This is a genomic window from Streptomyces sp. NPDC006691 (assembly GCF_042869955.1).
Lineage (GTDB): Bacteria > Actinomycetota > Actinomycetes > Streptomycetales > Streptomycetaceae > Streptomyces.
This window is the reverse complement of the sequence record NZ_JBIAGW010000011.1, coordinates 193943-251348: the sequence shown is the minus strand read 5'-3', so window position 1 is coordinate 251348 and position 57406 is coordinate 193943. Positions and strand designations below refer to the sequence as shown.

Below are 57406 nucleotides of genomic sequence, written 5' to 3'. Positions count from 1 at the left end.
CGCGGACCTCGCCCACCAGCTTCTCCAGGACGTCCTCCAGGGCGACCAGACCGAGCACCCGCCCGGACCCGTCCGTGACGAGGGCGAGGTGGGTGGCCGCGCGGCGCATCACCGTGAGGGCGTCGTCCAGGGGCAGTTCGGCCCGCAGGGTGGCGAGCGGGCGCCACAGCTGCTGCGGCACCGCGCGGCCCTGCTCCTCCACGTCGAGCACGTCCTTGACGTGCAGGAAGCCCATGAAGGCGCCGCCCTCCGCGCACACCGGGAAGCGGGAGTATCCGGTGCGTACCGTCAGCTCCTCCAGCTCCCGGGGTGTCACCGAGCAGCCGACCGTGACCAGGGAGGACCGGTCGAGCAGGACATCGGTGACCGGGCGGCTGCCCAGCTCCAGGGCGTCCTCCAGGCGTTCCTGGGCCTCGGGCTCCAAGAGCCCGGCCTGGCCGGAGTCCTCGACGAGGCGGCCGAGCTGGACGCTGGTGAAAACGGCCTCCACCTCGTCCTTCGGCTCGACCCGGAACAGCTTCAGGATGAGCCGCGCGCAGGCGCCGAGCGCGATCGTCACGGGCTTGCAGACCCGGGCGAAGGCGACCAGGCCCGGGCTGAACCAGAGCGCGGTCCGCTCGGGCGCGGCCATCGCCATGTTCTTCGGGACCATCTCGCCGATGACGAGGTGCAGCGAGACCACGAGGGCGAGCGCGATCACATAGCCCAGCGGATGCACGAGCCCCTCGGGCAGCCGGGCCGCCTGGAAGACGGGCTCCAGGAGCCGGGCCACGGTCGGCTCGGCGACCGCGCCGAGCGTCAACGAGCAGACGGTGATGCCGAATTGGGCGGCGGCCATCATCTGCGGCAGGTTCTCCAGGCCGTGCAGCACCTGGCGGGCCCGCGCGGAGGAGGCGGCCAGCGGTTCGATCTGGCTGCGGCGCACGGAGACGAGCGCGAACTCCGCGCCGACGAAGAAGCCGTTGGCGAGCACGAGCAGCAGCGCGAACAGGAGTTGGAGCAGACTCATCGGACCGCCTCCGCCACCGGTGCGTCGGCCGTCCGCACGAAGCGGACCCGCTCGGCGCGGTACCGCTCGACCCGGCGGACCTGGATCCGCCAGCCGGGCAGCTCGACCCGGTCGCCGGGGACCGGGATGCGGCCGAGGAGGTCGGCGACGAGACCCGCGACGGTCTCGTACGGGCCCTCGGGTGCTTCCAGGCCTATCCGGCCGAGCGAGAGGACCCGGCAGCTGCCGTCGGCCTCCCAGGCGGGCCTGCCGTCCTCGCCCGCCACCACGGCGAGCTCGGGGCGGCCGGCGTCCGCGCCGTCGTGCTCGTCGCGGACCTCGCCGACGAGTTCCTCGACGATGTCTTCGAGCGTGACCACGCCGGCCGTACCGCCGTACTCGTCCACGACCACGGCTATCGGCTGTTCGCTGCGCAGCCGCTCCAGGAGCTGCTGCACGGGCAGCGTCTCCGGGACGAGCAGCGGCGGCACGGCGATCAGGCCGACCGCGGTGCGCAGCCGCTCGTCGGGCCGCACCGCGAGCGCGTCCTTGAGGTGGACCATGCCGACGACCTCGTCGATGCGCTCCCGGTAGACCGGGAAGCGGGAGAGGCCGGTGGCGCGCGTGAGGTTGAGGACGTCGGCGGCGGTGGCGGTGGTCTGCAGGGCGCTGACCTTGACGCGCGGGGTCATCACGTTCTCGGCCGTGAGGTGGCCGAGCGAGAGGGTCCGTACGAAGAGGTCGGCGGTGTCCTGCTCCAGGGCGCCGGCCCTGGCCGAGTGCCGGACCAGGGAGACGAGCTCGCCGGGTGTGCGGGCCGAGGCCAGCTCGTCGGCGGGCTCCACGCCGAGCGCCCGCACCAGGCGGTTCGCGATGGTGTTGAGCAGCGCGATGAGCGGGCGGAAGAGCCGCGAGAAGCGGTCCTGAGGCCCGGCCACGAAGCGGGCCACCTGGAGCGGCTTGGAGACCGCCCAGTTCTTCGGCACGAGTTCGCCGATCACCATCTGCACGGCTGCCGCGAGGAGCATGCCGAGTACGACGCTGATGCCGGAGACCGCGCCGGCCGGGAGCCCGGTGGCGCCGATCGGCCCGTCGAGCAGGTCGGCGAGCGCGGGCTCGGCCAGCATGCCGACCACGAGCGAGGTGATGGTGATGCCGAGTTGGGTGCCGGAGAGCTGGAAGGACAGCTCGCGCAGGGCGCGCACCACGGTGCGGGCCCTGCGGTCGCCCTCGGCCGCCGCCCGTTCGGCGTCCGGCCGGTCGACGGTGACCAGGCCGAACTCGGCCGCGACAAAGAAGCCGTTGGCGAGGATCAGAAGGAATGCCGCGAAGAGCAGCACGAGTGTGATGGTCATGCCGCCGCCTCCTGGGAGGGGGCGGCGCAGGTACTACCGGACGATCCGTCCATTGCTGGAGGGAGTCACTCCTCGGGTCGCTGGTGCCCCGCGGCCGATGACGCTGGCCCTTGTGCGGGGCGGGGCGCACTCGGCGCCGCCGACATCAGGGTAATCAAGATGGTGCCAGGTGGGGCAAGGGGCTCAGCCGTTGTCGTGAGCCGAGCCGGGTGAATCGGGGGCGGTGCCGCGGCTGCCGTGGCTCTCGGCGAGCGCGCGCAGCGCCCTGGCGTCGCGGATGGCGCGCGCCTTGCCACTGCCGGGCTGGATGCCGAGCGCGGGCAGGCTGGTGCCGTCGGAGAGGTCGAGGAAGACCCAGGGGTCGCCGGGGCGCAGATTCACCCGCAGGATCTCCGGCCAGGCGAGCCGGCGCCGCGCGGTGAGGTTGACCACGGTGACGCCCGCGTCGTCGGCGACCACCTTCGGCCGGCTGAGCAGCACGAGCACCCCGGCGAACAGGGCGGCCATCAGGATGAAGCTGCCCCGCTCGCCCCCGCTCAGGGTCTCCAGGAGCAGCGACATCACCGTCATGGCGACGAACATGGCGGCGGCGCTGATCAGCAGGACGGCCCGGGTCACGGTCGGCCTGAACGTGACCGGCAGGGCGGGGGGTTGGGGCACGGGGGCGGACACGGTGTCGTTCGCTTTCGTCGCGGTCGTCTTCGTCGCTGTCCTCGGCGGCGCCGTCCGGCGCCGTGCGCGGGTCAGAGGCGGCAGGCGTGGATGGCCGTGGTGAGGATGGCGCGGGCTCCCAGCTCGTACAGGTCGTCCATGACCCGCTGGGAGTCCTTGGCGGGGACCATCGAGCGGACGGCGACCCAGCCCTCGTTGTGCAGCGGGGAGATCGTCGGCGACTCCAGGCCCGGCGTGAGCGCGACCGCCCGCTCCAGGTGCTCGGCGCGGCAGTCGTAGTCCATCATCACGTAGCTGCGGGCGACCAGGACGCCCTGGAGGCGGCGCAGGAACTGCTGGACCTTGGCGTTGTCCTCGGCGCCGGTGCGGCGGATGACGGCCGCCTCGGACTTCATGATCGGGTCGCCAAAGACTTCGAGGCCCGCGTTGCGCAGGGAGGTGCCGGTCTCCACGACGTCGGCGATCACCTGGGCGACGCCCAGCTCGATCGCGGTCTCCACGGCGCCGTCGAGGTGCACCACGGAGGCGTCCACGCCGGCCTCGGCGAGGTGCTTGGCGACGATGCCCTCGTAGGAGGTGGCGATCGTCTTGCCCGCCAGGTCCTTGAGGTCCGAGACGGTGCCGGGCTTGGCGGCGAAGCGGAAGGTGGAGCGGGCGAAGCCGAGCGGCAGGATCACCTCGGCGTCGGCGCCGGAGTCGATCAGCAGGTCCTCGCCGGTGATGCCGATGTCGAGCTTGCCCGCGGACACGTAGATCGCGATGTCCTTGGGGCGCAGGTAGAAGAACTCGACCTGGTTGACGGGGTCGACGAGGACGAGTTCCTTCGACTCCTTGCGCATCCGGTAGCCGGCCTCATGGAGCATCGCCGACGCAGGTCCGGACAGTGAACCCTTGTTGGGGACGGCGATGCGCAGCATGAGGTCAGCTTCCTTTTCGTACGGAGAGATGTGCTGTGAGGCGTGCTTAGAGGTGGGCGTACACGTCGTCGAGGGAGATCCCGCGCGCGACCATCATCACCTGGACGTGGTACAGCAGCTGCGAGATCTCCTCGGCGGCGGCTTCCTTGCCCTCGTACTCGGCGGCCATCCAGACTTCGGCGGCCTCCTCGACGACCTTCTTGCCGATGGCATGCACGCCCTTGTCCACCAGCTCGGCGGTGCGGGAGGTGGACGGGTCGCCGTTGGCGGCCTTGAGCTGGAGCTCGGTGAAGAGCTCTTCGAAGCTCTTGGAGGGTTTGTTCGCCATGATGCTTCTTAGGGTAAGGGGTGGGTTCCGGTCGCTCAGCGCCAGGGTTCGCTGACCGTGCGCAGCGTGGCCGCGGTGGCCACGGCGGCGGTGACCGCTTCATGGCCCTTGTCCTCGTTCGACCCTTCGAGGCCGGCCCGGTCCAGGGCCTGCTCCTCGGTGTCGCAGGTCAGCACGCCGAAGCCGACGGGTACGCCGGTGTCCACGGTGACCTGGGTGAGGCCGTTGGTGACACCCTGGCACACGTACTCGAAGTGCGGGGTGCCGCCCCTGATGACGACCCCGAGCGCGACGATGGCATCGTAGCCGCGGCCCGCGAGCACCTTGGCGACCACGGGTAGTTCGAAGCTGCCGGGGACGCGCAGCAGCGTCGGCTCGTCGATGCCGAGCTCGTGCAGGGCGCGCAGGGCGCCGTCGACGAGTCCGTCCATCACCTTCTCGTGCCACTGTGCCGCGACCACGGCGACACGGAGGTCTCCGCAGTTGCGTACGGACAGTTCGGGTGCGCCCTTGCCGCTCACGTGCTCTCCTTCAGGTGTTCTGGGACGTGCTGTGTTCTGGGACGTGCGGTGTTCGTGCTGGGACGTGCGGTGTTCGTTCTGGGATGTGCGGTGTTCTCGGTGTGCTCACTGGTTGCCGCAGGCCGACATCGGCGCGGGGCCGCCGTCGAGCCACGGCAGGTCGTGCCCCATGCGGTCCCGCTTGGTGCGCAGGTACCGCAGATTGTGCTCGCCCGCCTGGACGGGCATGGGCTCGCGGCCCGACACCGTCAGACCGTGCCGGACCAGCGCGGTGATCTTGTCGGGGTTGTTGGTCATCAGCCGCAGGCTGTGCACGCCGAGATCGGCGAGGATCTGGGCGCCGGCCGCGTAGTCGCGGGCGTCGGCGGGCAGGCCGAGCTCCAGGTTGGCGTCCAGGGTGTCGCGGCCGCGCTCCTGGAGCTCGTACGCGCGGAGCTTGGAGAGGAGGCCGATGCCCCGGCCCTCGTGGCCGCGCAGGTAGACCACGACGCCTCGGCCGGCCTCGGTGATGCGTTCCATGGAGGCCTGGAGCTGGGGACCGCAGTCGCAGCGCAGCGAGTGGAAGATGTCGCCGGTCAGGCACTCGGAGTGGACCCGGACCAGGACGTCCTCGCCGTCGCCGATGTCGCCGTGGACCAGGGCGACGTGCTCGACGCCGTCGACGGTGGAGCGGTAGCCGTAGGCGGTGAACTCCCCGGCGGCGGTGGGCAGATGGACCTCGGCCTCGCGGCGCACGGTCGGCTCGGCGGAGCGGCGGTAGGCGATCAGGTCCTCGATGGAGATGATCGTCAGGCCGTGCTTGCGGGCGAACGGGACGAGCTCGGGCAGGCGCAGCATGACGCCGTCCTCGCCCGCGATCTCGACGATGGCGCCGGCCGGGGCGAGCCCGGCGAGCCGGGCGAGGTCGACCGCGGCCTCGGTGTGGCCGTTGCGGACCAGCACCCCGCCGGGCTTGGCGCGCAGCGGGAAGATGTGGCCGGGGCGGACGAAGTCGCCGGAGGCGGAGCGGCCGTCGGCGAGCAGGCGCAGGGTGGTGGCGCGGTCGGCGGCGGAGATGCCGGTGCTCACGCCGTGGGCGGCCGTGGCGTCCACGGAGACGGTGAAGGCGGTCTTCATCGACTCGGTGTTGTGCTCGACCATCTGCGGCAGTTCGAGCCGGTCGAGGTCCTCGCCCTCCATGGGCGCGCAGATCAGACCGCGGCACTCGCTCATCATGAACGCGACGATCTCGGGGGTGGCCTTCTCGGCCGCGATGACGAGGTCGCCCTCGTTCTCGCGGTCCTCGTCGTCGACGACGACCACGGGGCGGCCCGCGGCGATGTCGCGGATGGCCTGCTCGACGGGGTCGAGGGCGAGGTCCTCGCGGTTGTCGGTGGAGTACCAGGTGGGTGCGTGCGTGGTCATGCCGTCGCTCCTTCCAGGACGGGCTTGACGCTCGTGCGCGAGCGCAGCCACCAGTCGCGCATGCCCCACAGGACGAGCGCGCCGTAAATGACGTAGACGAAGCCGGAGAAGGCGTATCCGTTGGCGAAGTTGAGCGGGACGCCGACGAGGTCGACGAGCAGCCAGGCGAACCAGAACTCGACCATGCCGCGGGCCTGGGCGAACATCGCTACGACGGTGCCGACGAAGACGTACGCGTCGGGCCACGGGTCCCAGGAGAGCGCCGGGTAGGCGGTGAAGAGGCCCGCGACGGCGACCGTGCCGACGGCGGCGCCGCCGAGCAGGAAGGCCCGCTCGCGCCAGGTGGCGAACCGTACGGCGATGGAGCCGTCCTGTGCCTGCCGCCGGCCCCGGCGGCTCCAGGCGAGCCAGCCGCCGGCCGCGACGACCATCACCACGACCTGCTTGCCGGCGCTGCCGGAGAGGTGTCCGGCGGCGAACGCCACGAACAGGATCAGGCCCGAGACGAACTGGGCGGGCCAGGTCCATATGGAGCGGCGCCAGCCGAGTGCGAGGGCGATCAGGCCGATGGTGTTGCCGATCATGTCCGACCACTTGATGTGCTGACCGAGGACCGTGAAGGCCTCGCCGTTCAGCCAGTTCACCATGCTCACTTGTCGTTCCCCCCGTGGCTGGCGCCGAGCAGCCGCTCGACGTACTTGGCGATGACGTCGACCTCCAGGTTGACCGGGTCGCCGGGCTGCTTGATGCCGAGCGTGGTCAGCGCGAGGGTGGTCGGGATGAGGCTGATGGTGAAGTAGTCGGCGGCGGCCTCCACGACCGTGAGGCTCACGCCGTCCACGGTGATGGAGCCCTTCTCGACGACGTAGCGGGACAGGTCGGCGGGCAGGGCGATCTTGACGATCTCCCAGTTCTCCGAGGGCGTGCGGGCGAGCACCGTGCCGGTGCCGTCCACGTGCCCCTGCACGATGTGCCCGCCGAGCCGGCCGCCGACGGCCATGGGCCGCTCCAGGTTGACCCGGGAGCCGACCTCCAGGGCGCCGAGGCTGGAGCGCTTGAGCGTCTCGTCCATCACGTCGGCGGTGAACTCGCCGTCGCCGAACTCCACGACCGTCAGACAGACGCCGTTGACGGCGATGGAGTCGCCGTGTCCGGCGCCTTCGGTGACGAGGGGGCCGCGCAGACGGAAGCGGGAGGCGTCACCGAGGGTCTCGATGGCGGCGACCTCGCCCAGCTCTTCGACGATTCCGGTGAACACGTTCAGCGCTCCTTGGCGAGAGGGGTGGCAGTGATGCGCAGGTCGGGGCCGATGCGCACGGCCTCGGTGATGTCGAGCCGCAACGCGTCGGCGATGGTGCTGATTCCCGCTCCGGCGAGCGCGGTGGGTCCGGCGCCGAGCAGGGCGGGCGCGAGGTAGCCGACGACCTTGTCGACGGCGCCCGCGGCGACGAAGGCGCCGGCCAGGGTCGGTCCGCCTTCGAGGAGGACGGAGCGCACGCCCCGGGTGTGCAGGGCCGCGAGCAGTGCGGGGATGTCCAGACCGGCCGCGGCGCGCGGCAGGCGCAGGACGGCGGCCTGGGGCAGGTGGGCCGCGTCGGCGTCCTCGGCGACCGCGATCAGGGTGGGCGCCGCGTCGTCGAGGATGCGGGCGCCGGGCTTGACGGCGGTGGCGTTGGTGTCGACTGCCAGGCGCAGCGGCTGAGTTGCCCCCTCGACGCCGCGCACGGCGAGGTGCGGGTCGTCGGTGCGGGCGGTGCCGGAGCCCACGACCACCGCGTCGGACTCGGCGCGCAGCCGGTGGACGTCGGCGCGGGCCTCGGCGGAGGTGATCCAGCGACTGGTGCCGTCCTCGGCCGCGGTGCGCCCGTCGAGAGTGGCCGCGTACTTCCAGGTGACGTGCGGGCGGCCGAGCCGTACCGAGGTGAGCCATGCGGCGTTGACCGCCTCGGCCTCGGCGGCGAGCAGGCCCCGCTCGGCGGGGACGCCTGCCGCGCGCAGGGTGTCGGCACCACCGGTGGCCTGCGGGTTCGGGTCGGCGACGGCGTACAGGACGCGGGCGATACCGGCCTCGATGAGCGCCTGGGCGCAGGGCCCGGTGCGGCCGGTGTGGTTGCAGGGTTCGAGGGTGACGTAGGCGGTGCCGCCACGGGCCTTCTCGCCCGCGTCCCGCAGGGCGTGGACCTCGGCGTGCGGGCCGCCGGCCCGCTGGTGGTGGCCCTCGCCCACGACCGCGCCGGAGGCGTCGGTGATCACGCATCCGACAACCGGGTTGGGGCTGGTGGAGCCGAGTCCGCGCGCCGCGAGCTCGACGGCTCGGCGCATGGCGTCCGCGTCGGCTGTGGGTGCCACCGGGTCCTCCTGCCTCTTCGGGCACGGACTCCGGGGCCTGTCGATGACGACAGAGAGCGGAAACAGACCATCGCGTACAGCTCACGCCACGGCCGAAAGAGACCGGTGCCCGCTCGGGCGACCGGTAACAGACGGCCGACGTGACCGGTCAACGGTCCGCCCGCCGCGCACTGCCTCCCATCCGGACTTTCACCGTCGGTCCAGGAATTTCACCTGGTCAACCGGCCGCTGGATGCGGACGGGTCGCGGACTATAACCGCCGGTTCGGAATTACACCGACCCCGGAGTGCGCTGCTGCTGGTACAGGGCCAGTGTGCCACGGCTGCCCGAAGGCCATGCGAGTGAGTGGATGTGGCCTGGCTCACAGATTGGCCGGAATCCAGCGGGGTCCGGCCCGGAGCCACGCGGAACGCGCGCAGCGGCGCATGCCTTTGGTCCATACCTATTGACGCACTGGTCTAGTCCTTTTAATCTCTGCGTCACCTCCGAGGAGAGGCCCGCCGGTGTGCGCACGCCGGGGCCGTGCACGACCACCGCCTTGTTCGTTGTGTTCCGCCCACCTCCCAGGAGGAACTGCCCGTGCTCTCCCCCACCCGCAGACGCACCGCGCTGCTCACGGCCGCCACCGCGGTCGCCGGGCTGCTGTTCGGCGCGCTGTCCACCGGCGTCTCGCAGGCCGCCGTCGACAACGAGGCCTGTCGTCCGGACGGCCTGTACAAGACCCCGGGCGTCGACGTCCCGTACTGCTCGGTGTACGACAGCGACGGCCGCGAGAAGATGGGCGCCGACCACCAGCGCCGGGTCATCGGCTACTTCACCGGCTGGCGCACCGGCCAGGACGGGACGCCCGCCTACCTCGCCTCCGACATCCCGTGGGACAAGGTCACCCACATCAACTACGCCTTCGCACACGTCGGTTCGGACAACAAGATCTCGGTCGGCACCGACAGCGAGAAGAACGCCGCGACCGGGATGACCTGGCCGGGCGTCGCGGGCGCCGAGATGGACCCCTCGCTCCCCTACAAGGGCCATTTCAACCTGCTCAACAAGTTCAAGAAGCAGCACCCCAACGTGAAGACCCTCATCTCCGTGGGCGGTTGGGCCGAGACCGGCGGCTACTTCGGTGACGACGGCAAGCGCGTCGACTCCGGCGGCTTCTACGCGATGGCCACCAACGCGGACGGCTCGGTCAACCAGGCCGGTGTCGACACCTTCGCCGACTCGGCGGTCGCCTTCATCAAGAAGTACGGCTTCAACGGCGTCGACATCGACTACGAGTACCCGACGACGATGAAGGACGCGGGCAACCCGCTCGACCTGACCCTCTCCAACGCCCGCCGGGCCGGTCTCGTCAAGGGCTACGCGGCGCTGATGAAGTCGCTGCGCGAGAAGCTCGACCGCGCGGGGGCGGCCGACGGAAAGCACTATCTGCTCTCGGTCGCCGCGCCGTCCTCCGGCTATCTGCTGCGCGGCATGGAGACCTTCCAGGTCCAGCAGTACCTGGACTACGTCAACATCATGTCCTACGACCTGCACGGCGCCTGGAACCAGTACGTCGGCCCCAACGCCTCGCTCTTCGACGACGGCAAGGACGCGGAACTCGCGGCCGCCGGCGTCTACTCCACGTCCCAGTACGGCGGCATCGGCTACCTCAACGCCGACTGGGCCTACCACTACTTCCGCGGTTCCATGCCGGCCGGGCGCATCAACATGGGCCTGCCGTACTACACCCGCGGCTTCGAGAACGTGCAGGGCGGCACCAACGGCCTGTGGGGCAAGGCGCCTTCGACGAACTGCCCCGCGGGTTCGGGCCTGACCGCCTGCGGTGACGGCGCCGTCGGCATCGACAACCTCTGGCACGACCTCGACGCCAACGGCAAGGAGGCCCCGGCCGGCTCCAACCCGATGTGGCACGCCAAGAACCTGGAGAAGGGGATCGTCGGCGACTACGTCAGCAAGTACGGCCTCTCCGCCACCACCAAGCTGACCGGCACCTACGTCCGCAACTACGACTCCACGCTGGTGGCGCCCTGGCTGTGGAACGACCAGAAGAAGGTCTTCCTGTCCACCGAGGACGAGCAGTCGGTGGGGGCCAAGGCGGACTACGTGGTGGACAAGGGCATCGGCGGCACGATGGTCTGGGAGCTGGCCGGCGACTACCAGTGGAACGCGGGCAAGGGCCAGTACGAGCAGGGCTCGACCCTGACGAGCGAGATGTACGACAAGTTCAAGTCGGCCACCCCGTACGGCAACAAGCGCTCCACGATCGCCCTGCCCGCCCAGGCGCTGAACATCGGCGTGGACTTCGGGCAGTTCCCGCTCGGCGACTCCAACTACCCCATCAGCCCCAAGGTGACCCTGACCAACAACACCACGGCGACGCTGCCCGGCGGCACGGAGTTCCAGTTCGACTACGGCACTTCGGCCCCCGCCAACGCCAAGGACCAGTCCGGCTTCGGCACGACGATCGTGCGCAGCGACCACACCGCGGCCAACAACATCGGCGGGCTCAAGGGCGACTACAACCGCGTCTCGCTGAAGCTGCCGAGCTGGCAGTCGCTGGCACCGGGCGCCTCGGTCACCCTCGACTTCGTCTACTACCTGCCGGTTTCCACCCCCTCGAACTGGACGGTGACCTTCGGTGGCAAGACCTACGCGCTGGCCGGCGACCGCACCCGGGGGGCGGTCGTGAGCGACCCCGGCACCTCGACACCCACCCCGACCCCGTCGGGCACCCCGACCCCGACCCCGACGCCTTCGGGCACGACCGGGCCCTCGCCGTCCCCCACGCCGCCGGGCGGCACGTGCGCGGCCCCGGTCTGGTCGGCGGGTTCCGCGTACGGCGGCGGCACGACCGTCTCGTACAAGTCCCACACCTGGAAGTCCAAGTGGTGGACGAAGGGCGAGGAACCGGGTACTACCGGTGACTGGGGAGTGTGGCAGGACCTCGGCGCCTGCTGATCCGCTCCCCGCACGAACGCCCGGCGGCGGTCTCCCGGCCCTTGGCCGCCGTCGGGTGCCCGGAGATCAGGGCTCCCGGATCTGAGGGAGCCTCACTTCCCGTGCCCGCTCAGGGATTTGGCGCGAAGAGGTCGTCCTGAGCCGCGTCCCGCGCGGTCAGCAGCGCACCGCTCAGGACCGCGCCATCACCCAGGGCGCTCGGCCTGACCTCGGCGGGGAGCGGGGTCAGGGCGGCCAGGGCGCGCTGGACGCGGGAGGCGAGCAACTGGCCGCCCGCATGGCCCAGTTCGCCGCCGAGCACGATGAGCCCGGGGTCCAGGACCGCGACCACGCCCGCCGCGCCGACGGCGAGCCGCTGGGCCAGCGCGTCGAGGAAGGGCCCGTCCGCGTCCCGCACGGCCTCCTCCGCACTGCCGGCCCGTCCGAACTCGGCGGCGAGGCGCGCCACCGCACCCGCGTGCACCAGCTCGTGGAACCCGCCGTCGCAGCCGGTCGAGGACGGCAGTCCGCCGGTGCCCGGTACCGGCATGAACCCGATCTCGCCCGCGCCGCCCGAGGCGCCCCTGCGCAGCTTGCCGTCCAGGACGAGTGCCGAGCCGATGCCCTGGCCGAGCCACAGGAGCACGAAGGTGTCCTGACCACGGGCTGCGCCCAGACGCTGCTCGGCCACGGCGGCCAGGTTGGTCTCGTTCTCGACGAGCACGGCGGCGGGCAGTCGCCGGGCCAGGACCCGCACGAGTTCGCGGTGCCAGGCGGGCAGCCCGCTGGTGTCGCGCAGTTCGCCGCTGGCCGGGTCGATGAGCCCGGGGGCGCCGACCCCGACGCTGTGCAGCCGCTCCGCGCCGGCCTCCTTCGCGGTGCGCTCCAGGAGCGCCACGGCCTGCTCGACGGCGGGACCCGTCCCGGCCTCCGGCTCGATCGGCAGCGTGGCCTCGGCGAGGGTGTGTCCGAGGAGGTCGGCCACGACCAGCGAGACACTGTCGGTGCGCACGTCCAGGGCCGCCAGGTGCGCCCGGTCGGCGACGATCGCGTAGAGCCGCGCGTTGGGGCCGCGCCGCTCGGCGCCCGACTCCCCCACCACATGGACGAGGCCGGAGCCCTGGAGACGCTCGACGAGGTCGGCGACGGTCGGCCGGGAGAGGCCGGTGAGGTGCTTCAGCTGGCCTGCCGTCAACGGGCCCTCGTCCTGGAGGAGGCTCAGGGCGAGCCGGTCGTTGATGGCCCGGGCGGTGCTCGGGGATGCGGGCATGCCGGGAATCCTTCCAGATCGGCGAAGGCGGAGGGCCACCCGTTCTATTTATCAGGCAGGGTTCCTGATAGTTTACGGCCCGGCGGCGGGAAAGCCGCCCCAGAGGGAGGGGAACCCGGTCGAAATGGCAGCCGAACTTGCTCTGGATCCAAGGCAGTTGAGGCGGGCGCGGATCGCGATCGCCGCAGTGTTCTGTGTGCACGGCGCGGTGACCGGCAATTTCGCCACCCGGGTCCCCTGGATCCAGGACCACGCCGGGGTCTCCGCCGGCCAGCTCGGCCTCGCCCTGGCCTTCCCCGCGATCGGCTCGTCGCTCCTGATGCCGCTGTCCGGTGCGATCACCCACCGGTTCGGGGCGCGCAACGCGCTGCGCGGGCTGCTCGCCCTGTGGACCCTGGCGCTCACGCTGCCCGCGCTCGCCCCCAACCTCTACACGCTGTGCGCCGTTCTCTTCGTGTACGGCGCGAGCGCCGGGATGGCGGACGTGGCGATGAACGCGCTCGGCGTGGAGACCGAGACCCGGCTCCGCCGCTCGATCATGTCCTCGCTGCACGGCATGTGGAGCGTGGGCGCGCTGATCGGCTCCGCGTCCGGGACGCTCGCCGCGCACCTCGGAGCGGACGCCCGGCTCCACCTCACCGCGGCCGCCGCCGTCCTGACCGTGCTCGGCCTCGCCGCCTGTCAGGGCGTACTCGACCTGCGCAGCGCCCCCGACGAGACGGCGCCGCCCCGGTTCACGCTGCCGCCCCGGTCGGCGCTGGTCATCGGCATGGTGGCGTTCTGCGCGGTGTTCGCCGAGGGTGCCAGTCTGGACTGGTCGGCGGTCTATCTGCGCGATGTCCTGGACACCTCGGCGGGTACGGCCGCGGCCTGCACCACCGCGTTCACGCTGACGATGGCGGTGGCCCGGCTCGCGGGCGACAAGGGGGTGGACCGCTTCGGGGCGGTGCGTACGGTGCGCGCCGGAGGGGTGCTCGCCACGTTGGGCGGTCTGCTCGTGGTGTGCGCTCCGGGACCGGCCGTCGCGATGGCCGGGTTCGGCCTGATGGGGCTCGGGATCGCGGTCGTGGTGCCGCTCGCCTTCGCGGCGGCCGGACGCAGCGGCACCAACCCGAGCCAGGCCATCGCGGGTGTGGCGACCATCACCTACACCTCGGGCCTGGTCGCGCCCTCCGCGATCGGCGGGATCGCCGATCTGACCTCCCTGGTGGTCTCGTTCGGCCTGGTGACCGTGCTCGCGCTCGGCCTCATAGCGGGGGCCCGGGTCCTGCGGGCGGGGGTCCGTCCACCGGACCCGGCCGGTACGGCGGACGTGGCGCCCGCCCGTCACCCCTGACCCCGCTACGCACGCCCGCGGCCCGGCCGACGAGCGAGGTCGAGATCCGGCACTAATATTTGGCCTGATCTTTTCTTGGCACCGACCACCACGGACGAACTGGAGCGACCATGCGCCTCGGCGTGCACTGGACCTTGCACGGCGACGGGCGGACCCCCGCTCCAGGAGCCGTCGTACGCCCCGACGAACGGCTCACCTGGCCGCGCACGATCGGTCTCGGCGCCCAGCACGTGGTGGCCATGTTCGGGGCGTCGTTCGTCTCGCCGGTCCTGATGGGCCTCGACCCCAACCTCGCGATCATGATGTCCGGCATCGCGACGGTCATCTTCCTGCTCGCCACCAAGGGCCGGGTCCCCAGCTACCTCGGCTGCTCGCTCTCCTTCGTGGGCGTCGCGGCCGCGATCCGGGCCACCGGGGGCACCAGCGCCACCGTGACCGGCGCCGTGTTCGTCGTCGGCGTGGTGCTGTTCTTCGCCGGTCTCACGGTGCAGCGGTTCGGCGCCCGGATCATCCACGCGGCGATGCCGCCCATCGTCACGGGCGCCGTCGTCATGCTGATCGGCTTCAACCTGGCGCCGGTCACGGCCGCCACGTACTGGCCGCAGGACCAGTGGACCGCGCTGATGGTGATGCTGTTCACCGGCCTGGCCGTCGTGTGCCTGCGCGGTTTCTGGTCCCGCATCGCGATCTTCCTCGGGCTGATCTTCGGGTACGGCATCTCGTGGGTGCTCGACCAGGTCTTCGGCAAGATCCACTCGGTGAACGGCGGCCCGCAGGCCGTCGACCACTGGCGCCTGGACCTCGCGGGCGTGGGCAGGGCCGACTGGATCGGGCTCCCGAGCTTCCACGCGCCGAGCTTCGAATGGTCGGCGATCCTCGTCGCGCTGCCCGTCGTCATCGCGCTGATCGCGGAGAACGCGGGCCACGTCAAGGCCGTCGGCGAGATGACCGGCACCAACCTCGACGACAAGCTCGGCACCGCGATCGCCGCCGACGGTGTCGGTTCGATGCTGTCGACCGCCGTGGGCGGCCCGCCGAACACCACGTACTCCGAGAACATCGGCGTCATGGCCGCCACCCGCGTCTACTCGACCGCGGCCTATTGGGCCGCCGCCGGATTCGCGCTGCTCTTCGGTGTGTGCCCCAAGTTCGGCGCGGTCGTCGCGGCGATTCCGGGCGGGGTGCTCGGCGGCATCACCGTCATCCTGTACGGCATGATCGGGCTGCTCGGCGCGCAGATCTGGATCAACGCCAAGGTCGATCTGCGCAATCCGCTGAACCTCGTTCCGGCCGCCGCGGGCATCATCATCGGCATCGGCAACGTGACGCTGAAGTTCACCGAGAACTTCCAGCTCAGCGGCATCGCGCTCGGCACAATCGTGGTGATCACCGGCTACCACGTGCTGCGCGCCTTCGCCCCGGCCCACCTCAAGGAGCAGGAGCCGCTGCTCGATTCGGGCACCTCGTCCTACGAGAAGGACCAGGCGTAGCGCGGTAGGCGAGGGACCGGGCATAGCGCGCCGGGCCCGCGCGCGGCGGCCGCCCCGCCCACCGTTCATCCGATCCGGTCAAGCCCCCTTACGGCGGTGCCGGGCCGGGCCGGCGGGCTGGGACGCTGCCCCCATGACGCAGACCGCATGGACCGAAACCGGACCTCCCGCGCGGCACCCGCGGCACACCCACCGGTTCGCCGCGCCGCTCGACCCCGTGGTCCGGCGGATGCGGGCGCTGCGGGCCGACCTGCCGGCCCGGGACGGCATCGCGGTCTTCAACCGTGTCTATCTGACGGTGACCGAGGAGATCTCCCGGCTCATCGCGCACGACCACTTCACCGACCCGCGGGGCGCGGCGACCCTGGACGTGCTGTTCGCCGGGCGCTATCTCGCGGCGGTGGAGTCCTCCTCCCTGGGTCGGCGCCCGCCGGACTGCTGGCGTCCGCTGTTCCAGTACCGGCGCCATCCCGGGGTGCGTCCCCTGCAGTTCGCGCTGGCCGGGATCAACGCCCACATCGGGCACGACCTGACGCTCGCGCTGGTCGACAGCTGCCGGGCCCTCGACTGCGAACCGGCTTTCCTGGAGCGGGACTTCGACCGTGTCGGAGACACGCTGACGCTCCTGGAGGAACGCATCCGGGAGGAACTCATGCCCGGGCCCGACCTGTTCGAGGTCGCCGACCCGATGACGCATCTGCTGGCGTCCTGGAGCCTGGAGCGGGCGCGGGACGCGTCCTGGTCCGCGGCGAAGGTCCTGTGGCAGTTGCGGGAACTTCCGGCCCTGGCCCAGGAGTTCACCGATCGGCTGGACGCGGGCGTGGGTCTGGTGACCCGCTGTCTGCTGACCCCCCTTTCGGTACCCGACTGAGGAGCGACCATGGCGATACGGCTCGGACTCGGCCTCCCGCAGATGAAGCAGTACGACCTCGGCCGCGATGTGCCCGCGGTGGCGCGGACGGCGGAGGAGATCGGTTTCGAGAGCCTGTGGGTCTTCGAACGGGTGCTGTTCCCCGAGCCCGCGACCCAGGGCCTGTACGGCGTTCCGGGCCTGCCCTGGCCCGACGCCTACCGCGCGGTCGCCGACCCGCTGGTCACACTGACCCTCGCGGCCGCGGCCACCGGACGGGCCCGGCTCGGCACCAGCGTCCTGGTGGGCCCGCTGCACATCCCGTTCCAACTCGCGCGCTCACTGGCCTCGTTGGACGTGGCGAGCGGTGGCCGGGTGGTGGCCGGGATCGGTACGGGCTGGTCGCACGACGAGTACGCGGCGGCGGGGGTGGCGCCCTTCGAGAAGCGCGGCAAGGTGCTCGACGAGCTGCTCGATGTGTGTGCCGCGGTGTGGGGACCCGATCCGGTCACCTACCAGGGCGAGTTGACGACCGTCGCTCCCGCCGTGGTCGGCCCCAAGCCGGCCCGGCCCATCCCGGTCTACCTCCCGGCGTCGAGCCCGAAGTCGGCCCGCCGCCTGGTGGACCGGGCGGACGGCTGGCTGCCCGCGGCCCAGGGCGTGGCCCAGCTCACCGAGCAGTGGGCGAGGCTCCAGGACCTGGCCGCGCAGCGGGGCAGGACGCGCCCGATCGAGGTCTGCGTCCGCGTGAACGCCCAGCACCGGGCGAAGCCGTTCGAGGGCGCGGAGCGTCCGCCGTTCACGGGCAGCGCGGCCCAGATCGTGGACGACCTGGCCGCCCACGCGCTCGACGGCATCGGGGAGTTCCTCCTGGACCTCCAGAGTTCCGCACGGGACGCGGAGGAGCTGAAGGACTTGGCGGCGGAGGTGTACGGGCTGGCGCGGGCGGCGGGCCTGTAGGCCCGGGACCGGCACCCGGCCCCGGGCCGCCGGGCCCCTCAGCCCGTCCGGCGTTTGCGGACGAGCGCCCTTGAGGCGCGAACGGGGGTCCGGGGGCAGAGCCCCCGGTACCTCGGCTCCGGGGGCTAGTCCTCGGGGAGCTCGACCGGGGCGATCGAGTCGTACAGGTCCCCCGGCCCGGGGTTGCCCGCGTCCGTGGCCCCGCCGAAGTGGTGCATGACCCCCCACACCGCGTTGAGCGCGGTCTGCACCGCACCCTCCGCCCAGCCCGCGGTCCAGGAGATGTCGTCGCCCGCGAGGAAGATGCCCCGCTTGTCCTCGGGCAGCGCGTCCTGCATGAAGTGGGTGAACAGGCGGCGCTGGTAGCGGTAGTGCCCCGGCAGGTTCGCCTTGAACGCGCCCATGAAGTACGGCTCGTTCTCCCAGGACACCGTCACCGGGTTGCCGATGATGTGGCCCCGGATGTCGACCTTCGGGTAGATCTCGCCGAGCGACTTGAGCATGACCTCCATGCGCTCGCTCGCCGACAGCGGCAGCCACTTGAGGCTGTCGTCGCACCACGTGTAGGAGAGGCAGATGACGGCGGGCTTGTCCGGCCCGTTGTCGAGGAGGTAGGTGCCGCGCGTCATGCGGTCGGTGAGCGTCATCGACATGACGTCACGGCCGGTGTCCTCGTCCTTGTCCAGCCAGAACGGCCGGTCGACCGGCACGAACAGCTTGGAGGACTCCATGTAGTGGGTGCGCTCGATCGCGGTCCAGTGGTCGATCGGGAAGAGCGAGTCGTCGCAGGCGATCTTGGAGAGCAGCATCCAGGACTGCGCCGTGAAGATCGCCGCGCGGAAGGTGCGGATGTCGCCGTCCGCGTCCGTCACGGTGATGCGGTTGCCCGCGGTGCGGTGCAGCCGGGTCACGGCGGGCCTGGGGGCGCCGTCGTGCAGCGAGGAGAGCGAGGTGCCCTGCGCCCAGTGCACGATCTTCCCCGGCTCACGCTCCCACAGGCGCAGTGGCAGCTGCTGGGAACCGCCGACGATGCCGCGGTGGTGGTCGTCCGCCTCGGTGTAGACGACGCGCAGGATCTCCAGGATGGAGTTCGGGAAGTCGGTGTCCCAGCCGCCGGTGCCGAAGCCGACCTGGCCGAAGATCTCGCGGTGCCGGAAGGACTTGAAGGCCTCCGACTCGCAGAGGAAGCCGTAGAAGGTCTGGTTGTCGAGCTTGTCGACGAGCTTGGCCCAGATCTCACGGATGCGCGGGATGTCGCGCTCGCGGATGGCCTGGTTCATGTCGGAGAAGTCGGCGCCCTCTTCGAGACAGGCGTTCCAGGCGTCCATGACCTCGCGGTACACGGCCGGCAGCTCGTCGACCGAGGTCGCGTAGTGGGACTCTCCCTTGAGGTCGACGACCGTCGAGGGGGTGTCCGGCGCGAGCGGGTTGGGGAACGGCTTGGTCTCCAGGTCCACCAGGTCGATGTAGTGCTGGAGCGCGGTGGAGCACGGGGGGAACCGCATGGCGCCCATCTCGGCGGTGAGCTCCGGGTCACAGCCCGGGAAACCTACGGTGCGCAGCCGGCCGCCGATCTGGTCGGCCTCGTACACGACGGGCTTGAGGCCCATCTTCATCAGCTCGTACGCGGCGACGATGCCGGAGAGGCCGCCGCCGATGACCGCGACCTCCGCGCCGTGCTCGGTCGCGGGTATCTGGCCGAGCCCGGCCGGGTGCGCGAGGAAGTCGTCGTACGCGTAGGGGAAGTCCGGCCCGAACATCGTGACGGGCGGCTGCTCGTCGATGTGCTGGACGGCGGTGGGCACCGTGGACGTCATGGGGTACGGACTCCTTGCACAGTACGGAAGTTGAGAGGGCAGGCGGGGCAGGCCCTCACGGCCCGGGGTGGGGGCCCGGGCTCACGGGTCGAATGGCTCGGCGGGTCGAATGGACGGAGGGGCTCGGCCAGTGAGCTCGGAGGCGGGGCTAGACGAGGGAGGAGTACAGGCCGGGGCGGCGGTCGCGCAGATACGGGTTGTTCGCGCGCGAGACGGCCAGGAACTCGGGGTCGACGTCCCCCACGACCAGCTCGGTGCCGCGCCCGGCGCGGGCCCGTGCGGCACCGTCGGGGCCCGCCAGACAGCTCAGCCCGACGAACTCGAACTCGCCCTCGGGGCCGGTCCGGTTGACGTACGCGACGTACAGCTGGTTCTCGAAGGCGCGGACCGGGACGAGGGACTCGGCGACGAACTGGAAGGGGTGCATCTGGGCGGTGGGCACCAGGAGGAGGTCGGTGCCGGCCAGCGCGTGGGCCCGTACGTTCTCGGGGAACTCCACGTCGTAGCAGATCATCATGCCGATACGGAGGCCGTTCAGCTCGGCCTGGACGACCGGCTGCTCGCCCGGCGTGAACGCGTCCCGCTCGAAGCCGCCGAAGAGGTGGGTCTTGCGGTAGCTCGCGAGGCGGGTGCCGTCGGGGCCGATGAGCTGGGCCGCGTTGTAGACGGCGTCGCCGTCGCGCTCGGGGTAGCCGTAGACGACGGCCAGGCCGTGGCGCACCGCGATGTCGGCGATCGCCCGGGCGGAGGGGCCGTCGGCGGGCTCCGCGAGCCTGGCCACGTCGTCGCCGATGGCGTACCCGGTGAGGAACAGCTCGGGGCAGACGATCAGCCCGGCGCCGGTCGCGGCCGCCCGTCCGGCCGCTTCGTCCAGCACCGTCAGGTTCGCGGCGACGTCCGAGAGACGGCCGGAACTCTGGAGCAGGGCGGTGCGCAACGCGGGCATGGGCGGTCCTCGGCGGGGCTGGGGGTGCGGGGTCACTAGACGGTACGTTCCGCCGTTCGGCCCCGACAAGGCGCGAGCGTTGCGCGCCTCCGCACGATTCGTTGCGCAAGATCGCGTGGTGGCGGCGATTTGTTGTGCGGTTTCCGCTGAGTGCGGTTTTCCGGTGGGTGCGGTTTTCCGGTGGGTGCGGTTTTCCGGTGGGTGCGGTTTTCCGGTGGGTGCGGTTTTCCGGTGGGTGCGGTTTTCCGCTGGGTGCGGTTTTCCGGTGGGTGCGGTTGGGGGGCGTGCGGCGGGCCGTGCGTGGCTGATCGCGCAGTTCCCCGCGCCCCTTGTGCACCTCGGGTGCGGGCCGTGCGTGGTTGCTCGCGCAGTTCCTCGCGCCCCTTGGCCGCATCGGCGCTGGCCGCGCCTCGGCGTTCGCGCGGTTGCCCGCGCCCCCAGTACACCGTCCTGCGCCTGCGGACCGCGGGGGCCGTTCGCGCAGTTCCCCGCGCCCCTTGTGCACCTCGGGTGCGGGCCGTGCGTGGCTGGTCGCGCAGTTCCCCGCGCCCCTTGGCCGCATAGGCGCTGGCCGCGCCTCGGCGTTCGCGCAGTTTCCCGCGCCCCCAACACACCGTCCTGTGCCTGCGGACCGCGGGGGCCGTTCGCGCAGTTCCTCGCGCCCCTTGTGCACCTCGGGTGCGGGCCGTGCGTGGTTGCTCGCGCAGTTCTCCGCGCTCCTAGGCCGCACCGGTGCTGGCCTGCATCAGAGCGTTGGGCCCGTCATGGGCCCCTTTGGCCCCTGAGATCTGTCGGCCCCGGGCCACGAGCGGGCGGGTGGGAGGGAGGGCGGTCAGGGCTAGGCCGGAGACCCCGAGGTGTAGCGGCGGAGCAGGGGCGAGAGCACCAGCACCGACTTGGTGCGCTCCACGTACGGCTCGCCCGCGATCCGCTCAAGGACCCGCTCGAAGTGCCGCATGTCGGAGGCGAAGACCTGAACGATCGCGTCCGCCTCACCGGTGACGGTGGAGGCGGACGCGACTTCGGGGTACCGCTCTAGCCCCCGCTTGATCGCGTCGGGCGAGGTGTTGCGACGGCAGTAGATCTCGATGAACCCCTCCGTCTCCCAGCCGAGGGCCGCCGGGTCCACCCGTACGGTGAAGCCGGTGATGGCACCCTCGGCCCGCAGCCGGTCGACGCGCCGCTTGACGGCGGGCGCGGACAGACCGATCAGCGAGCCGATGTCGGCGTAGGAGCGTCGGGCGTCTTCGGCGAGCGCGTGGACGATGCGTTCATCGAGGTCATTGAGTCGCACTGCGGGTGGATCACTTCTGTGAGGCGGTGGCCAGCCTGGAACGGCGGTAGCCGTAAGCGAAGTAGATCACGAGACCGGCGGCCATCCAGTATCCGAAGTACTCCCAGGTGACCCCGGAGAGGTTCCACATGAGGTAGCCACAGGTGGCGAAGCCGAGGATCGGGATGACCCAGCCGAGCGGCACCCGGAAGGTGCGCGGCATGTCGGGGCGGGTCACGCGCAGGATGACGACGGCCACATTGACCAGCGCGAAGGCGAAGAGCGTGCCGATGCTCGTGGCGTCCGCGAGGTTGCCGAGCGGTACCGCGGCGGCGAGCACACCGCAGAACAGGGACACCGCGATCGTGTTCGCGACCGGGGTACCGCTGCGCGGGCTGACCTTGGCGAACACCTTGGGCACCAGACCGTCGCGGGACATCGCGAAGAGGATGCGGGTCTGGCCGTAGAGCACCGTCAGGACGACACTCGCGATCGCGATCACGGCGCAGGCCGCGAGCAGCGTGGCCCAGAAGGAGTGTCCGGTGACGTCCTTCATGATCCCGGCGAGCGCCGCCTCCGAGCCCTCGAACTGCTTCCAGGGGCGGGCGCCCACGGCGACGAACGCGACGAGGACGTAGAGCGCGGTGACGATGACCAGCGAGAGCATGATCGCGCGGGGCAGATCACGCTTGGGGTTCTTGGCCTCTTCACCGGCCGTGGAGGCCGCGTCGAAACCGATGTAGGAGAAGAACAGCGACGAGGCGGCCCCGCTGACTCCGGCCGTGCCCATCGGCATGAAGTTGCTGTAGTTGCCCGACTTGAAGCCCATGAAGCCGATGACGCAGAACAGCACCAGGGCGGCGATCTTCACACCGACCATGATCGTGTTGATGCGGGCGGACTCGCGGGCGCCGCCGAGCAGCAGGCCCATCGCGAGGACGACGACGATCAGCGCGGGCAGGTTGAATATTCCGCCGTCGCCGGGCGGCGCGGACAGCGCGTCGGGGATGGTGACGCCGATCGTGCCGTCCAGGAACTCATTGAGGTACTGGCCCCAGCCGACGGCGACCGCCGCCACCGAGACGCCGTACTCCAGGATCAGGCACCAGCCGCAGATCCAGGCGACGAGTTCGCCGAGCGTTGCGTAAGCGTACGAGTACGAGGAGCCCGCGACCGGGATGGAGCCCGCCAGCTCGGCGTAGGACAGGGCCGAGAAGAGCGCCGTGAGGCCGGCGAGCACGAAGGAGAGCGTGACGGCGGGCCCGGCCTTGGGGACGGCCTCGCCGAGCACCACGAAAATGCCGGTGCCGAGCGTCGCACCGATGCTGATCATGGTCAGCTGCCACATGCCGAGTGAGCGCTTGAGGGAACCGCCTTCGCCCTGGCCACCCTCCTCGACCAGGCGTTCCACCGGCTTGCGCCGCATCAGTCCGCTGCCGAGGCGCGGGCCCCCGGCGGCGGGTGCATCGGTTGAGGGTGGCGCTGCGCCATGATCCAACACTGAGGTGGCTCCTTATCGCTGCCAATCGGCGGCGGGTGACCGCGACGGACCGACCTGCCCGCACAAAGGGGTATTTCGGGCAGCATGGAGCCTTCCCGTGGCCGGTTCCGCCGAGCAGGCGGTCCCCGCCACTCCACGTACGGCGAGAACCCTATGGGTTTCCGCTTCCCGGTCGTAATGCAGCAACCTTGCGCATCGGCGGTTGATCATTGCGCACGGACGCGTGGGGTGGGTGTTTGTTGCACATCAACGTTCGATCCGTGCGTATGCCCTGTTCGTACCCCTTCTCACAGGACCGCGCAGTGGTCCTGGTCACGGCCGGCGCGCCAGCCCGGTCACGGCGCGCACAGCGGCGCCGGCCGCGGGGCCGTCTTGACACTTGATCAGGGCTGTTGCAGGGTCGCGCCCCATGGAGCTGCACGTGCCGTACGAGACCGCCGGGCCGTCGGCCAGGGGCTGGCTGGATCCGGCCCCCTTCCTGCGCGGGGTGGCCTGGCTCGACGCCGAGGGGCAGCCGGTGCGGGCGGATCCGGACGATGTGATGCGGCTGCCGTGGGACACCGGCGAGCGGGCCGCGCTGCCCATCGGCATGCGCATCGAGTTCACCGCGCGCGGGGCCTCGGCGGTGGAGGTGCGCTATCGCGCCCGGGTGCCCGAGGACGACGCGGAGCTGCACGACCTCGCGCACACCTTCGCGCTCTGGCAGGGCGACCGGTGCGTCGCCGAGGCAACCGTGACACCCCGTCAGGAAGGTCGCGTACGTCTCCAACTTCCCAGCACGGACGGCCTGTTCACCATTCACCCGCCCGAGACGCAGGCGCCGAGGATCGTCGGCCTTCGGCCGGTCGGGGGCACGCTCGCACCGGCCCCGCCGCAGCCGCGCTGGCTCGTGCACGGGGACTCCATCACCGAGGGCTGGTGGTCGACGCGCCCCGCACACGCCTGGCCGGCCGTGGCGGGCCGGGCGCTGGGCCTGGACGCGGTGAACCTGGGGTACGCGGGCGGGGCTCGCGGTGAACTCCCCACCGCCGAACAGCTCGCGCGCCTTTCGGCCGACGTCATCACGCTCGCCTTCGGCACCAACTGCTGGTCCGGGGTGCCGTTTTCGGCCACGCTGATGTACGAGACGACGCTGGCGTTCCTGCGGCTCGTGCGCCGGGGCCATCCGACGACCCCGCTGCTTCTGGTGTCCCCGCTGTTGTGCCCGGAGGCGGAGCGGACGCCGAACGCCCTGGGCGCGACGCTGGCCGAGCTGCGGGCGGCCATGGAGGGGGCGACCGGGGAGCTCATCGCGAAGGGCGACCAGGCCCTTCAACTGCTGCCCGGGCAGGGCCTGTTGACCCCGGACCACCTCGCCGACGGCCTGCACCCCACGGACGAGGGCCACGCCCTCCTGGGCGCGGCGGTGACGCGGGCGCTGGCCCCGCGGGTGCCCGGGGCGGCGCGGACGCCCGAGTCCTCGTGCCTCCCGTAGCCCCGGCGCCTCCCACCGCCCCGCCACGGGCCGGGAGCCCCCGTACGGGCCGGAGCCCCCGCGAGAGGAATCGCGGGGGCTCCGGGGCGTACGGCGGTCGGAGGCGGACGTACCGCTGTGCGGTGACTAGCTCCAGCTGGCGTGCAGCGGCTTGCCCTCGGCGTAGCCGGCGGCGGACTGGATGCCGACGACGGCCTTCTCCTCGAACTCGGCGAGCGAGGAGGCACCCGCGTAGGTGCAGGAGGAACGGACGCCCGCGATGATCGAGTCGATCAGGTCCTCCACGCCCGGCCGGGTCGGGTCCAGGAACATGCGCGAGGTGGAGATGCCCTCCTCGAACAGGGCCTTGCGGGCCCGGTCGTAGGCGGACTCGTCGCTCGTGCGGTTCTTGACCGCGCGGGCGGAGGCCATGCCGAAGGACTCCTTGTAGAGGTGGCCTTCGGCGGAGGTGTGCAGGTCGCCCGGGGACTCGTAGGTGCCCGCGAACCAGGAGCCGATCATGACGTTGGAGGCACCGGCGGCCAGCGCCATGGCGACGTCGCGCGGGTGGCGCACGCCACCGTCGGCCCACACGTGCTTGCCGAACTTCTTGGCCTCGGCGGCGCACTCCAGGACCGCGGAGAACTGCGGGCGGCCGACACCGGTCATCATCCGGGTGGTGCACATGGCGCCGGGGCCCACACCGACCTTGATGATGTCCGCGCCGGCCTCGATGAGGTCGCGCACGCCCTCGGCGGCGACGATGTTGCCCGCGACGATCGGGACCTGCGGGTCCAGGCCGCGCACGGCCTTGATCGCGGCGATCATCGACTCCTGGTGGCCGTGCGCGGTGTCCACCACGATGGTGTCCGCGCCGGCGTCCAGGAGCTGCTTGGCCTTGCCGGCCACATCGCCGTTGATGCCGACGGCGGCCGCGATGCGCAGCTTGCCCTCGGCGTCGGTGGCCGGGGTGTAGAGCGTCGCGCGCAGGGCGCCCTTGCGGGTCAGGATGCCGGCGAGGCGGCCCTCCTTGTCCACGGCGGGGGCATAGCGGCGGTTGGCGTTGTCGAGCTTGTTGAAGGCCTCGCGCGGGTCGATGTCCGCGTCCAGGAGCAGCAGGTCCTTGGACATGACCTCGGACAGCTGCGTGAAGCGGTCCACGCCGGTGAGGTCCTGGTCGGTGACGACGCCGACCGGCCTGCGCCCGCCGTCCACCACGACGCCCGCGTTGTGGGCGCGCTTGGGCAGCAGGGCCAGCGCGTCGGCGACGGTCTGGGTCGGGTCCAGGACGATCGGGGTGTCGAGCACGTGGTGGCGCGTCTTGACCCACGAGATGACGTCGGTGACGACCTCGATCGGAATGTCCTGGGGGATCACGACGATGCCGCCACGGCGGGCCACGGTCTCGGCCATGCGGCGGCCGGCGATCGCGGTCATGTTGGCGACGACGAGCGGGATGGTGGTCCCCGAGCCGTCGGGGGATGCCAGGTCGACGCCCTGGCGGGAGCCCACCGCGGAGCGGCTCGGCACCATGAACACATCGTCGTACGTCAGGTCGTACGGCGGCTTGATGTCGTTGAGGAAACGCACGTGCTGAACATCCCAGTCGATCGAGGTGGCCCCAGGCATTTCAGCCAGGGGAAAAGCACGTAGTTCATTGTCCCATGTTCGTACGATTGCGCTGCCCGGGCCGATCGTCCAGGGACGGGACCTTGGGCCTAGTGCGATCCTCCTAGCGCGAGCACCGGGCACAACGCGGGCCCCGCCGCCTGGTCCAGGACTTCCCGGGTGATCGCCCACTCCTCCGGGCTGGCGTCGGCGTACGGCTGCCAGCCCGTGACGATCAGGAGCCGGCCGTGGCCGGTTGCGGGCAGGTCGCCCAGGCTGTCCGCGAGCGCGTCCCAGTTGCGGCCGAACCAGTCGGGCAGGTCGAGCGCACGGGCGAAGCGGTCCATCAGGGCCGCCTTGCCGGTGACGCCGGTCAGGTCCAGGACCACCGTGGCCCAGCCCTCGGCGCGGGCGCCGGCCAGCAGACCGGCGAAGGGATGGGCCGTCATCGCAGTACCGCCTTGAACGTCTTGTAGTGGTCGCCGGTGTAGAAGAACTCGCCGCCCTGCCCGGTGATCAGGCGCCGGGCGCCGCGGTCGCGGGAGCCCGGGGTGTCGACGGTGTACTCGTGGTAATAGCCGCGCTTCTGCTGCGGCAGCAGCTTCTCGAAGTTGCCGAACACCACACCGTCCTTGCTGTACGGGAACGGGCCGCCCTTGTCGATGAGCTTGAGCGTGTTGCGCGCCTCGGGCGGCAGTTGCGCCGCCGGGACGGTCGCCATCCCCTTGGCCCAGGCCGGTGCGGAAGCGGGTGCGGAGGCCCGCGGGGAGGACCCCGGGCCCGTGGGTTTCGCGCTGTCCTTGCCCCCGCAGCCGACGAGCAGCACAGCGAGGCACGCGAGGACCGCGGCGAGGGCGATCCGGGCAAACCTGTTGATCATGCCTCGATGCTCCCATCCGGGAGGGGCGCGAGCGAATGCGTATACCGATGTTCCGGGGCCACGATGGGGGCATGCTGCTCTCCGACGTGGCCGGAACCTCGGCCGAGATCGCCGCCACCGCCTCCCGCTCGGAGAAGTCCGCGCTGCTTGCGCGGCTGTTCTCGGCCACCGCACCGGACGAGGCGCCGCTGGTGGTGACCTACCTGGCGGGCCGGCTCCCGCAGCGGCGCACCGGGCTCGGCTGGGCCGCCGTCAAGGACCGGCCGGCGCCCGCCGCCTCACCCCGGCTGACCGTGCGCGAGGTCGACGAGCGGCTCGACGCGATCTCGCTGGTGGCCGGCAAGGGCGCCCAGGGCGAGCGCAAGCGCCTCGTCGGTGAGCTGATGGCGGCGGCCACCGAGGAGGAACAGCGCTTCCTGGTCTCGCTGATCACCGGCGAGGTCCGCCAGGGCGCGCTGGACGCGGCGGCCGTCGAGGGCCTCGCGGCGGCGGCCGGCGCCCCCGCGGCGGATGTGCGCCGTGCCGTGATGCTGGGCGGCTCGCTCGGCGTCGTGGCCCAGGCGCTGCTGGCCGGCGGCCCGTCCGCGCTGGCCGCGTTCCGGCTGGACGTGGGCCGCCCGGTGCTGCCGATGCTCGCGCAGAGCGCGAAGGACGTGGCCGAGGCGCTCGACCGGCTCGGCCCGTGCGCGGTGGAGGAGAAGCTCGACGGCATCCGCGCGCAGGTCCACAAGGACGGCGACGCGGTACGGGTCTTCACCCGCACCCTCGACGAGATCACCGACCGGCTGCCCGAAGTGGTGGCCGCGGCAAGGGAGTTGACCGCACGGACAGCCGTGCTCGACGGCGAGGTGATCGCCCTGGGAGCCGACGGGCGGCCCCGCTCGTTCCAGGACATCGCGGGACGCGTCGGCTCCCGGCTCGATGTCGCGGGCGCCCAGGACCGGTTGCCGCTCTCCCCCGTCTTCTTCGACCTGCTCTTCGTGGACGGCCGCGACCTGCTCGATCTGCCGGTGCGCGATCGCCAGGCGGAACTGGCCCGCATCGCGCCCGAGCCGCGGCGGGTACGGCGGCTCGTGGTGGCGGACCCGGCCGATCCCGAACTGCGCACCGCCGCCGAGGAGTTCGCGGCCGCCACGCTGGAGCGCGGGCACGAGGGGGTGGTGCTCAAGGCGCTCGACTCGTCGTACGCGGCGGGCCGGCGCGGCGCCTCGTGGCTGAAGGTCAAGCCCGTGCACACGCTGGATCTGGTGGTCCTCGCGGCCGAGTGGGGGCACGGCCGGCGCACCGGCACGCTCTCCAACCTGCACCTGGGCGCCCGCCGCGAGGACGGCACGTTCGCCATGCTGGGCAAGACGTTCAAGGGGCTCACCGATGCCCTGCTGGCCTGGCAGACCGAGCGGCTGCGGGAGTTGGCGGTGGCCGAGGAGCCCTGGGGGGTGCGGGTGCGGCCGGAACTCGTCGTCGAGGTGGCCTTCGACGGCGTGCAGAGATCGTCGCGGTACCCGGAAGGGGTGACACTGCGTTTCGCACGGGTAGTGCGCTATCGCGAGGACAAGAGGGCCTCGGAGGCGGACACGGTCGCGGCAGTCATCGCACTGCGCGGCGGGAGGGACTGAAACCGGTGGAGCAGGGGAACGACGCGGGGCGGCTCGAACAAGCACAACGGCGGGGGCAGGAGGCCGGGCTCGCGGCCGCCAGGCTGACCGCGGAAGGGGTCACTTCGGTCGCGCTGACCTGGGTGGACGTGGCGGGCCTCACCCGCGTCAAGGTCGTACCGACCTCACGGCTCGCCCAGGTCGCCGCGCACGGGGTGGGCATGTCACCGGTGTTCGACGTGTACCTGGTGGACGACTCCGTCACCACCAGCCCGGGTATCGGCGGCCCGGACGGAGATCTGCGGCTGATCCCCGACCTGGACCGGCTCACCGTGCTGGCCGCGCAGCCCGGCTGGGCGTGGGCGCCCGTCGACCGCTTCGAGCAGTCCGGCCGCCCCTACGACGCCTGCCAGCGGCAGTTCGCCCGCCGGATGACCGAGCGGGCCGCCGAGCGCGGCATCGAGCTGCGGATGGGCTTCGAGACGGAGTGGATCGTCGACCCACCGCTCGCGGGCCCGGCGTACGGGATGTCCCGGATCGTGGAGCGCTCGGCGTATGTGAAGGACGTGATCGGCGCGCTGGAGGCACAGGGCGTCGAGGTGCTCCAGATCCACCCGGAGTACACGGCCGGCCAGTTCGAGGTGTCGGTCGCACCGGCCGACCCGGTGGGGGCCGCGGACCTCGCGGTCTTGGTGCGCGAGACGATCCGCGCGGTGTCGGTCCAGCACGGCCTCACCCCGTGGTTCGGCCCGGTCGTCGACCCGGAGGGCGTGGGCAACGGCGGCCATGTGCACCTCAGCCTGTGGCAGGACGGCCGCAACCTGTGCCGGGGCGGCGAGGGCCCGTTCGCGATGAGCGCGACCAGCGAGGGCTTCCTGGCCGGGATCCTCGACGCGCTGCCCGCGCTGCTCGCCATCGGCGGCCCCACCCCGGCGAGCTATCTGCGTCTGACGCCGTCCCGCTGGGCCGGCGCCTTCCAGTGCTGGGGCCTGGAGAACCGGGAGGCGGCGCTGCGGTTCGTGGCCGGGCCGCCCGGGGCGCAGGACGCGGCGAACGCCGAGGTCAAGTCGTTCGACCCGGGCGCCAACCCCTACCTCGTGGTCGGCGCGCTGATCGCGGCCGGGCTCGCCGGACTGGACGCGGGCCTGCGGCTGCCCGAGCCGGTGACGGGCGACCCCGTCCACTCCGACGGGCCCCGGCGGCTGCCCTCCTCGCTGCCCGAGGCGGTGGCGCACTTCACGGAGTCCGCGGTGCTGCGCGAGGCGCTCGGCGACCGGCTGTTCGAGGCGATCGTCGCGGTGCGCGAGGCCGAGACGAAGCTCTTCGACGGCCGTACGCCGCAGGAGATCGCCGAGGCGACGCGCGGGCGGTACTGAGTGCTGCCGCTCGTCGACCACCACTGCCACGGCGTGCTGCGCACGGACCCGGACGACGCCGCGTTCGAGGCGTTCCTGACCGAGTCCGACGCCCCCGCCGCACCCGGCACCAGCTTCTTCGACACCCAGCTGGGCTTCGCGGTGCGCCGCTGGTGCCCGCCGCTGCTCGGCCTCGAACCGCACTGCCCGCCGGAGCGCTATCTGTCCCGCCGCCGCGAGCTCGGCGCGGAGGAGGCGAACCGGCTGCTCCTGGGCGCGAGCGGCATCGGCACCTATCTGGTGGACACCGGTCTGCCCGGCGACCTCACCGGCCCGGCCGAACTCGCCCGGCTCGGCGGGGCCGAGGCGCGCGAGATCGTACGCCTGGAGCACCTCGCGGAACGGTGCGGCCGGGAGGAGCAGGATCCGGACAAGTTCCTGGCGGTGCTCGCCGACGCGATCGGCGCGGCGGCGGGCACGGCGGCCGGGTTCAAATCGGTGGCCGGATACCGCTACGGGCTCGACCTCGACCCCGAGCCGCCCGGCCAGGCCGGTCTCCGGGCGGCCACCGGCGCCTGGCTCGCCGCGGGGGCGGGCCGGATCGCGGACCCGGTGCTGCTGCGCCATCTGCTCTGGTCGGCGGCGCACACCGGGCTGCCGCTGCAGATCCACACCGGGTTCGGCGACCCGGATCTGCGGCTGCACCGCTGCGATCCGCTGCTGCTCACCGATTTCATCCGGGCCATACGCCCGACGGGGTGCCGCCTCGTCCTGCTGCACGGCTATCCGTACCACCGCAGCGCGGGCTATCTGGCGCACGTCTACCCGCATGTGTACGCGGACGTGGGCCTCTCGCTGGCACATACGGGGACGCGGGCGGAAGCGGTCCTCGCCGAGTTCCTGGAGCTGGCCCCGTTCGGCAAGCTGCTCTTCTCGACGGACGCCTACGGTCTCGCGGAGCTGTACGTCGTGGGGGCGCGGCTCTACCGGGAGGCGCTGGACCGGCTGCTGAACGGCTGGACCGGGTCCGGGGCGTGGTCGGCGGCGGACGCCGAGCGGGTGGCGGATCTGGTGTCGGCGGGCAACGCCGAGCGGGTCTACGGCACGTGAGGGGGCCGGGTCACCGGGGGCCGTCGAGCCCCCGGTGACCCGCTGCCGGTGGCTCAGATGCCGTCCGGGTCCGCGCGGTCGAGGGCGGGCCGCGGCTTGGGGCCGGTCTCGGTCAGGAGGAAGTCCGCCGCGGCCGTGTCGGTCACCAGGCTGGTGACCAGGCCGGAGCGCAGCACCGCGTCGATCGCGGCGGCCTTGCGCTGGCCCCCGGCGATCGCGACGACCTCGGGGATGCGGCGCAGCCGGTCCGCCTCGACCGTGATGCAGCGCTCCCCCAGGTCGCGGCCGACCCGGCGGCCCTCCGCGTCGAAGAGGTGCGCGGACATCTCGGCGGCGACGCCGAGCGAGGCGTAGTGCGCCCGCTCCTCGTCGGTGAGCATGTCGTGGACGGTGGAGATGCCCGGCTCCCAGGAGCCGATGGACACCGCGGCGACGGTGACCTTGTCGAAGTACTCGAAGGCGCGGGCGATCCCCGTCTGGTTGCGCAGCGCGGCGGCCGTCGCCGGGTCGGGCAGCAGCATCGGCGCGTAGATGGGGTGCGCCTCGCCGCCGGAGACCTGGGCGGCCCGGCGCACCGCCTCGACGGAGCCGCGCTCGGCGGTGCCCGCGTCGTACACCCCGGTCAGCTGGACGACCGTGCAGGGCGGCAGGCGGTCGAGGGCGGCGGCCATGTGAATGGTGGAGCGGCCCCAGGCCAGACCGAGCACATCGCCCTCGCTGACCAGCTCGCCGAGCAGGTCGGCGGCGACCTCGCCGAGGTTCTCCGGGTCGGGCGAGGTCTCCTCGCCCTCCGCCGGGGACTCGACCACGACCGCGTGCCGCAGGCCGTACCGGGCGCGCAGGGCGTCGGAACGCTCCGCGTCCAGCTCGGCAGGGACGCGGATCTCGATCCGTACGAGATCGCGCTCCAGGGCGGTTTCCAGGACCCGGGCCACCTTGAAGCGGCTCACGCCGAACTCCTCGGCGATCTGGATCTTGGACTTGCCCTCCAGATAGAAGCGGCGGGCCATCGCCGCCGCCTGCACCAGCTCCGCGGGTCCCATCCGCAGGGCTGACCGACCCGCCGACATTGCAGACACCGCGATCTCCTCACTGCTGTTCACAACTGCTGTTCACGCACCGGACTCGCTGTTCATCCTGTCAGATCCAACGGTCCTTGATCAGCCCCGAAGGGTTCCGTTCATTCAGTGGCGGCTCAGTGTGCGCACGCCCAAGGTGCGTCCGCCGTCGTCCGTTCAGCCATGGAGCGCAGGGAGCGCACCGCTTCGGCCGGGTCGTCGGCCCCGTAGACGGCCGAACCGGCGACGAACACATCGGCGCCGGCCTCGGCGCAGCGCTCGATCGTGGAGGCCGAGACGCCCCCGTCGACCTGGAGCCAGAGTTCAAGTCCGTGTTTGGCGATCAGCTCACGGGTCCGGCGGATCTTCGGCAGCATGATGTCGAGGAAGGCCTGGCCGCCGAAGCCGGGCTCGACCGTCATGATCAGCAGCATGTCCAGCTCGGGGAGCAGGTCCTCGTACGGCTCGATCGGCGTCGCGGGCTTCAGGGCCATCGAGGCGCGGGCGCCCTTGGCCCGGATCTCACGGGCGAGCCGCACCGGTGCCGCGGCGGCCTCCGCGTGGAAGGTGACCGAGCCGGCCCCCGCCTCCACGTACTGCGGGGCCCAGCGGTCCGGGTCCTCGATCATGAGATGGCAGTCCAGCGGCGTGTCCGTCGCCCTGGCCAGGGATTCCACGATGGGCACCCCGAGCGTCAGGTTCGGCACGAAGTGGTTGTCCATCACATCGACGTGCAGCCAGTCGGCACCTTCGACGGCCCTGGCCTCGTCGGCCAGTCGGGCGAAGTCCGCGGAGAGGATGCTGGGGTTGATCTGAGCCATGCCCCAAGCCTGCCATGCCCCGGGCGACTTGCCTGCCACGGTGCGGGCCGAACCCTGGCCGGATCCACGGGCGCCGGGCGATCCGGCAGGCTCCACGGGCCCGGGCCGGTGATCCTCCGCCCACGGCCGGGTCCGGCCGGAACCTCTCCCGAGCGAGCACGGACCAAACCGTGATGCGCCCAAGTCCCTTACCGCGAGGGCGAGTTGGGGACGGTCACGCTCGGCGCGGGGGCCGCGACGCCCCGCGTCCGCGGGGCGTCGCACCGGAGTCAGGCCGTACGCCTCAGGAGGGCGAGGTACATCGCGTCGGTGCCGTGCAGATGCGGCCACAACTGGACGTCGGGACCCTCGCCGAGGCCCGCGACTCCGGGCATCAGGGGGCGTACGTCGATCCACTCGGCCTCGACCGGCTCGGCGCCGCCGCGGCCCTTGAGGACGTCGTCGACGACGATCCGCGTCTCGGCCAGGTGCGGCGAGCAGGTGGCGTACCCGACGACGCCGCCGACGCGGACCGCCGAAAGGGCTTCGCGCAGCAGCCCGCGCTGGAGCGGGGCGAAGCCCTCCAGGTCCTCGGGGCGCCGACGCCAGCGGGCCTCCGGGCGGCGGCGCAGCGCGCCGAGACCGGAGCAGGGCACGTCGACCAGGACCCGGTCGAAGGACCCCGGCAGCCACGGCGGGCGGGTGCCGTCGGCCGCGATGACCTGGTACGGGCCCGGGTTTCCGGCCAGCGCCCGCTCGACCAGACGGGCCCGGTGCGGCTGCTTCTCGGAGGCGAGCAGGGCGGCGCCGCGCCCGGCCGCCAGGGCGGCGAGCAGGGCCGCCTTGCCGCCGGGGCCCGCACAGCCGTCCAGCCAGCGCTCGTCCCGGCCTTCGAGCGGGGCGTTGGCGAGGGCGGCCGCCACCAGCTGGCTGCCCTCGTCCTGGACGCCGGCCCGGCCGTCGCGCACGGCGTCGAGCGCGCCGGGCTCGCCGCCCTCCGCCATCCGCACCGCGTACGGCGACCAGCGGCCGGGCAGGCCGCCGTCCTCGCCGAGCGCGTCGAGGAGTTCCTCGGTGGTGGAGCGGCCCGGGCGGGCGACCAGGGTCACCTCGGGGCGCTCGTTGTCGGCCTCCAGGAGGTCCTCGATGCCGGCCCGGCCGCCGCCGAGCGAGTCCCACAGCGCGGAGACGACCCAGCGCGGATGCGAGTGCACGACCGCCAGGTGGTCCTCGGCGTCGTCCTCGTAGGAGGGCGCGACCTTCTCCAGCCAGCCGTCGAGGTCGTTCGCCGAGACCTTGCGCAGAACGGCGTTGACGAACTTGGCCCGCCCGTCGCCGAGCACCACACGCGCCAGCTCCACGCTCGCGGAGACCGCGGCGTGGGTGGGGATGCGAGTGCCGAGCAGCTGGTGCGCGCCGAGCGCGAGCACGTCGAGCACCGGCGGATCGACCTCGCGCAGCGGCCGGTCGATGCAGGCCGCGATGATCGCGTCGTAGGTGCCCTGGCGGCGCAGCGTGCCGTAGACGAGTTCGGTGGCGAGCGCCGCGTCGCGGGTGTCGAAGCTGCCGCCCTCGCGCGCCTTGCGCAGCAGCGGGGGCAGCACGAGGTTGGCGTAGGCGTCGCGCTCGTCGACGGCCCGCAGGGCCTCGAAGGCGAGGATGCGGACCGGGTCCTTCTTGGGACGGCGGTACGGCTTGCCGCCCTTGCCGGCGCTGGCGTTCGGCTTGCCGCCCCTGCCCGTGGCGGGGTTCGGGCTGCGACGTGGCGAATCGTTCACGTGAAAGGTGCTCCGCGGATCAGATGGGTCGAACCCCCTCAGCGTACGTCCGGCGCTCCCACGCGCTCACCCGGGGCGATCCGGACCCCGCGGGCCCAGTCGGCGCCGCGCATCGGCTTCTTGCCCTGCGGCTGGACCCAGAGCAGCTCCACGGCGTGCGAGCCGGTGCCCACGTACACGTTGTTCTTGGCGGCGGAGATCTCGCCGGGCGCCAAATCGGTGCGGTCGGTGACCGGGGCGGCCTGGATGAGCTTGAGGCGCTCACCGCGGAACACGGTCCAGGCACCGGGGGCGGGAGTGCAGCCGCGCACCACGCGGTCGACCCGCAGCGCCGGGGCCGCCCAGTCGATGTGCGCCATCTCCACGGTGATCTTCGGGGCGAGCGAGATCCCTTCGGCGGGCTGCGGAACGGCCTTCAGGGAGCCGTCCTCGATGCCGTCCATGGTCGCGGCGAGCAGCCCGGCGCCCGCGAACGCGAGCCGGGTGAGCAGATCGCCGCTGGTGTCCGTGGGCCGGACCTCCTCGGTGACGGTGCCGTACACCGGGCCCGAGTCGAGACCCTGCTCGATGAGGAAGGTGGTGGCTCCGGTGATCTCGTCGCCCGCCATGACGGCGTGCTGCACGGGCGCCGCTCCGCGCCAGGCGGGCAGCAGCGAGAAGTGCAGGTTGACCCAGCCGCGCGCCGGGACGTCCAGGGCGACCTTGGGGAGCAGCGCACCGTAGGCCACGACCGGGCAGCAGTCCGGGGCGATCTTGCGCAGCCGGGCCAGGAACTGCTCGTCCCGCGGCTTCGCCGGCTTGAGCACCTCGATGCCGGCCTCCTCGGCGCGCTCGGCGACCGGGCTCGCCACGAGGCGGCGGCCGCGTCCGGCGGGCGCGTCGGGGCGGGTGACGACCGCGGCGACCTCGTGCCGGCCGGAGGCGATCAGGGCGTCCAGGGCGGGGACGGCGACCTCGGGGGTGCCTGCGAAGACGAGCTTCACTGGGGGTTACCTCGCTTTGTCGAGAGCAGCGTCCCAGTCTATGGTCCCCCGGCCCGGGGACCGACGCGGAGGTGCCCGGGCCCGCGCGGACCGGCTGCCGGGTCCCGTACGCGTCCTGTGGGAGGGGGCCGTACGCGACGCGTACGGCAGGGGCGTACGGGGACTTGCGCGCCCTGTGCATATGCCCATACGCCCCCGCAGCGTGACCACAACAGGAGGTGGCGCGTTGGTCAAGAGAGATTGACCGAATCGGGCCGCTTGCGCGTCCCGCGCCTTTTCAGCACCCGCTCCACGTCAACACGGCAACCGCACCACGCAGCACCAGCACCGTCACCAGCACCACCCCACGCACCACCCGAGCTCCGACTGCACCACATCCCTTCCATCCCTTTTCATCGCCGGTTCGAGAGGCTTGCTCATGGCCGACCACGCAACCCACGACGCCCAAGCGCGGGCCAGCCTGCACCTGTTGGTGCGGGACATCGAGCGGGTCCGCCGGCAGGTGGACGCACTGCGCACCCTCACCGCGCAGCTGGGCAACGTCTACCGCCCGCGCCGCTCCGGTCCCTCCACGGGCTTCGTCGTGTACGGACGCGCCCCGGCCCCGACCGTACGGCTCGCCCAGGAGCTGCGGGACAGCGTCGAGACGCTGGTCACCGCGGCCGTCGACTTCGACCGCTCCCTCGGCTTCTCCTGGGACGCCGTGGGCTCCGCGCTCGGCGTCACCAAGCAGGCGGTGCACCGCCGTTACGGATCCCGCCGCGCGGGCGCCCAGGCCGCGGGCCAGGCCGACGCCGAGCGTCCGGCCGAGGCCACGACGACCCGCACCCTGCCGCCGCTGCCCGCCATGCCCGCGGTGCCCGCCGCCCGTTCGATGCCGCCGCAGCCGACGGCGAGCAGCCAGTCCCTTCGCGAGGAGGTCCGCACCAGCGCCTTCCCCGGGCCCCGCAACGGCTGACCCGCGTTCGCCCCTTCGTGCCCTCGCGTGAGTGCGTATCGCGGGGGCACACCCCTGTCCGGGCCGGGGCCATGAGCTGTCCGGGCCGGGCCATGAGCGGGTGTCCGGCGGATCGATCGTGCCGAGCGCGACCCCTCAGCCGATGTCCGGCGGGTCGGTCGTGCCGAGCAGGGACCCTCAGCCGATGTCCGGCGGGTCGATCATGCCCAGCAGGGACCCTCAGCCGATGTCCGGCGGGTCGATCCTCAGGCGCACCGGGTCGCCGCCGCCCCGGGCGAGCCGGGAGGCCTGGGCGGCCTTGAGCGCGGCGGCGAGGGCTGCGCCGGAGCCCGGCGGCACCCGGACGAGCGCCCGCTCCCAGCGCTCGCCCACCGGAGGATCGCCGGGCCTGCGGGGCCGGCCGGGGTCGGGCACCGGCAGCGGGACCGGCCCCAACACCTGTGCCTCGGGCGGCAGTTGGGCCGCCTTCAGGAAGGCGGCGACCGCCTCGGGGCGGCCGATCGCCTCGGCCATGCGGGAGACCGGCGGGAAGTTGAGCTCGGCCCGCTCGGCCAGTTCGCGCAGGGCGTGGCCCACCGGATCCCAGCGGACCAGTGCCTGCACCGGGCGCAGCGTGGGCTCGGCGACCACGACCACCGTGCCGCCCTCCTCCTGCCCGCGCACCAGCGAGGACGCCGAGATCCAGCGCCGCAGCGCCTCTTCGCCGGCCCGGATGTCGGGCCGGCTGAGCATGGCCCAGCCGTCGAGGAGCAGCGCCGCCGCGTAGCCGCCCTCGGCGACCGGCTCGGCGCCGGGCGTGGACACCACGAGGGCGGGCTGTCCGGGCACGCTGTCCAGGATGTGGTCGCGCCCCGAGGTGCGTACCGGCACCGCGGGGAAGGCCCGGCCGAGCTCCTCGGCGGTCCGCCGCGCTCCGACGATCTGGGCACGCAGCCGGTTCGACCCGCACTCCGCGCAGTGCCAGTCGCTCTCCGCCGTGCCGCACCAGGCGCACGTCAACTCCCGCTCGTCCGGCGCCTCCAGGGGCCCGGCGCACTTCCGGCAGCGGGCGGGCGTCCGGCAGCGGGCGCAGGCGAGGCGAGGCGCGTACCCGCGCCGGGGCACCTGCACGAGCACCGGTCCGCTCTTCAGGCCCTCGCGCACGGCCTTCCAGGCGAGGCTCGGGAGACGGGCCGCGCGGGCCGCCTCGTCGCGCGCCAGCTCGCCGTCGCCCACCGTGCGTACGAGGGGGGCGGCGGCCCTGACGACCGTGCGGTCGGCGACCAGGGGCGAGGCCCAGCCGCTCTCCACGAGCTGGGCGGCCTCCACCGTGCAACTCGTGCTCCCCAGCAGGAAGCCGCACTTGTCGTGTGTGGCGCGCAGTTCGAGGACCTCGCGCACATGGGGGAAGGGGGCGTTGTCGTCGCTGTGGCTGGAGTCCCCGTCCTCCCACACCACGACGAGCCCCACGTTCTCGACGGGGGCGAACATCGCGGCCCTGGTGCCGACGACCGCCCGCACCGCGCCGCGCCGCACCGCGAGCCACTGCCGGTAGCGCCGCTCGGGGCCCGATTCGGCGGTGAGCAGGGCGTGCCGGCCCTCGCCGAGCAGCGCGGTCAGCGCCGCGTCGACCCGGCCCGCGCTGCGGCCGTCGGGCACGACGACGAGGGCGCCGCGACCCGAGGCGAGCGTCGCCCCGACGGCCCGGGCGATCTCCGCCGCCCAGTGCGGGCCGGGCAGCGCGGTCCACACCGCGCGGGGGGCGCCGCCGGTGCCCAACGCCCTCAGGAACGCGGGGCCCTGCTGGTACCGCTCCCAGGTGCCGGGCTCCGGTGGGGCCGGGGGCGGGGGCGGTTCGGGGGACGGCTTGGACTCGGCGCGGGCGTTCCTCGGCGGGACCGCGAGCTGGAGCACGTCGGCGAGGCTGCCTGCGTAGCGGTCCGCGACCGCGCGGGCGAGCGACAGCATCTCGGCGCTGAGCACCCGCTCCGGCGAGACGACACCGGCCAGCGCGGCCAGCGGACCGGAGTAGTCCGACTCGGCCCGGCGCTCCACGAGGAACCCGTCGATGAGCCCGCCGCCCTCGCGCCGCCCGTCGCGCACATTGCGCGACCCGGCCCCGAACCGCACCCGCACCCGCACGCCGGGCTGCGCGTCGGCGTCCAGCTCCTCGGGCACCGCGTAGTCGAAGAACTGGTCGAGGTGCAGCACCCCCTTGTTCACCACGACCCGGGCGACCGGCAGCTCCTTGGCGAGGGCCGCCCCCCGCCACGTCCGCGGCTTGGCCTTGGGCACCTTGGCCTTGCGCACCGTCTCCCGAATGAGCGCAAGCTGCTCCGGCCCCGCACCCTCGGCGCCCCCGCCCTGCCGTTCGTTCTCGCTGCTCACAGCCAAATTCCTACCAGACGGGACTGACAGCGGCGGCCGGCAAACGGCCCGGGAGCACGCACAAGGGCCCCGGACCGATCCCGGTCCGGGGCCCTATGGGGTGCTGGGGCCTACAGACCCGCGGCGGCGCGCAGCGCCTCCACGCGGTCCGTGCGCTCCCAGGTGAAGTCGGGGAGCTCGCGGCCGAAGTGGCCGTACGCCGCGGTCTGGGCGTAGATCGGGCGGAGCAGGTCGAGGTCGCGGATGATCGCGGCCGGGCGCAGGTCGAAGACCTGCGTGATCGCGGTCTCGATCTTCTCGTTGTCGACCGTGTTGGTGCCGAACGTCTCGACGAACAGACCCACCGGCTCGGCCTTGCCGATCGCGTACGCGACCTGGACCTCGCAGCGCGCCGCGAGACCGGCGGCCACCACGTTCTTGGCGACCCAGCGCATCGCGTACGCCGCCGAACGGTCCACCTTCGACGGGTCCTTGCCGGAGAACGCGCCACCGCCGTGACGGGCCATGCCGCCGTAGGTGTCGATGATGATCTTGCGGCCGGTGAGACCCGCGTCGCCCATCGGACCGCCGATCTCGAAACGGCCGGTCGGGTTCACCAGCAGGCGGTAGCCGTCGGTGTCCAGCTTGATGCCGTCCTCGACGAGCTGCTTGAGGACCTGCTCGACGACGAACTCGCGGATGTCGGGAGCGAGCAGCGACTCCAGGTCGATGTCGCTGGCGTGCTGCGTGGAGACGACGACCGTGTCGAGGCGGACGGCCTTGTCACCGTCGTACTCGATGGTGACCTGGGTCTTGCCGTCGGGGCGCAGGTAGGGGATGGTCCCGTTCTTGCGGACCTCGGTCAGGCGGCGCGAGAGGCGGTGCGCGATGTGGATCGGCAGCGGCATCAGCTCGGGCGTCTCGTCGCAGGCGTAGCCGAACATCAGGCCCTGGTCGCCGGCGCCCTGCTTGTCCAGCTCGTCCTCGTCGCCCTCGACCCGCTTCTCGTACGCGGTGTCGACACCCTGGGCGATGTCCGGGGACTGGGCACCGATGGACACCGAGACGCCGCAGGAGGCGCCGTCGAAGCCCTTCTTCGACGAGTCGTAGCCGATTTCCAGGATCTTGTCGCGCACGAGCTGCGCGATCGGCGCGTACGCCTTGGTGGTGACCTCTCCGGCCACGTGCACCTGGCCCGTGGTGATGAGGGTCTCCACGGCGACGCGGGAGGTCGGGTCCTCGCGCAGAAGCGCGTCGAGGATCGTGTCACTGATCTGGTCAGCGATCTTGTCGGGGTGACCCTCGGTCACAGACTCCGAGGTGAAGAGACGACGGGACACAACGCTCCCTGGGGTTGCAGCGGCTGCTGGCTGATCATGGTTGGTCGCGCCGGGAGCTGCGCCCGGCTGCGGTTCCGAGACCAGTTTATCGGTCGGTTCTGCTCAATGGACCACGTGTCTCGCCACGTGGAGTCCGGAGATCTCCGGATCTGGTCGTTCCGGGGTCCGATATCGGCCATGCGGGACGCCAGGGAGGACTCCGGGAGGGACTGCGGTACGGCGCCGAGGCGGCCCCGGGCCGATCAGGTCAGGGCGCCGGTTCAGGCTCCGGCCGGTCCGAAACGCCGGCCCACCAGATCCCACACCGTGTCGGCGAGGGCCTCCTTGGGACCGTACGGCACCGGCGTCTCGGAGCCGTCGGAGCCGAGCACGACGGCCTCGTTCTCCTCGGAGCCGAACGTCTTGCGCTCGCCGACCTCGTTGACGACGAGCAGGTCACAGCCCTTGCGCCGGAGCTTGAGGCGGCCGTTGGCCAGCACGTCGTCGGTCTCGGCGGCGAAGCCCACGACCAGCTGACCGGGCCGGGCCCGGTCGGCCGAGATCTCGGCGAGGATGTCCGGATTGCGGACGAGGGTGAGCGGGGCGGGCTCCTGCCCGTCCTTCTTCTTGATCTTTCCGGCGGCGTAGGTCTCCGGCCGGAAGTCGGCCACGGCGGCCGCCATGACCACCGCGTCCGCGTCCGCCGCCGCCTTCAGGACGGCCTCGCGCAGCTGTACGGCGGTGCCGACGCGGACCACGTCGGCGCCGGCCGGGTCCGGGAGCCCGGTGTTGGCCTCGATCAGGGTGACCCTGGCCCCCCGCGCGACGGCGGTTCGGGCGAGCGCGTAGCCCTGCTTGCCGGAGGAGCGGTTGCCGAGATAGCGGACGGGGTCGAGCGGCTCGCGCGTGCCGCCCGCGCTGACCACCACGTGCCGCCCGGCCAGATCCCGCTCGGCACTCCCCCGCGCGAGCACCCGGCGGCACACCTCGAACAGCTCGCCCGGGTCGGGCAGCCGCCCCTTGCCGGTGTCGACGCCGGTGAGCCGCCCGACGGCGGGCTCGACGACGACCGCGCCCCGGCCGCGCAGGGTCGCCACGTTCTCCTGGGTCGCGGGGTGCTCCCACATCTCGGTGTGCATCGCGGGCGCGAAGACGACCGGGCAGCGCGCGGTGAGCAGGGTGTTGGTCAGCAGGTCGTCGGCGAGACCGTGGGCGGCCTTGGCGAGCATGTCGGCGGTGGCCGGGGCCACGATCACCAGGTCGGCGCCCTGTCCGATGCGGACGTGGGGCACCTCGTGGACGTCCGACCAGACCTCGGTCGAGACGGAGTGTCCGGAGAGCGCCGACCAGGTGGCGGCGCCGACGAAGTGGAGCGCCGACGCGGTCGGCACCACTTGGACGTCGTGCCCCGACTCGGTCAGCCGGCGCAGCAGCTCGCACGCCTTGTAGGCGGCGATGCCGCCGCTGACCCCCAGAACGACCTTCGGCTTGGCCATCGAAAACTGCCTCTCCCCGCGCACCTGATGCGTGTACGTACCCATGACACACCACAGGCCCGGCAGTCGCGCTGCCGGGCCTGTGGTGGAAACGTATCGTCGCCTACTGAGCGGGGCCCTCGATGGCCTCGGAGGTCAGCAGACCGGCGTTGATCTCGCGCAGCGCGATCGAGAGCGGCTTCTCGTGGACGTGGGTGTCCACCAGCGGGCCGACGTACTCAAGCAGGCCCTCACCGAGCTGCGAGTAGTACGCGTTGATCTGACGGGCACGCTTGGCCGCGTAGATCACCAGGCTGTACTTCGAGTCGGTTGCCTCAAGGAGCTCATCAATCGGAGGGTTGATGATGCCCTCGGGCGCGGTAATGGAAGAGGACACTCTCTGCCTTCCGATGGGGATCGAAGATGTGAGCCGGGTCGAGCGGGTCGGCAGGACGTCGAACGGATGACGTCATACGACTCGATCAAACAACTCGCATCAAGGCTAGCAGCTCGCGGGCCACGTCCTCGACCGAGGTGTTGACCAGGGTGGTGTCGAACTCCGCCTCGGCGGCCAGTTCGACCTTCGCGGCGGCGAGCCGGCGCTCGATGACCTCGGGTGCCTCGGTGCCCCGGCCGGTGAGCCGGCGGACCAGTTCGTCCCAGCTCGGCGGCGCGAGGAAGACGAGCTGCGCCTCGGGCATCGACTCGCGGACGAGCCGGGCGCCCTGGAGGTCGATCTCCAGGAGGACGGGCTCACCCGCTTCGAGACGTTCGAGCACGGCCGTGCGCGGGGTGCCGTAGCGGTTGCCCGCGAACTCGGCCCACTCCAGCAGTTCGCCGTTGGCGACGAGCTTGTCGAACTCCTCGTCGTCCACGAAGAAGTACTGCACGCCGTGGCGCTCGCCGGGGCGCGGCTTGCGGGTCGTCGCCGACACCGAGAGCCAGACCTCGGGGTGAACCTTGCGCATATGAGCGACGACCGTGCTCTTGCCGACCCCGGAGGGGCCGGAGAGCACGGTCAGCCGCGGACGTGCGTCCGGGGGTACGGGGGTGGTCCCCCGGGGTGTTGCTGCCATGCGGCGATTATTCCAGCTTCTCGGGTATGCCCGAGACGTCAGGCCCCGGAGCCGCCGAACTCGCGCTCAAGGGACGCGATCTGGTTGGAGCCGAGCCCCCGCACGCGGCGGCTCTCGGAGATCCCGAGCCGCTCCATGATCTGCTTGGCGCGGACCTTGCCCACGCCGGGCAGGGACTCAAGGAGGGCGGAGACCTTCATCTTCCCGATGACGTCGTTCTCCTGGCCCGACTTGATGACCTCGTGGAGCGAGGCGCCGGAGTGCTTGAGTCGATTCTTGACCTCGGCCCGCTCCCGGCGAGCCGCGGCGGCCTTTTCGAGCGCGGCTGCGCGCTGTTCAGGGGTAAGGGGCGGAAGAGCCACGCCTACGTCACCTCGGATGTCGAACTGTCGGATACGGACCGGTGAGGAACCTAATCGCCCCACACCAGGCGAGCAACGAACAACGCACTCGCGCACGTGCTCGTCTGCTCTCGTCGGAGACTAGCGGCCAAGGCCGCTCCAGTCAGCGAGAACAGACGAAAAGTCCTGGTCAGCCTCAGCCGACCAGGACTTTTCGGACAAAACACCCTGGTTTTGAGTAAGGAATTTGTCAACGTCGGCCGCGCGGGCGCCGCACGGCCTCCCGCGACCGGCCCTTTCCCCGTCGCGTACGCGGCGCACCGGCCGTCGTCGCATGTCGGCCGCGTGTCCGGAATGCGCGCCGCCCCAGTGCGACACATGTCACACCGGGGCGGTCGCGCGGCGATCACGCCCGCGGGACGGCGGCGCGGACCTCGTCGGCGTAGCGGATCGCGGCCTCGCGCAGGGCGCCGACGTCCGGACCGTGCCGCAGCACGCCGCGGCTGACGCTCGGGACCACGTTGCGCACGGCCGGACCGAACACGCCCGGCAGATCGGCCGGGGTGGCGCCCTGGGCACCGATGCCGGGGGCGAGCAGCGGGCCGTTGATGTCCAGGTCGACCCCGGCGTCGCCGAGGGTGGCGCCGACCACCGCGCCGACCGAGCCCAGGGGCGAGGCGCCCGCGTTCTCGGCCTTCATGTGGTCCAGCATCAGCTGGGCGAGCGGCCGGCCGTCGGCCGCGGTCGAGCGCTGGACCTCGGCTCCCTCCGGATTGGAGGTCAGGGCGAGCACGAAGACGCCCGAGCCGGACTCGGCCGCGAGGTCGAGCGCCGGGCGCAGCGAGCCGAAGCCCAGGTACGGCGAGACGGTGACCGCGTCCGAGAACAGCGGGGAGGCCGGGTCCAGGTAGGTGGCCGCGTAGGCCGCCATGGTCGAGCCGATGTCGCCGCGCTTGGCGTCCATCAGGACCAGCGCGCCGGCCGCGCGGGCCTCCTCGACCGCCTTCTCCAGGACGGCGACACCGCGCGAGCCGAACCGCTCGAAGAACGCCGACTGCGGCTTGAGGACGGCCACGCGGTCGGCGAGGGCCTCCACCGTGATGCGGGTGAAGCGCTCAAGGCCCGCGATGTCGTCGTTCAGGCCCCAGTCCGCGAGCAGGGAGGCGTGCGGGTCGATGCCCACGCACAGCGGCCCGCGGGTGTCCATCGCCTCGCGCAGTCGGGTACCGAAGGGGGTCATGCGGCGGCCTTCTTCCGGGTCTCGGCGCCGACGGCCTCGGCGAGCGTCGCGTACGGGGAGGTGGCGAGCCGGGCCGCGAGGCCCTTGTGGATCGCGCGGGCCCAGAAGGGGCCCTCGTAGATGAAGGCGCTGTAGCCCTGGACGAGGGTGGCGCCGGCCAGGATGCGCTGCCAGGCGTCCTCGGCGTTCTCGATGCCGCCGACCCCGATCAGGACGAGCCGGTCGCCGACGCGGGCGTACAGGCGGCCGAGCACGTCAAGGGAGCGCTCCTTGAGCGGGGCGCCGGACAGGCCGCCGGTCTCCTTGACGAGGCCGGCCGGGGACTTCAGGCCGAGCCCGTCGCGGGCGATCGTGGTGTTGGTGGCGATGATGCCGTCCAGACCGAGCTCGACGGCGAGGTCGGCGACCGCGTCGATGTCCGCGTCGGCGAGATCGGGAGCGATCTTGACGAGCAGCGGGACGCGGCGGCCGGTCACGCTGCGGTCGGCGGCCTCGCGCACGGCGGTGAGGAGCGGGCGCAGCGACTCGGTGGCCTGGAGGTTGCGCAGGCCGGGGGTGTTCGGCGAGGAGACGTTCACCACGAGGTAGTCGGCGTGCCGGGCCAGGCGCTCGGTCGACTTCACGTAGTCGGCGGCCGCCTCGGCCTCCGGGACCACCTTGGTCTTGCCGATGTTGACGCCGACCGTGGTGCGGAAGACGGCCTTGCGGGCCGCCAGGCGCTCGGCCACGGCCGCCGAGCCCTCGTTGTTGAAGCCCATGCGGTTGATGAGCGCGCGGTCCGGCACGAGGCGGAACAGCCGCTTCTTGGGGTTGCCGGGCTGGGGCTCGCCGGTGACCGTGCCGATCTCGATGTGGTCGAAGCCCAGCATGGACATGCCGTCGATCGCGACGGCGTTCTTGTCGAAGCCGGCCGCGAGGCCGAAGGGGCCGTGCATGCGCAGGCCGAGCGCCTCGGTGCGCAGCTCCTCGTAGCGGGGGGCCAGGACGGCGGCGACGAAGGTGCGCAGGACGGGGACGCGGGCCGCGAGGCGGATCCAGCGGAAGGCCAGGTAGTGGGCCTGCTCGGGGTCCATCCGCTTGAAGACGAGGTTGAAGAAGAGCTTGTACATGTTCGGTGTCCTCAGGGGCTCTTGGTGGGGGCTCATGAAGAGGGGTTCTCATGAAGAGGGGGACACCGTTTCCGGTGTCCCCCTGCTTCCCCGCCTGCTAGTCGCGGGCCGCGGTCAGGTGCTCCGCGTGTTCCTGGAGGGAACGCACCCCCACGTCACCGCGGTTGAGCGCGTCGATGCCCTGGACGGCGGCGGCGAGCGCCTGGACCGTGGTCAGGCAGGGCACGGAGCGGGCGACGGCCGCCGTGCGGATCTCGTAGCCGTCGAGCCGGCCGCCGGTGCCGTACGGCGTGTTGACGATGAGGTCGACCTCGCCGTCGTGGATCAGCTGGACGATCGTCTTCTCGCCGTTCGGGCCCTCGCCCTCGCTGAGCTTGCGCACCACGGTGGCGTTGATGCCGTTGCGGCGCAGCACCTCGGCGGTGCCGGAGGTGGCCATCAACTCGAAGCCGTGGGCGACCAGTTCACGCGCCGGGAAGATCATCGTGCGCTTGTCCCGGTTGGCGACCGAGATGAACGCGCGGCCCTTGGTCGGCAGCGGACCGTAGGCGCCCGCCTGCGACTTGGCGTACGCGGTGCCGAACACCGAGTCGATGCCCATGACTTCACCGGTGGAACGCATCTCCGGGCCGAGCACGGTGTCGACGCCGCGCCCGTGCACGTCGCGGAAGCGGCTCCACGGCATCACGGCCTCCTTGACGGAGATCGGCGCGTCCAGCGGCAGGGTGCCGCCGTCGCCCTCCTTGGGCAGCATGCCCTCGGCGCGCAGCTCGGCCACGGTGGCGCCCAGCGAGATGCGGGCGGCGGCCTTGGCGAGCGGCACCGCGGTCGCCTTCGAGGTGAAGGGGACGGTGCGCGAGGCACGCGGGTTGGCTTCGAGGACGTACAGGATGTCGCCCGCCATCGCGAACTGGATGTTGATCAGTCCGCGGACACCGACGCCCTTGGCGATGGCCTCGGTCGAGGCCCGCAGGCGCTTGATGTCGAAGCCGCCGAGGGTGATCGGGGGCAGCGCGCACGCCGAGTCGCCGGAGTGGATGCCGGCCTCCTCGATGTGCTCCATGACGCCGCCGAGGTAGAGCTCGGTGCCGTCGTAGAGGGCGTCCACGTCGATCTCGATCGCGTCGTCGAGGAAGCGGTCGACCAGGACCGGCCGGGTGGGGCTGATCTCGGTGGACTCGGCGATGTACGAGGCGAGCCGCTCCTCGTCGTACACGATCTCCATGCCGCGTCCGCCGAGCACGTACGACGGGCGTACGAGGACCGGGTAGCCGATCTCGTCGGCGATGGCCTTGGCACCCTCGAAGGTGGTGGCGGTGCCGTGCTTGGGCGCGGGCAGGCCGGCCTCGGCGAGCACCCGGCCGAAGGCGCCACGGTCCTCGGCGGCGTGGATGGCCTCGGGCGACGTGCCCACGACCGGGACGCCGTTGTCCTTGAGCGCCTGCGCGAGGCCGAGCGGGGTCTGCCCGCCGAGCTGGACGACGACGCCCGCGACCGGGCCCGCGAGGGTCTCGGCGTGCACGATCTCCAGGACGTCCTCAAGCGTGAGCGGCTCGAAGTAGAGGCGGTCGGAGGTGTCGTAGTCCGTCGAGACGGTCTCCGGGTTGCAGTTGACCATCACGGTCTCGTAGCCGGCGTCGCTCAGGGCGAAGGAGGCGTGGACGCAGGAGTAGTCGAACTCGATGCCCTGGCCGATGCGGTTGGGGCCCGAACCCAGGATGATCACCGCGGGCTTGGTGCGCGGCGCGACCTCGCTCTCCTCGTCGTAGGAGGAGTAGAAGTACGGGGTCTTGGCGGCGAACTCGGCGGCGCAGGTGTCGACCGTCTTGTAGACCGGGCGCACCCCGAGGGCGTGCCGGACCTCGCGGACGACGTCCTCGCGCAGGCCGCGGATGCCGGCGATCTGGGCGTCGGAGAAGCCGTGCCGCTTGGCCTCGGCGAGCAGCTCGGGGTGGAGCTTCTCGGCGGCGGCCAGCTCGTCGGCGATCTCCTTGATGAGGAAGAGCTGGTCGACGAACCAGGGGTCGATCTTCGTGGACTCGAAGACCTCTTCCTGGGTGGCGCCCGCGCGGATCGCGTACATGACGGTGTTGATGCGTCCGTCGGTCGGCCGCTTGGCCTCGTCGAGCAGGACGTCCTTGTCGCCGACCGGGCCGGTGAAGTCGAACTGCGAGCCCTTCTTCTCCAGGGAGCGCAGGGCCTTCTGGAGGGCCTCGGTGAAGTTCCGGCCGATCGCCATGGCCTCGCCCACCGACTTCATGGTGGTGGTGAGGGTGGAGTCGGCGGAGGGGAACTTCTCGAACGCGAAGCGCGGGGCCTTCACCACGACGTAGTCGAGGCTCGGCTCGAAGGAGGCCGGCGTCTTCTCGGTGATGTCGTTGGGGACCTCGTCGAGCGTGTAGCCGATGGCGAGCTTGGCCGCGATCTTGGCGATCGGGAAGCCGGTGGCCTTCGAGGCGAGCGCGGAGGACCGGGAGACGCGCGGGTTCATCTCGATGACGATGACGCGGCCGTCGTCGGGGTTGATCGCGAACTGGATGTTGCAGCCGCCGGTGTCGACGCCGACCTCGCGGATGATCGCGATGCCGATGTCGCGCAGCCGCTGGTACTCGCGGTCGGTCAGCGTCATCGACGGGGCGACGGTGATCGAGTCGCCGGTGTGCACGCCCATCGGGTCGAAGTTCTCGATGGAGCAGACGACCACGACGTTGTCGTTCTTGTCGCGCATCAGCTCCAGCTCGTACTCCTTCCAGCCGAGGATGGACTCCTCCAGGAGCACCTCGGTGGTCGGCGAGAGGGTGAGGCCCTGCCCGGCGATGCGGCGCAGCTCCTCCTCGTCGTGCGCGAAGCCGGAGCCGGCGCCGCCCATGGTGAAGGAGGGGCGCACGACGACGGGGTAGCCGCCGAGCTCGTCGACACCCCTGATGACGTCGTCCATGGAGTGGCAGATGACCGAGCGGGCGGACTCGCCGTAGCCGATCTTCGCCTTGACGGCCTCGACGACGCCCTTGAACAGGTCGCGGTCCTCGCCCTTGTTGATGGCCTCGACGTTGGCGCCGATCAGTTCGACGCCGTACTTCTCCAGGACACCCTGCTCGTGCATGGAGATCGCGGTGTTGAGCGCGGTCTGGCCACCGAGGGTGGGCAGGAGCGCGTCGGGGCGCTCCTTGGCGATGATCTTCTCGACGAACTCGGGGGTGATCGGCTCGACGTACGTGGCGTCGGCGATCTCCGGGTCGGTCATGATCGTGGCCGGGTTGGAGTTGACCAGGATCACCCGCAGGCCCTCGGCCTTGAGGATGCGGCAGGCCTGGGTGCCGGAGTAGTCGAACTCGGCGGCCTGGCCGATGACGATCGGGCCGGAGCCGATGACCAGAACGGACTGGATGTCGGTGCGCTTAGGCACGCTCGGCCTCCATCAGGGTTACGAAGCGGTCGAAGAGGTACGCGGCGTCGTGCGGGCCCGCGGCCGCCTCGGGGTGGTACTGGACGCTGAAGGCCGGCTGGTCGAGCAGCTGGAGACCTTCGACGACCTGGTCGTTCAGGCAGACGTGGGAGACCTCGGCGCGCCCGAAGGGCGTCTCGGAGACCTTGTCGAGCGGCGCGTCCACGGCGAAGCCGTGGTTGTGCGCGGTGACCTCGACCTTGCCGGTGGTGCGGTCCTGCACCGGCTGGTTGATGCCGCGGTGGCCGTACTTCAGCTTGTAGGTGCCGAAGCCGAGGGCACGGCCCAGGATCTGGTTGCCGAAGCAGATGCCGAACAGCGGGGTCTTGCGTTCGAGGACCGCCCGCATCACGGCGACGGGGCCGTCGGCGGTGGCCGGGTCGCCCGGGCCGTTGGAGAAGAACACGCCGTCGGGGCTGACGGCGTAGACGTCCTCGGCGGTGGCGGTCGCGGGCAGCACGTGCACCTCGATGCCGCGCTCGGCCATGCGGTGCGGGGTCATGCCCTTGATGCCGAGGTCCACGGCGGCGACGGTGAACCTCTTCTCACCGATCGCGGGGACGACGTAGGTCTCCTTGGTGGCGACCTCGGCGGAGAGGTCGGCGCCCTCCATCTGCGGGGCTTCCTTGACGCGGGCCAGCAGGGCCTCGTCGCGGACGCCCTGCCACGCCTCGCCGGAGAAGATGCCGACGCGCATGGCGCCGCGCTCGCGCAGGTGGCGGGTGAGGGCGCGGGTGTCGATGCCGGAGATCCCGACGACGCCCTGCTTGACCAGCTCGTCGTCCAGGGAGCGCCGCGAGCGCCAGTTGGAGGGGAGGCGGGCGGGGTCGCGTACGACGTATCCGGCCACCCAGATCCGTCCGGACTCCGGGTCCTCGTCGTTCACGCCGGTGTTGCCGACGTGCGGGGCGGTCATCACGACGACCTGTCGGTGGTACGACGGGTCGGTGAGGGTCTCCTGGTAGCCGGTCATGCCGGTGGAGAAGACGGCCTCGCCGAAGGTCTCCCCCACGGCCCCGTAGGCGCGGCCGCGGAAGATCCGGCCGTCCTCCAGGACGAGTACGGCGGGAGCCTTGGCGGCTCCCCGGGTGGAGGTGGTCATCGTGCGGCGCCTTCCGTCGAGGGGGTGGACCGTTCAGAGGTCTCGGTCATGGAGTTGATGGCTTCGACCCAGGCCGGGTGCTGCTCGGCCCGGTCGGAGCGGAAGCCCGAGTCGATGAGCTTGTCGCCGTGGTTCCAGGTGACGACGAGCAGTCCGCCCTCGGTGAGGACCTTGCCCGCGATGCCCTTGTCGAGCCGGGCCTCGCGCAGTTGCGCGGCCGGGACGAAGAAGTCGTTCGCGCCGGGGCGTACGACCTCAAGGCCCGCGTCCGTCAGGGTGAGCTCGGCCTTGCTGCGGACGCCCAGGCCGTGCGCCACGATGCGGTCGAGCCACTGCCCCGCGGTGGTGGAGCCGTGGTAGCGGCCGCTCAGCTTCAGTTTCGCCTCGCCGAGCGTCTCGGGCGCGGTGGGCAGATCCGGCAGGTCGGCCTGGAGGCGGCCGCGCCACTGCCAGCCCTGGCGCATCAGCCAGTAGACGAGCGCCACGAAGAGCGCGAGTCCGACGAGCCAGCCGATGCGTCCGCCCCAGTTGGTCACCTCGGCGGACTTCTCCTCGGCGGCCAGATTGATCAGTGATGCGTACGTCACGCCAGCTTCCCGTCCACGACCGTTGCCCGGCCCCGCAGGAAGGTGTGGGTGATGCGTCCGGGCAGCTCGCGGCCCTCGTACGGGGTGTTGCGGCTGCGGGACGCGAAGCCCGCGGGGTTCACCTCACCACGGTATGCCGGATCGAGCAGGGTCAGGTTGGCGGGTTCGCCTGCCGAGACGGGGCGGCCGTGGCCGGTGGCCTGCCCGATCTCGGCGGGCTTGTGGGCCATGCGGTCGGCGACGCCGGCCCAGTCGAGCAGGCCGGTCTCGACCATCGTGTGCTGGACGACGGAGAGCGCGGTCTCCAGGCCGACCATGCCCATGGCGGCCGCGGCCCACTCGCAGTCCTTGTCCTCGTGCGGGTGCGGGGCGTGGTCGGTGGCGACGATGTCGATCGTGCCGTCGGCGAGCGCCTCGCGCAGGGCCAGCACGTCGCGCTCGGTGCGCAGCGGCGGGTTGACCTTGTAGACCGGGTTGTAGGAGCGGACCAGCTCGTCGGTGAGGAGCAGGTGGTGCGGGGTGACCTCGGCGGTGACGTCGATGCCGCGCGACTTGGCCCAGCGGACGATCTCGACCGAGCCGGCCGTCGAGAGGTGGCAGATGTGCACGCGCGAGCCGACGTGCTCGGCGAGCAGCACATCGCGGGCGATGATCGACTCCTCGGCGACGGCGGGCCAGCCGCCGAGGCCGAGCTCCGCCGAGACGATGCCCTCGTTCATCTGGGCGCCCTCGGTCAGGCGGGGTTCCTGGGCGTGCTGGGCGACGACACCGCCGAAGGCCTTCACGTACTCCAGGGCGCGGCGCATGATCACGGCGTCGTCGACGCACTTGCCGTCGTCGGAGAAGACGGTGACGCCGGCGGCCGAGTCGTGCATGGCGCCGAGCTCGGCGAGCTGCTTGCCCTCCAGGCCCACGGTGACGGCGCCGATGGGCTGCACGTCGCAGTAGCCGGACTCCTTGCCGAGCCGCCACACCTGCTCGACGACGCCCGCGGTGTCGGCGACCGGGAAGGTGTTGGCCATGGCGAAGACCGAGGTGTAACCGCCGCGTGCGGCCGCCTGGGTGCCGGTGAGGACGGTCTCGGAGTCCTCGCGGCCGGGCTCGCGCAGGTGGGTGTGCAGGTCGACGAGGCCGGGCAGCAGGATCTGGCCCTCGGCGTCGACGACGGTCGCGTCCCCCGCGTCCAGGCCGGTGCCGACGGCGGCGATGGTCTCGCCGTCGATCAGGACGTCCTGGACGTCGCCGCCGAGGACCTTCGCACCACGGATCAGGATCTTGCTCATGGTTACTTGTTCTCCGAGTCGGTGGGACGGGCGTGACTGACGGCGGGCTCGTTGCCGCCGAGCAGCAGGTACAGGACCGCCATGCGGGTGTGCACGCCGTTGGCGACCTGCTCGACGACCGTGCAGCGGTCGGAGTCGGCGACCTCGGCGGTGATCTCCATGCCGCGCACCATCGGGCCGGGGTGCATCACGATGCCGTGCTCGGGCATCTTGGCCATGCGCTCGCCGTCGAGCCCGTAGCGCCGTGAGTACTCGCGCTCGGTCGGGAAGAAGGCGGCGTTCATGCGTTCGCGCTGCACCCGCAGCATCATCACCGCGTCGGACTTCGGCAGCACGGCGTCCAGGTCGTACGACACGTCGCAGGTCCAGTGCTCGACGCCGACCGGAAGCAGCGTCGGCGGGGCCACCAGGGTGACCTCGGCGCCGAGCGTGTGGAGGAGGTCCACATTGGAGCGGGCGACCCGGCTGTGCAGGACGTCGCCGACCAGGGTGATGCGCTGGCCGGCCAGGTCCTGGCCGAGCGCGTCCTTGCCGACCAGGCGCCGGCGCATGGTGAACGCGTCGAGCAGGGCCTGGGTGGGGTGCTGGTGGGTGCCGTCGCCGGCGTTGATGACCGGGGCGTCGATCCAGCCGGAGGTGGCGAGCCGGTAGGGGGCGCCGGAGGCGCTGTGCCGGATGACGACGGCGTCGACGCCCATCGCCTCCAGGGTCTGCGCGGTGTCCTTGAGGGACTCGCCCTTGGAGACCGAGGAGCCCTTGGCGGCGAAGTTGATGACATCGGCCGACAGGCGCTTCTCGGCGGCCTCGAAGGAGATCCGGGTGCGGGTGGAGTCCTCGAAGAACAGGTTGCAGATCGTCCGGCCGCGCAGGGCGGGGAGCTTCTTTATCGGCCGGTCGGAGACGCGGGCCATCTCCTCGGTGGTGTCGAGGATGAGCACGGCGTCGTCGCGGGTGAGGTCGGCGGCCGAGATGAGGTGACGCATCATCTGGGGGTTCTCCAGGTGTGGTGGAGGTTTTGGGCGTGCGGGCGCGCAGCAGCCGTCCGTACGGGTTGGTGCGGTCCGTACGGGGTGGTGGGAGCTACTGCTCGCCGGCCGGAGCGGTCTGCTTGACGCCGAGCAGCACGGCGTCGCGGCCGTCCTCCTCGGCGAGCTGGACCTTGACCGTCTCCCGCAGCGACGTGGGGAGGTTCTTGCCGACGTAGTCGGCGCGGATCGGGAGTTCGCGGTGGCCCCGGTCGACGAGGACCGCGAGCTGGACGGCGCGCGGGCGGCCGATGTCGCCGAGCGCGTCGAGGGCGGCGCGGATGGTGCGGCCGGAGAAGAGGACGTCGTCGACGAGGACGACCAGGCGGCCGTCGATGCCCCTACCGGGGATCTCGGTGCGGCCGAGCGCACGGGCCGGCTTCATCCGCAGGTCGTCGCGGTACATGGTGATGTCGAGGGAGCCGACCGGGGTCTTGCGCCCGGTGATGCCTTCGAGCTTCACGGCGAGCCGCTCGGCGAGGAAGACCCCGCGGGTCGGAATGCCGAGGAGCACCACGTCGTCGGCGCCCTTGGCGCGTTCGACGATCTCGTGGGCGATGCGGGTCAGGACGCGGGCGATGTCGGGGCCTTCGAGAACGGGCCGCGCCGCATCGGCGTGCGTCTGATCCTGCTGGTGGTGCGGGTGCTGCGTGTCCATATGAAACGGACCTCCTTCTCCGCCTCACGGGACGGACCTTAAAGGACGTCGGAATTGCGTCACCAACCGTACCAGGGGCCCGGAGCCGCCCGACACCGGGGCCATCACTCGAACGGGTGAGTCGGGCCGGGGAATCGCCGTGACCTGTACGGCCCGCCGCACGAGGAGCCTGTCACTCCTGCGGGGCGGGGGTGTGGACCATTCGGCTTGACGCGGCCAAGTAACGCTGCGTAACCTCACAGTGAGTTACAGCCGCGCGGCGGAGCCGCACGTTGTCACAGCGTCCGGGGAGCTATATGTCCAGCGAATACGCAAAACAGCTCGGGGCCAAGCTCCGCGCCATCCGCACCCAGCAGGGCCTCTCCCTCCATGGCGTGGAGGAGAAGTCCCAGGGCCGCTGGAAGGCCGTCGTGGTCGGCTCGTACGAGCGCGGCGACCGCGCCGTGACCGTACAGCGCCTTGCCGAGCTGGCGGACTTCTACGGCGTTCCGGTGCAGGAGCTGCTGCCGGGCACCACGCCGGGTGGGGCCGCCGAGCCGCCGCCGAAGCTGGTCCTCGACCTTGAGCGCCTCGCACACGTGCCGCCGGAGAAGGCGGGCCCGTTGCAGCGTTACGCGGCGACCATCCAGTCGCAGCGCGGCGATTACAACGGCAAGGTCCTTTCGATCCGCCAGGACGATCTGCGCACGCTTGCCGTCATTTACGACCAGTCCCCCTCAGTGCTGACCGAGCAGCTGATCAGCTGGGGTGTCCTGGACGCGGACGCCCGCCGTGCGGTCGCCCACGAAGAGGGCTGACACCCCTTCAGCAGAAACGTGCCGTCGGGCCCGTCGGGAGCATCCGCTCCGGCGGGCCCGACGGCGTTCTCGGGTGGATCGCCGTTCTCGGGTGGATCGCCGTTCTCGGGTGGATCGCCGTTCTCGGGTGGATCGCCGTTCTCGGGTGGATCGCCGTTCTCGGGTGGGTCGGTGTTTTCGGGTGCGGGCTCCCGAGTACGCCGAAGGGCCCGCGGCACGGATCGTGCTGCGGGCCCTTCGTGGGCCTTGGCCTCCGCCGGGTGCTAGTCCCGGCGCAGGCTCGGCTTGAGGTCCTTGAAACGGGCGAGCAGGCCGTTCACGAAGGCCGGGGAGTCGTCCGTGGAGAACTCCTTGGCCAGCTGCACGGCCTCGTCGATGACGACCGCGTCGGGCGTCTCGTCCTCCCAGACCAGCTCGTACGCGCCGAGGCGCAGGATGTTCCGGTCGACGACCGGCATCCGGTCGAGCGTCCAGCCCACCGCGTACTGGGAGATCAGGTCGTCGATGCGGTCCACATGGCCCGCGTAGCCCTCGACGAGCTGCATCGTGTACTCGGCGACCGGCGGCTGACGGTCGTCGGACCGCGAGTGCCGCACCCAGTCCGCGAGGACCGTCTGCACGGACTCGCCGCGCTGGTCGGCCTCGAAGAGGATCTGGAAGGCGCGCTTGCGGGCCTTGTTCCGGGCAGCCACGGTTAGCTGTTCACCCGGCCGAGGTAGTCGCCGGTGCGGGTGTCGACCTTGATCTTCTCACCGGTGGTGATGAAGAGCGGGACGCCGATCTCGTAACCGGTCTCCAGGCGGGCCGGCTTGGTGCCGCCGGTGGAGCGGTCGCCCTGGACGCCCGGGTCGGTGTGCTCGATGGTCAGCTCGACGGCGGCGGGGAGCTCGACGTAGAGCACCTCGCCCTCGTGCTGGGCGACCGAGGCGGTGAAGCCCTCGATGAGGAAGTTGGCGGCGTCGCCGACGGACTTGCGGTCGACCATGAGCTGGTCGTAGGTGGCCATGTCCATGAAGACGAAGTACTCGCCGTCCATGTACGAGAACTGCATGTCTCGGCGGTCGATGGTGGCCGTCTCGACCTTCACACCGGCGTTGAAGGTCTTGTCGACCACCTTGCCGGAGAGCACGTTCTTGAGCTTGGTGCGCACGAAGGCCGGGCCCTTGCCGGGCTTGACGTGCTGGAACTCGACGACGGACCAGAGCTGGCCTCCGTCGAGCTTGAGCACCAGGCCGTTCTTGAGGTCGTTCGTGGAAGCCACGGTTGCGGAATCTCCTGGACTGAAAGCTGGTGGACGACCGAGGGTACGTACACGGGGCACGTACGCGTGCTAGAGCGCTAGCAGCTCCTTGGTCGTGATGGTGAGTAGCTCGGGGCCGCCGTCCGCCTCGGGGCGTACGACGAGCGTGTCATCGATCCGGACGCCGCCCCGGCCCGGGAGGTGGACCCCCGGTTCGACGGTGACCGGCACGCAAGTGTCCAGTTTACCCATGGCTCCAGGTGCGAGCTGCGGCTCCTCGTCGATTTCGATCCCGACACCGTGTCCGGTGAGTGGTCCGACGGCCTCCGCGTGGCCCGCGGCGTCCAGTACCTGACGGGCCGCGCGGTCCACCGCGCGGTACTCGGCGCCCGGTACGAGGGCCTCCCGGCCGGCCCGCTGGGCTGCGAAAACAGCGTCGTACAGCTCGATCTGCCAGTCCGCGGGGGTGGTGCCGATCACGAAGGTACGGCCGATCTCGCAGCGGTATCCGCGGTAGGTCGCGCCCAGGCAGACCGAGAGGAAGTCGCCCTCCTCGACCCGGCGGTCGGCCGGACGGTGGCCCGCCCGCCCGGAGTTGGGGCCGGTGCCGACCGAGGTCATGAAGGCGGGCCCGTCGGCGCCGTGGTCGACCAGCCGGCGTTCCAGCTCCAGGGCCAGGTGCCGTTCGGTACGGCCCACCAGGATCGACTCCAGGAGTTCGCCCAGGGCCTGGTCGGCGATCTCGGCGGCGATGCGCAGACAGGCGATCTCGTCCTCGTCCTTGACCAGGCGTCGCTGCTCGACGGCGCCGCCCAGATCGCTCAGGAGCAGCCCGGGGGCCACCGAGCCGATCGCGCGGTGGCGGGCCACGGAGAGGTGGTGCTCCTCCACGGCCAGCGAGTCCGCGCCGCTGGCGAGTGCGAGGTCGGCGGCCGCGACGGCGGGGTCGCCACCGGGGGCGGGCAGCACGGTCAGCCGCAGCTGCTCGTCCAGCTGCCCCTCGATGAGGTCGCCGGAGGGTGTCCGCGGGCACAGCAGGACGTCCTCCGCGGGGCCGAGCAGCAGGACCGCGCCCGGCGGGGCGCCGCCGGAGAGATAGCGGACATTGGCCGGGCGGGAGACCAGGGCGGCCGCGCTGCCTGCGGCCGCACAGCGGTCCCGCAGCCAGCCGCGGCGTACCGCGAACACCTCTGACATGCCCCGAGCGTATGAGCGGGGGGGCGGGTCGGCTGTTTCAGCGCGTCCGACCGGGGGCCGCCCCGGTGGTCGGTCCGTCCTTGTCCTCAGTCGCCGGACGGGCTCGGGGGGCGCTTCCCGGGCTGGTCGCCCAGTTGCCCCGCATGTCGTCCTCAAACGCCGGACGGGCTCAAGGTTCTGCTCCCCGAGTTCCCCGGCTGCCGGCCGGCCCGGGCTGATCGCGCAGTTCCCCGCGCCCCTGGCGGGGCCCGACCCACCCCCGCAAATCCCGGACCGGCTCAACGGGCAGCTCCCCGAGTTCCTCGGCTGCGGGCCGTCCCGGGCTGGTCGCGCAGTTCCCCGCGCCCCTCGCGGGGCCCGACCCACCCCCGCGAATCCCGGACCGGCTCAACGAGCTGCTCCCCGAGTTCCCCGGCCGCCGGCCGGCCCGGGCTGGTCGCGCAGTTCTCCGTGCGGCGGGCGGCGCGTTACCAGTTCGGGGGGCTGGCGATCGTGCGGGCCAGGACGTCGTCCAGGAGGCGGGCCGTGGTGGGGACGTCGTACTGGGAGTTGTCGATGATCGGGAGGCCCGAGCCGTACCAGCCGGCCATGCGGCCGTGGATGCCCGCGACCTCCTCGTCCGAAAGCCGCCGGTTGCCGCTGCGCTCCGCGTTGCGCTCCAGGACGACCTC

General features: G+C 71.8%; 51 protein-coding genes and 1 riboswitch (2 of these 52 cut by a window edge). Of the genes, 11 read left to right on the top strand and 40 right to left on the bottom strand.

Annotation, left to right across the window (positions count from 1 at the left end; genetic code table 11):
- From ACFYNP_RS24390 to ribD, 10 genes are all read right to left on the bottom strand, one after another.
- On the bottom strand, positions 1–1009 hold the 5' portion of the coding sequence (locus ACFYNP_RS24390) for a hemolysin family protein (RefSeq protein ID WP_388411745.1). 86 nt of this gene lie to the left of the window's left edge; only the first 1009 of its 1095 coding nucleotides appear in the window; it begins with the start codon at positions 1007–1009; its stop codon lies off the left edge, out of view.
- Positions 1006–2343 carry a hemolysin family protein gene (locus ACFYNP_RS24385; RefSeq protein WP_388411742.1) on the bottom strand — a complete coding sequence of 446 codons (1338 nt, stop codon included), beginning with the start codon at positions 2341–2343 and terminating at the stop codon, positions 1006–1008. Before ACFYNP_RS24385 ends, ACFYNP_RS24390 begins: the two co-directional genes overlap by 4 nt.
- A 183-nt stretch (positions 2344–2526) precedes the next feature.
- Positions 2527–3015 (bottom strand): PH domain-containing protein, encoded by a 489-nt coding sequence (locus ACFYNP_RS24380; protein ID WP_388788040.1) that lies wholly within the window; start codon positions 3013–3015, stop codon positions 2527–2529.
- A gap of 71 nt (positions 3016–3086) precedes the next feature.
- Positions 3087–3932, bottom strand: coding sequence for an ATP phosphoribosyltransferase (hisG, locus tag ACFYNP_RS24375; protein WP_388411737.1), 846 nt, complete (start codon positions 3930–3932; stop codon positions 3087–3089).
- 46 nt (positions 3933–3978) lie between these two features.
- On the bottom strand, positions 3979–4260 hold the full coding sequence (locus tag ACFYNP_RS24370; protein WP_100577332.1) for a phosphoribosyl-ATP diphosphatase: 282 nt from the start codon (positions 4258–4260) through the stop codon (positions 3979–3981).
- Positions 4261–4295: 35 nt separating this feature from the next.
- The gene (gene ribH / locus ACFYNP_RS24365) at positions 4296–4781 is read right to left on the bottom strand and encodes a 6,7-dimethyl-8-ribityllumazine synthase (protein ID WP_100577331.1); all 486 of its coding nucleotides are present in this window, start codon (positions 4779–4781) and stop codon (positions 4296–4298) included.
- Between the two features lie 105 nt (positions 4782–4886).
- Positions 4887–6185 carry a bifunctional 3,4-dihydroxy-2-butanone-4-phosphate synthase/GTP cyclohydrolase II gene (locus ACFYNP_RS24360; RefSeq protein ID WP_388411733.1) on the bottom strand — a complete coding sequence of 433 codons (1299 nt, stop codon included), beginning with the start codon at positions 6183–6185 and terminating at the stop codon, positions 4887–4889.
- Positions 6182–6829 carry a nicotinamide riboside transporter PnuC gene (locus ACFYNP_RS24355; RefSeq protein WP_388411814.1) on the bottom strand — a complete coding sequence of 216 codons (648 nt, stop codon included), beginning with the start codon at positions 6827–6829 and terminating at the stop codon, positions 6182–6184. The genes ACFYNP_RS24360 and ACFYNP_RS24355 overlap by 4 nt, the downstream gene beginning before the upstream one ends.
- Positions 6830–6834: 5 nt before the next feature.
- Positions 6835–7443, bottom strand: coding sequence for a riboflavin synthase (locus ACFYNP_RS24350; protein WP_100577329.1), 609 nt, complete (start codon positions 7441–7443; stop codon positions 6835–6837).
- A 2-nt stretch (positions 7444–7445) separates the two neighbouring features.
- Complete coding sequence (ribD, locus tag ACFYNP_RS24345; protein ID WP_388411730.1) at positions 7446–8534, bottom strand: bifunctional diaminohydroxyphosphoribosylaminopyrimidine deaminase/5-amino-6-(5-phosphoribosylamino)uracil reductase RibD; 1089 nt, start codon at positions 8532–8534, stop codon at positions 7446–7448.
- Positions 8535–8697: 163 nt separating this feature from the next.
- Positions 8698–8828, bottom strand: a riboswitch (FMN riboswitch).
- Between the two features lie 285 nt (positions 8829–9113).
- On the opposite strand from ribD, the gene ACFYNP_RS24340 reads away from it, so the two are divergent.
- Positions 9114–11495: a chitinase C-terminal domain-containing protein gene (locus ACFYNP_RS24340; RefSeq protein ID WP_388788037.1), complete on the top strand. Its 2382-nt coding sequence runs from the start codon at positions 9114–9116 to the stop codon at positions 11493–11495.
- A 109-nt stretch (positions 11496–11604) separates the two neighbouring features.
- On the opposite strand, the gene ACFYNP_RS24335 is transcribed toward ACFYNP_RS24340, so the two are convergent.
- A complete protein-coding gene (locus tag ACFYNP_RS24335) occupies positions 11605–12744 on the bottom strand; it encodes an ROK family transcriptional regulator (protein ID WP_388788034.1) in 1140 nt (379 codons plus the stop codon).
- A gap of 124 nt (positions 12745–12868) precedes the next feature.
- Here ACFYNP_RS24335 and ACFYNP_RS24330 point away from each other — a divergent pair, with 124 nt between their 5' ends.
- From ACFYNP_RS24330 to ACFYNP_RS24315, 4 genes are all read left to right on the top strand, one after another.
- Positions 12869–14080 carry an MFS transporter gene (locus tag ACFYNP_RS24330; protein ID WP_388788031.1) on the top strand — a complete coding sequence of 404 codons (1212 nt, stop codon included), beginning with the start codon at positions 12869–12871 and terminating at the stop codon, positions 14078–14080.
- A gap of 110 nt (positions 14081–14190) precedes the next feature.
- Positions 14191–15570, top strand: a complete 1380-nt coding sequence (locus ACFYNP_RS24325; RefSeq protein ID WP_388788029.1) for a uracil-xanthine permease family protein — start codon at positions 14191–14193, stop codon at positions 15568–15570.
- Positions 15571–15703: 133 nt separating this feature from the next.
- Positions 15704–16441 (top strand): DUF5995 family protein, encoded by a 738-nt coding sequence (locus tag ACFYNP_RS24320; protein ID WP_388788026.1) that lies wholly within the window; start codon positions 15704–15706, stop codon positions 16439–16441.
- A gap of 9 nt (positions 16442–16450) precedes the next feature.
- A complete protein-coding gene (locus ACFYNP_RS24315; RefSeq protein ID WP_388788024.1) occupies positions 16451–17380 on the top strand; it encodes an LLM class F420-dependent oxidoreductase in 930 nt (309 codons plus the stop codon).
- Positions 17381–17505: 125 nt separating this feature from the next.
- On the opposite strand, the gene ACFYNP_RS24310 is transcribed toward ACFYNP_RS24315, so the two are convergent.
- The 4 genes from ACFYNP_RS24310 to ACFYNP_RS24295 all read right to left on the bottom strand — a co-directional run bounded on the left by ACFYNP_RS24310 (position 17506) and on the right by ACFYNP_RS24295 (position 22917).
- Positions 17506–19197, bottom strand: coding sequence for a flavin monoamine oxidase family protein (locus ACFYNP_RS24310; RefSeq protein ID WP_388788021.1), 1692 nt, complete (start codon positions 19195–19197; stop codon positions 17506–17508).
- Positions 19198–19345: 148 nt separating this feature from the next.
- Positions 19346–20143 carry a carbon-nitrogen hydrolase family protein gene (locus tag ACFYNP_RS24305; RefSeq protein WP_388788018.1) on the bottom strand — a complete coding sequence of 266 codons (798 nt, stop codon included), beginning with the start codon at positions 20141–20143 and terminating at the stop codon, positions 19346–19348.
- A gap of 838 nt (positions 20144–20981) precedes the next feature.
- Positions 20982–21437, bottom strand: a complete 456-nt coding sequence (locus ACFYNP_RS24300) for an Lrp/AsnC family transcriptional regulator (RefSeq protein WP_053724485.1) — start codon at positions 21435–21437, stop codon at positions 20982–20984.
- Positions 21438–21447: 10 nt separating this feature from the next.
- Positions 21448–22917 (bottom strand): amino acid permease, encoded by a 1470-nt coding sequence (locus tag ACFYNP_RS24295; RefSeq protein ID WP_388411707.1) that lies wholly within the window; start codon positions 22915–22917, stop codon positions 21448–21450.
- A gap of 409 nt (positions 22918–23326) precedes the next feature.
- On the opposite strand from ACFYNP_RS24295, the gene ACFYNP_RS24290 reads away from it, so the two are divergent.
- On the top strand, positions 23327–24391 hold the full coding sequence (locus ACFYNP_RS24290; RefSeq protein ID WP_388788015.1) for a GDSL-type esterase/lipase family protein: 1065 nt from the start codon (positions 23327–23329) through the stop codon (positions 24389–24391).
- 126 nt (positions 24392–24517) lie between these two features.
- Here ACFYNP_RS24290 and ACFYNP_RS24285 read toward each other — a convergent pair whose 3' ends face one another.
- The 3 genes from ACFYNP_RS24285 to ACFYNP_RS24275 all read right to left on the bottom strand — a co-directional run bounded on the left by ACFYNP_RS24285 (position 24518) and on the right by ACFYNP_RS24275 (position 26858).
- Entirely contained in the window at positions 24518–25999 is a 1482-nt protein-coding gene (locus ACFYNP_RS24285; RefSeq protein WP_388411702.1) for a GuaB1 family IMP dehydrogenase-related protein, read from the bottom strand.
- A gap of 89 nt (positions 26000–26088) precedes the next feature.
- A complete protein-coding gene (locus tag ACFYNP_RS24280) occupies positions 26089–26427 on the bottom strand; it encodes a barstar family protein (RefSeq protein ID WP_388788012.1) in 339 nt (112 codons plus the stop codon).
- Positions 26424–26858 carry a ribonuclease domain-containing protein gene (locus ACFYNP_RS24275; protein ID WP_388411697.1) on the bottom strand — a complete coding sequence of 145 codons (435 nt, stop codon included), beginning with the start codon at positions 26856–26858 and terminating at the stop codon, positions 26424–26426. Before ACFYNP_RS24275 ends, ACFYNP_RS24280 begins: the two co-directional genes overlap by 4 nt.
- Positions 26859–26929: 71 nt before the next feature.
- On the opposite strand from ACFYNP_RS24275, the gene ACFYNP_RS24270 reads away from it, so the two are divergent.
- Genes ACFYNP_RS24270 through ACFYNP_RS24260 form a run of 3 tightly spaced genes read left to right on the top strand, consistent with a single transcriptional unit; the run spans position 26930 to position 30918 of the window.
- The gene (locus ACFYNP_RS24270; RefSeq protein ID WP_388788009.1) at positions 26930–28474 is read left to right on the top strand and encodes an ATP-dependent DNA ligase; all 1545 of its coding nucleotides are present in this window, start codon (positions 26930–26932) and stop codon (positions 28472–28474) included.
- 5 nt (positions 28475–28479) lie between these two features.
- Positions 28480–29829: a glutamine synthetase gene (locus ACFYNP_RS24265; protein ID WP_388788007.1), complete on the top strand. Its 1350-nt coding sequence runs from the start codon at positions 28480–28482 to the stop codon at positions 29827–29829.
- Complete coding sequence (locus tag ACFYNP_RS24260) at positions 29830–30918, top strand: amidohydrolase family protein (RefSeq protein WP_388788004.1); 1089 nt, start codon at positions 29830–29832, stop codon at positions 30916–30918.
- A 53-nt stretch (positions 30919–30971) separates the two neighbouring features.
- On the opposite strand, the gene ACFYNP_RS24255 is transcribed toward ACFYNP_RS24260, so the two are convergent.
- The 4 genes from ACFYNP_RS24255 to fmt all read right to left on the bottom strand — a co-directional run bounded on the left by ACFYNP_RS24255 (position 30972) and on the right by fmt (position 35537).
- Positions 30972–32021, bottom strand: coding sequence for a sugar-binding transcriptional regulator (locus tag ACFYNP_RS24255; protein ID WP_388411686.1), 1050 nt, complete (start codon positions 32019–32021; stop codon positions 30972–30974).
- 92 nt (positions 32022–32113) lie between these two features.
- On the bottom strand, positions 32114–32797 hold the full coding sequence (gene rpe, locus ACFYNP_RS24250; protein WP_161246723.1) for a ribulose-phosphate 3-epimerase: 684 nt from the start codon (positions 32795–32797) through the stop codon (positions 32114–32116).
- 269 nt (positions 32798–33066) lie between these two features.
- Positions 33067–34554 carry an RsmB/NOP family class I SAM-dependent RNA methyltransferase gene (locus tag ACFYNP_RS24245; RefSeq protein ID WP_388788001.1) on the bottom strand — a complete coding sequence of 496 codons (1488 nt, stop codon included), beginning with the start codon at positions 34552–34554 and terminating at the stop codon, positions 33067–33069.
- Between the two features lie 38 nt (positions 34555–34592).
- On the bottom strand, positions 34593–35537 hold the full coding sequence (gene fmt, locus ACFYNP_RS24240) for a methionyl-tRNA formyltransferase (RefSeq protein ID WP_388787998.1): 945 nt from the start codon (positions 35535–35537) through the stop codon (positions 34593–34595).
- Positions 35538–35955: 418 nt separating this feature from the next.
- Here fmt and ACFYNP_RS24235 point away from each other — a divergent pair, with 418 nt between their 5' ends.
- Positions 35956–36495 (top strand): hypothetical protein, encoded by a 540-nt coding sequence (locus tag ACFYNP_RS24235; RefSeq protein ID WP_388411677.1) that lies wholly within the window; start codon positions 35956–35958, stop codon positions 36493–36495.
- 219 nt (positions 36496–36714) lie between these two features.
- Here the strand turns inward: ACFYNP_RS24235 and ACFYNP_RS24230 are convergent, their stop codons facing one another.
- The 14 genes from ACFYNP_RS24230 to pyrR all read right to left on the bottom strand — a co-directional run bounded on the left by ACFYNP_RS24230 (position 36715) and on the right by pyrR (position 53501).
- Positions 36715–38862, bottom strand: a complete 2148-nt coding sequence (locus ACFYNP_RS24230) for a primosomal protein N' (RefSeq protein WP_388787995.1) — start codon at positions 38860–38862, stop codon at positions 36715–36717.
- A 110-nt stretch (positions 38863–38972) separates the two neighbouring features.
- Positions 38973–40181 (bottom strand): methionine adenosyltransferase, encoded by a 1209-nt coding sequence (gene metK, locus ACFYNP_RS24225; RefSeq protein WP_388411671.1) that lies wholly within the window; start codon positions 40179–40181, stop codon positions 38973–38975.
- Between the two features lie 260 nt (positions 40182–40441).
- On the bottom strand, positions 40442–41656 hold the full coding sequence (gene coaBC, locus ACFYNP_RS24220) for a bifunctional phosphopantothenoylcysteine decarboxylase/phosphopantothenate--cysteine ligase CoaBC (RefSeq protein WP_388787992.1): 1215 nt from the start codon (positions 41654–41656) through the stop codon (positions 40442–40444).
- 103 nt (positions 41657–41759) lie between these two features.
- Positions 41760–42032, bottom strand: coding sequence for a DNA-directed RNA polymerase subunit omega (gene rpoZ, locus ACFYNP_RS24215; RefSeq protein WP_005319902.1), 273 nt, complete (start codon positions 42030–42032; stop codon positions 41760–41762).
- Between the two features lie 85 nt (positions 42033–42117).
- Positions 42118–42711 (bottom strand): guanylate kinase, encoded by a 594-nt coding sequence (gmk, locus tag ACFYNP_RS24210; protein WP_100577303.1) that lies wholly within the window; start codon positions 42709–42711, stop codon positions 42118–42120.
- A gap of 38 nt (positions 42712–42749) precedes the next feature.
- A complete protein-coding gene (locus ACFYNP_RS24205) occupies positions 42750–43073 on the bottom strand; it encodes an integration host factor (RefSeq protein WP_053724505.1) in 324 nt (107 codons plus the stop codon).
- A gap of 385 nt (positions 43074–43458) precedes the next feature.
- Positions 43459–44292, bottom strand: coding sequence for an orotidine-5'-phosphate decarboxylase (gene pyrF, locus ACFYNP_RS24200; protein ID WP_388411663.1), 834 nt, complete (start codon positions 44290–44292; stop codon positions 43459–43461).
- Complete coding sequence (locus tag ACFYNP_RS24195; protein ID WP_388787989.1) at positions 44289–45401, bottom strand: quinone-dependent dihydroorotate dehydrogenase; 1113 nt, start codon at positions 45399–45401, stop codon at positions 44289–44291. The genes pyrF and ACFYNP_RS24195 overlap by 4 nt, the downstream gene beginning before the upstream one ends.
- A gap of 97 nt (positions 45402–45498) precedes the next feature.
- A complete protein-coding gene (carB, locus tag ACFYNP_RS24190; RefSeq protein ID WP_388411658.1) occupies positions 45499–48807 on the bottom strand; it encodes a carbamoyl-phosphate synthase large subunit in 3309 nt (1102 codons plus the stop codon).
- On the bottom strand, positions 48800–49948 hold the full coding sequence (carA, locus tag ACFYNP_RS24185) for a glutamine-hydrolyzing carbamoyl-phosphate synthase small subunit (protein WP_388787986.1): 1149 nt from the start codon (positions 49946–49948) through the stop codon (positions 48800–48802). Before carA ends, carB begins: the two co-directional genes overlap by 8 nt.
- Positions 49945–50535 carry a hypothetical protein gene (locus ACFYNP_RS24180; RefSeq protein ID WP_388411653.1) on the bottom strand — a complete coding sequence of 197 codons (591 nt, stop codon included), beginning with the start codon at positions 50533–50535 and terminating at the stop codon, positions 49945–49947. Before ACFYNP_RS24180 ends, carA begins: the two co-directional genes overlap by 4 nt.
- Positions 50532–51818, bottom strand: a complete 1287-nt coding sequence (locus ACFYNP_RS24175; RefSeq protein ID WP_388787983.1) for a dihydroorotase — start codon at positions 51816–51818, stop codon at positions 50532–50534. The genes ACFYNP_RS24180 and ACFYNP_RS24175 overlap by 4 nt, the downstream gene beginning before the upstream one ends.
- 2 nt (positions 51819–51820) lie before the next feature.
- Positions 51821–52804: an aspartate carbamoyltransferase catalytic subunit gene (locus ACFYNP_RS24170; protein WP_388411648.1), complete on the bottom strand. Its 984-nt coding sequence runs from the start codon at positions 52802–52804 to the stop codon at positions 51821–51823.
- Between the two features lie 94 nt (positions 52805–52898).
- The gene (gene pyrR, locus ACFYNP_RS24165; RefSeq protein ID WP_388787981.1) at positions 52899–53501 is read right to left on the bottom strand and encodes a bifunctional pyr operon transcriptional regulator/uracil phosphoribosyltransferase PyrR; all 603 of its coding nucleotides are present in this window, start codon (positions 53499–53501) and stop codon (positions 52899–52901) included.
- 296 nt (positions 53502–53797) lie between these two features.
- Here pyrR and bldD point away from each other — a divergent pair, with 296 nt between their 5' ends.
- The gene (bldD, locus tag ACFYNP_RS24160) at positions 53798–54298 is read left to right on the top strand and encodes a transcriptional regulator BldD (RefSeq protein WP_014044812.1); all 501 of its coding nucleotides are present in this window, start codon (positions 53798–53800) and stop codon (positions 54296–54298) included.
- 263 nt (positions 54299–54561) lie between these two features.
- Here bldD and nusB read toward each other — a convergent pair whose 3' ends face one another.
- From nusB to ACFYNP_RS24140, 4 genes are all read right to left on the bottom strand, one after another.
- A complete protein-coding gene (gene nusB / locus ACFYNP_RS24155) occupies positions 54562–54990 on the bottom strand; it encodes a transcription antitermination factor NusB (protein ID WP_100577294.1) in 429 nt (142 codons plus the stop codon).
- Positions 54991–54992: 2 nt separating this feature from the next.
- Positions 54993–55559, bottom strand: coding sequence for an elongation factor P (gene efp, locus ACFYNP_RS24150; RefSeq protein ID WP_388411642.1), 567 nt, complete (start codon positions 55557–55559; stop codon positions 54993–54995).
- A 69-nt stretch (positions 55560–55628) separates the two neighbouring features.
- Entirely contained in the window at positions 55629–56735 is a 1107-nt protein-coding gene (locus ACFYNP_RS24145) for a M24 family metallopeptidase (RefSeq protein WP_388787978.1), read from the bottom strand.
- A gap of 467 nt (positions 56736–57202) precedes the next feature.
- A protein-coding gene (locus ACFYNP_RS24140) for a Pro-rich N-terminal domain-containing protein (protein ID WP_388411636.1) crosses the window boundary here: on the bottom strand, positions 57203–57406 show its 3' end. It continues 705 nt past the right edge of the window; only the last 204 of its 909 coding nucleotides appear in the window; the start codon falls outside the window, past its right edge — the gene reads right to left on this strand; the stop codon is at positions 57203–57205.

Bases quoted from the DNA above. Each gene is read 5' to 3' on its own strand.
- ACFYNP_RS24385 (WP_388411742.1), bottom strand. From the start codon at position 2,343: ATGACCATCACACTCGTGCTGCTCTTCGCGGCATTCCTTCTGATCCTC.
- hisG (WP_388411737.1), bottom strand. From the start codon at position 3,932: ATGCTGCGCATCGCCGTCCCCAACAAGGGTTCACTGTCCGGACCTGCG.
- ACFYNP_RS24370 (WP_100577332.1), bottom strand. From the start codon at position 4,260: ATGGCGAACAAACCCTCCAAGAGCTTCGAAGAGCTCTTCACCGAGCTC.
- ACFYNP_RS24360 (WP_388411733.1), bottom strand. From the start codon at position 6,185: ATGACCACGCACGCACCCACCTGGTACTCCACCGACAACCGCGAGGAC.
- ACFYNP_RS24335 (WP_388788034.1), bottom strand. From the start codon at position 12,744: ATGCCCGCATCCCCGAGCACCGCCCGGGCCATCAACGACCGGCTCGCC.
- ACFYNP_RS24330 (WP_388788031.1), top strand. From the start codon at position 12,869: ATGGCAGCCGAACTTGCTCTGGATCCAAGGCAGTTGAGGCGGGCGCGG.
- ACFYNP_RS24325 (WP_388788029.1), top strand. From the start codon at position 14,191: ATGCGCCTCGGCGTGCACTGGACCTTGCACGGCGACGGGCGGACCCCC.
- ACFYNP_RS24320 (WP_388788026.1), top strand. From the start codon at position 15,704: ATGACGCAGACCGCATGGACCGAAACCGGACCTCCCGCGCGGCACCCG.
- ACFYNP_RS24315 (WP_388788024.1), top strand. From the start codon at position 16,451: ATGGCGATACGGCTCGGACTCGGCCTCCCGCAGATGAAGCAGTACGAC.
- ACFYNP_RS24310 (WP_388788021.1), bottom strand. From the start codon at position 19,197: ATGACGTCCACGGTGCCCACCGCCGTCCAGCACATCGACGAGCAGCCG.
- ACFYNP_RS24305 (WP_388788018.1), bottom strand. From the start codon at position 20,143: ATGCCCGCGTTGCGCACCGCCCTGCTCCAGAGTTCCGGCCGTCTCTCG.
- ACFYNP_RS24290 (WP_388788015.1), top strand. From the start codon at position 23,327: ATGGAGCTGCACGTGCCGTACGAGACCGCCGGGCCGTCGGCCAGGGGC.
- ACFYNP_RS24285 (WP_388411702.1), bottom strand. From the start codon at position 25,999: ATGCCTGGGGCCACCTCGATCGACTGGGATGTTCAGCACGTGCGTTTC.
- ACFYNP_RS24280 (WP_388788012.1), bottom strand. From the start codon at position 26,427: ATGACGGCCCATCCCTTCGCCGGTCTGCTGGCCGGCGCCCGCGCCGAG.
- ACFYNP_RS24275 (WP_388411697.1), bottom strand. From the start codon at position 26,858: ATGATCAACAGGTTTGCCCGGATCGCCCTCGCCGCGGTCCTCGCGTGC.
- ACFYNP_RS24270 (WP_388788009.1), top strand. From the start codon at position 26,930: ATGCTGCTCTCCGACGTGGCCGGAACCTCGGCCGAGATCGCCGCCACC.
- rpe (WP_161246723.1), bottom strand. From the start codon at position 32,797: ATGGCTCAGATCAACCCCAGCATCCTCTCCGCGGACTTCGCCCGACTG.
- ACFYNP_RS24235 (WP_388411677.1), top strand. From the start codon at position 35,956: ATGGCCGACCACGCAACCCACGACGCCCAAGCGCGGGCCAGCCTGCAC.
- coaBC (WP_388787992.1), bottom strand. From the start codon at position 41,656: ATGGCCAAGCCGAAGGTCGTTCTGGGGGTCAGCGGCGGCATCGCCGCC.
- gmk (WP_100577303.1), bottom strand. From the start codon at position 42,711: ATGGCAGCAACACCCCGGGGGACCACCCCCGTACCCCCGGACGCACGT.
- pyrF (WP_388411663.1), bottom strand. From the start codon at position 44,292: ATGACCCCCTTCGGTACCCGACTGCGCGAGGCGATGGACACCCGCGGG.
- ACFYNP_RS24195 (WP_388787989.1), bottom strand. From the start codon at position 45,401: ATGTACAAGCTCTTCTTCAACCTCGTCTTCAAGCGGATGGACCCCGAG.
- carA (WP_388787986.1), bottom strand. From the start codon at position 49,948: ATGACCACCTCCACCCGGGGAGCCGCCAAGGCTCCCGCCGTACTCGTC.
- ACFYNP_RS24175 (WP_388787983.1), bottom strand. From the start codon at position 51,818: ATGAGCAAGATCCTGATCCGTGGTGCGAAGGTCCTCGGCGGCGACGTC.
- ACFYNP_RS24170 (WP_388411648.1), bottom strand. From the start codon at position 52,804: ATGATGCGTCACCTCATCTCGGCCGCCGACCTCACCCGCGACGACGCC.
- pyrR (WP_388787981.1), bottom strand. From the start codon at position 53,501: ATGGACACGCAGCACCCGCACCACCAGCAGGATCAGACGCACGCCGAT.
- bldD (WP_014044812.1), top strand. From the start codon at position 53,798: ATGTCCAGCGAATACGCAAAACAGCTCGGGGCCAAGCTCCGCGCCATC.
- ACFYNP_RS24145 (WP_388787978.1), bottom strand. From the start codon at position 56,735: ATGTCAGAGGTGTTCGCGGTACGCCGCGGCTGGCTGCGGGACCGCTGT.